Source organism: Citrobacter sp. Cpo071, from assembly GCF_030332765.1.
In the GTDB taxonomy this organism is placed as follows: Bacteria; Pseudomonadota; Gammaproteobacteria; order Enterobacterales; family Enterobacteriaceae; genus Citrobacter; species Citrobacter portucalensis.
This window is the reverse complement of the sequence record NZ_JAOWHE010000080.1, coordinates 1-57671: the sequence shown is the minus strand read 5'-3', so window position 1 is coordinate 57671 and position 57671 is coordinate 1. Positions and strand designations below refer to the sequence as shown.

At 52.7% G+C, this 57671-nt stretch carries 56 protein-coding genes and 2 tRNA genes (1 of these 58 running past the window's edge); 30 read left to right on the top strand and 28 right to left on the bottom strand.

What is annotated here, in order from left to right; genetic code table 11:
* The 5 genes in view from OGY09_RS12375 to OGY09_RS12355 are tightly spaced (at most 22 nt apart) and all read left to right on the top strand, a layout consistent with a single transcriptional unit that may run on beyond the window.
* On the top strand, positions 1–723 hold the 3' portion of the coding sequence (locus tag OGY09_RS12375; RefSeq protein WP_032944774.1) for a hybrid sensor histidine kinase/response regulator. 1410 nt of this gene lie to the left of the window's left edge; 723 of the gene's 2133 nt are visible here — the last part of the coding sequence; its start codon lies beyond the left edge, outside the window; it ends in the stop codon at positions 721–723.
* Between the two features lie 22 nt (positions 724–745).
* Positions 746–1105, top strand: coding sequence for a response regulator (locus tag OGY09_RS12370; RefSeq protein WP_008785648.1), 360 nt, complete (start codon positions 746–748; stop codon positions 1103–1105).
* A 17-nt stretch (positions 1106–1122) separates the two neighbouring features.
* Complete coding sequence (locus tag OGY09_RS12365) at positions 1123–2799, top strand: diguanylate cyclase (RefSeq protein WP_032944772.1); 1677 nt, start codon at positions 1123–1125, stop codon at positions 2797–2799.
* Between the two features lie 11 nt (positions 2800–2810).
* Positions 2811–3335: a chemotaxis protein CheW gene (locus OGY09_RS12360; protein WP_032944769.1), complete on the top strand. Its 525-nt coding sequence runs from the start codon at positions 2811–2813 to the stop codon at positions 3333–3335.
* Positions 3319–3678 (top strand): hypothetical protein, encoded by a 360-nt coding sequence (locus OGY09_RS12355; RefSeq protein WP_003825861.1) that lies wholly within the window; start codon positions 3319–3321, stop codon positions 3676–3678. The genes OGY09_RS12360 and OGY09_RS12355 overlap by 17 nt, the downstream gene beginning before the upstream one ends.
* A 59-nt stretch (positions 3679–3737) precedes the next feature.
* Here the strand turns inward: OGY09_RS12355 and OGY09_RS12350 are convergent, their stop codons facing one another.
* The 8 genes from OGY09_RS12350 to OGY09_RS12315 all read right to left on the bottom strand — a co-directional run bounded on the left by OGY09_RS12350 (position 3738) and on the right by OGY09_RS12315 (position 11785).
* Positions 3738–5360, bottom strand: coding sequence for a serine hydrolase (locus OGY09_RS12350; RefSeq protein WP_032944766.1), 1623 nt, complete (start codon positions 5358–5360; stop codon positions 3738–3740).
* A gap of 94 nt (positions 5361–5454) precedes the next feature.
* Entirely contained in the window at positions 5455–6177 is a 723-nt protein-coding gene (locus OGY09_RS12345; RefSeq protein WP_008785644.1) for a cysteine hydrolase family protein, read from the bottom strand.
* A 163-nt stretch (positions 6178–6340) separates the two neighbouring features.
* Complete coding sequence (gene sitD / locus OGY09_RS12340) at positions 6341–7192, bottom strand: iron/manganese ABC transporter permease subunit SitD (RefSeq protein ID WP_032944764.1); 852 nt, start codon at positions 7190–7192, stop codon at positions 6341–6343.
* Positions 7189–8046 carry an iron/manganese ABC transporter permease subunit SitC gene (gene sitC, locus OGY09_RS12335; protein WP_008785642.1) on the bottom strand — a complete coding sequence of 286 codons (858 nt, stop codon included), beginning with the start codon at positions 8044–8046 and terminating at the stop codon, positions 7189–7191. The genes sitD and sitC overlap by 4 nt, the downstream gene beginning before the upstream one ends.
* A 2-nt stretch (positions 8047–8048) precedes the next feature.
* Positions 8049–8864 (bottom strand): iron/manganese ABC transporter ATP-binding protein SitB, encoded by an 816-nt coding sequence (gene sitB / locus OGY09_RS12330; RefSeq protein ID WP_003825870.1) that lies wholly within the window; start codon positions 8862–8864, stop codon positions 8049–8051.
* The gene (locus tag OGY09_RS12325) at positions 8861–9778 is read right to left on the bottom strand and encodes a metal ABC transporter substrate-binding protein (RefSeq protein ID WP_008785641.1); all 918 of its coding nucleotides are present in this window, start codon (positions 9776–9778) and stop codon (positions 8861–8863) included. The genes sitB and OGY09_RS12325 overlap by 4 nt, the downstream gene beginning before the upstream one ends.
* Before the next feature lie 182 nt (positions 9779–9960).
* Positions 9961–10734, bottom strand: coding sequence for an SGNH/GDSL hydrolase family protein (locus OGY09_RS12320; RefSeq protein WP_032944761.1), 774 nt, complete (start codon positions 10732–10734; stop codon positions 9961–9963).
* A 10-nt stretch (positions 10735–10744) separates the two neighbouring features.
* Complete coding sequence (locus tag OGY09_RS12315) at positions 10745–11785, bottom strand: porin (RefSeq protein WP_032944758.1); 1041 nt, start codon at positions 11783–11785, stop codon at positions 10745–10747.
* Between the two features lie 405 nt (positions 11786–12190).
* Between OGY09_RS12315 and OGY09_RS12310 the strand changes: the two genes are divergently transcribed.
* A complete protein-coding gene (locus OGY09_RS12310) occupies positions 12191–13561 on the top strand; it encodes a class-II fumarase/aspartase family protein (protein ID WP_032944756.1) in 1371 nt (456 codons plus the stop codon).
* Between the two features lie 46 nt (positions 13562–13607).
* On the opposite strand, the gene OGY09_RS12305 is transcribed toward OGY09_RS12310, so the two are convergent.
* Positions 13608–14501, bottom strand: coding sequence for a MurR/RpiR family transcriptional regulator (locus OGY09_RS12305; protein WP_003825882.1), 894 nt, complete (start codon positions 14499–14501; stop codon positions 13608–13610).
* A 354-nt stretch (positions 14502–14855) separates the two neighbouring features.
* Between OGY09_RS12305 and dcuC the strand changes: the two genes are divergently transcribed.
* The 3 genes from dcuC (at position 14856) to OGY09_RS12290 (ending at position 18400) form a co-directional block, all read left to right on the top strand.
* Positions 14856–16223, top strand: a complete 1368-nt coding sequence (gene dcuC / locus OGY09_RS12300; protein ID WP_003825883.1) for a C4-dicarboxylate transporter DcuC — start codon at positions 14856–14858, stop codon at positions 16221–16223.
* A 51-nt stretch (positions 16224–16274) separates the two neighbouring features.
* Positions 16275–17969 carry an NAD-dependent malic enzyme gene (locus OGY09_RS12295; RefSeq protein WP_032944752.1) on the top strand — a complete coding sequence of 565 codons (1695 nt, stop codon included), beginning with the start codon at positions 16275–16277 and terminating at the stop codon, positions 17967–17969.
* Positions 17970–18055: 86 nt separating this feature from the next.
* Positions 18056–18400: a nitrous oxide-stimulated promoter family protein gene (locus OGY09_RS12290; RefSeq protein ID WP_003825888.1), complete on the top strand. Its 345-nt coding sequence runs from the start codon at positions 18056–18058 to the stop codon at positions 18398–18400.
* A gap of 122 nt (positions 18401–18522) precedes the next feature.
* On the opposite strand, the gene OGY09_RS12285 is transcribed toward OGY09_RS12290, so the two are convergent.
* The 7 genes from OGY09_RS12285 to hypA form a co-directional block, all read right to left on the bottom strand.
* The gene (locus tag OGY09_RS12285; protein WP_003825890.1) at positions 18523–18951 is read right to left on the bottom strand and encodes a TOBE domain-containing protein; all 429 of its coding nucleotides are present in this window, start codon (positions 18949–18951) and stop codon (positions 18523–18525) included.
* A 44-nt stretch (positions 18952–18995) separates the two neighbouring features.
* Positions 18996–21074 (bottom strand): formate hydrogenlyase transcriptional activator FlhA, encoded by a 2079-nt coding sequence (flhA, locus tag OGY09_RS12280; RefSeq protein WP_032944751.1) that lies wholly within the window; start codon positions 21072–21074, stop codon positions 18996–18998.
* A gap of 220 nt (positions 21075–21294) precedes the next feature.
* Positions 21295–22305, bottom strand: coding sequence for a hydrogenase maturation carbamoyl dehydratase HypE (gene hypE / locus OGY09_RS12275; protein WP_032944749.1), 1011 nt, complete (start codon positions 22303–22305; stop codon positions 21295–21297).
* Positions 22302–23423, bottom strand: coding sequence for a hydrogenase formation protein HypD (hypD, locus tag OGY09_RS12270; protein ID WP_003825899.1), 1122 nt, complete (start codon positions 23421–23423; stop codon positions 22302–22304). The genes hypE and hypD overlap by 4 nt, the downstream gene beginning before the upstream one ends.
* The gene (hypC, locus tag OGY09_RS12265) at positions 23424–23696 is read right to left on the bottom strand and encodes a hydrogenase 3 maturation protein HypC (RefSeq protein ID WP_032944747.1); all 273 of its coding nucleotides are present in this window, start codon (positions 23694–23696) and stop codon (positions 23424–23426) included.
* Entirely contained in the window at positions 23687–24559 is an 873-nt protein-coding gene (hypB, locus tag OGY09_RS12260; RefSeq protein WP_003037409.1) for a hydrogenase nickel incorporation protein HypB, read from the bottom strand. The genes hypC and hypB overlap by 10 nt, the downstream gene beginning before the upstream one ends.
* A gap of 103 nt (positions 24560–24662) precedes the next feature.
* Positions 24663–25034, bottom strand: coding sequence for a hydrogenase maturation nickel metallochaperone HypA (gene hypA / locus OGY09_RS12255; RefSeq protein ID WP_008785634.1), 372 nt, complete (start codon positions 25032–25034; stop codon positions 24663–24665).
* Between the two features lie 198 nt (positions 25035–25232).
* Here hypA and hycA point away from each other — a divergent pair, with 198 nt between their 5' ends.
* The 9 genes from hycA to hycI all read left to right on the top strand — a co-directional run bounded on the left by hycA (position 25233) and on the right by hycI (position 33111).
* Positions 25233–25691, top strand: a complete 459-nt coding sequence (gene hycA, locus OGY09_RS12250; protein ID WP_008785633.1) for a formate hydrogenlyase regulator HycA — start codon at positions 25233–25235, stop codon at positions 25689–25691.
* Between the two features lie 143 nt (positions 25692–25834).
* The gene (gene hycB / locus OGY09_RS12245) at positions 25835–26446 is read left to right on the top strand and encodes a formate hydrogenlyase subunit HycB (protein ID WP_003825909.1); all 612 of its coding nucleotides are present in this window, start codon (positions 25835–25837) and stop codon (positions 26444–26446) included.
* Positions 26443–28269, top strand: a complete 1827-nt coding sequence (gene hycC / locus OGY09_RS12240) for a formate hydrogenlyase subunit 3 (RefSeq protein WP_003825912.1) — start codon at positions 26443–26445, stop codon at positions 28267–28269. Before hycB ends, hycC begins: the two co-directional genes overlap by 4 nt.
* A gap of 2 nt (positions 28270–28271) precedes the next feature.
* Positions 28272–29195: a respiratory chain complex I subunit 1 family protein gene (locus OGY09_RS12235; RefSeq protein ID WP_003825914.1), complete on the top strand. Its 924-nt coding sequence runs from the start codon at positions 28272–28274 to the stop codon at positions 29193–29195.
* A gap of 17 nt (positions 29196–29212) precedes the next feature.
* Entirely contained in the window at positions 29213–30922 is a 1710-nt protein-coding gene (gene hycE, locus OGY09_RS12230) for a formate hydrogenlyase subunit HycE (protein WP_032944744.1), read from the top strand.
* A gap of 9 nt (positions 30923–30931) precedes the next feature.
* Positions 30932–31474: a formate hydrogenlyase complex iron-sulfur subunit gene (locus OGY09_RS12225; protein WP_032944742.1), complete on the top strand. Its 543-nt coding sequence runs from the start codon at positions 30932–30934 to the stop codon at positions 31472–31474.
* Positions 31474–32241: a formate hydrogenlyase subunit HycG gene (hycG, locus tag OGY09_RS12220; RefSeq protein ID WP_003037388.1), complete on the top strand. Its 768-nt coding sequence runs from the start codon at positions 31474–31476 to the stop codon at positions 32239–32241. The genes OGY09_RS12225 and hycG overlap by 1 nt, the downstream gene beginning before the upstream one ends.
* On the top strand, positions 32238–32648 hold the full coding sequence (locus OGY09_RS12215; RefSeq protein ID WP_003037385.1) for a formate hydrogenlyase maturation HycH family protein: 411 nt from the start codon (positions 32238–32240) through the stop codon (positions 32646–32648). Before hycG ends, OGY09_RS12215 begins: the two co-directional genes overlap by 4 nt.
* The gene (gene hycI / locus OGY09_RS12210; protein ID WP_003037382.1) at positions 32641–33111 is read left to right on the top strand and encodes a hydrogenase maturation peptidase HycI; all 471 of its coding nucleotides are present in this window, start codon (positions 32641–32643) and stop codon (positions 33109–33111) included. The genes OGY09_RS12215 and hycI overlap by 8 nt, the downstream gene beginning before the upstream one ends.
* Positions 33112–33167: 56 nt before the next feature.
* On the opposite strand, the gene OGY09_RS12205 is transcribed toward hycI, so the two are convergent.
* The 3 genes from OGY09_RS12205 to ascF form a co-directional block, all read right to left on the bottom strand.
* Positions 33168–33407: a SymE family type I addiction module toxin gene (locus OGY09_RS12205; RefSeq protein ID WP_008785630.1), complete on the bottom strand. Its 240-nt coding sequence runs from the start codon at positions 33405–33407 to the stop codon at positions 33168–33170.
* A 172-nt stretch (positions 33408–33579) separates the two neighbouring features.
* Complete coding sequence (locus tag OGY09_RS12200) at positions 33580–35004, bottom strand: 6-phospho-beta-glucosidase (protein WP_032945485.1); 1425 nt, start codon at positions 35002–35004, stop codon at positions 33580–33582.
* Between the two features lie 22 nt (positions 35005–35026).
* Entirely contained in the window at positions 35027–36481 is a 1455-nt protein-coding gene (gene ascF, locus OGY09_RS12195) for a PTS cellobiose/arbutin/salicin transporter subunit IIBC (RefSeq protein ID WP_032944740.1), read from the bottom strand.
* Positions 36482–36745: 264 nt separating this feature from the next.
* Here ascF and OGY09_RS12190 point away from each other — a divergent pair, with 264 nt between their 5' ends.
* The 3 genes from OGY09_RS12190 (at position 36746) to hypF (ending at position 40834) form a co-directional block, all read left to right on the top strand.
* The gene (locus OGY09_RS12190; protein WP_032944737.1) at positions 36746–37759 is read left to right on the top strand and encodes a LacI family DNA-binding transcriptional regulator; all 1014 of its coding nucleotides are present in this window, start codon (positions 36746–36748) and stop codon (positions 37757–37759) included.
* Positions 37760–37904: 145 nt separating this feature from the next.
* Positions 37905–38450, top strand: a complete 546-nt coding sequence (hydN, locus tag OGY09_RS12185) for an electron transport protein HydN (protein ID WP_032944734.1) — start codon at positions 37905–37907, stop codon at positions 38448–38450.
* Between the two features lie 143 nt (positions 38451–38593).
* Positions 38594–40834, top strand: coding sequence for a carbamoyltransferase HypF (gene hypF / locus OGY09_RS12180; RefSeq protein ID WP_032944732.1), 2241 nt, complete (start codon positions 38594–38596; stop codon positions 40832–40834).
* A gap of 161 nt (positions 40835–40995) precedes the next feature.
* Here hypF and norW read toward each other — a convergent pair whose 3' ends face one another.
* Both norW and norV read right to left on the bottom strand, forming a co-directional pair.
* The gene (norW, locus tag OGY09_RS12175; protein ID WP_032944731.1) at positions 40996–42129 is read right to left on the bottom strand and encodes an NADH:flavorubredoxin reductase NorW; all 1134 of its coding nucleotides are present in this window, start codon (positions 42127–42129) and stop codon (positions 40996–40998) included.
* The gene (gene norV, locus OGY09_RS12170; RefSeq protein ID WP_032944730.1) at positions 42126–43574 is read right to left on the bottom strand and encodes an anaerobic nitric oxide reductase flavorubredoxin; all 1449 of its coding nucleotides are present in this window, start codon (positions 43572–43574) and stop codon (positions 42126–42128) included. Before norV ends, norW begins: the two co-directional genes overlap by 4 nt.
* A gap of 191 nt (positions 43575–43765) precedes the next feature.
* Between norV and norR the strand changes: the two genes are divergently transcribed.
* On the top strand, positions 43766–45286 hold the full coding sequence (gene norR / locus OGY09_RS12165; protein ID WP_032944728.1) for a nitric oxide reductase transcriptional regulator NorR: 1521 nt from the start codon (positions 43766–43768) through the stop codon (positions 45284–45286).
* On the opposite strand, the gene gutQ is transcribed toward norR, so the two are convergent.
* From gutQ to srlA, 7 genes are all read right to left on the bottom strand, one after another.
* Positions 45283–46248 (bottom strand): arabinose-5-phosphate isomerase GutQ, encoded by a 966-nt coding sequence (gene gutQ / locus OGY09_RS12160; RefSeq protein ID WP_003825938.1) that lies wholly within the window; start codon positions 46246–46248, stop codon positions 45283–45285. The two genes, norR and gutQ, sit on opposite strands and share 4 nt — an antisense overlap.
* Positions 46241–47014, bottom strand: a complete 774-nt coding sequence (gene srlR / locus OGY09_RS12155) for a glucitol operon DNA-binding transcriptional repressor SrlR (protein WP_003037350.1) — start codon at positions 47012–47014, stop codon at positions 46241–46243. The genes gutQ and srlR overlap by 8 nt, the downstream gene beginning before the upstream one ends.
* Positions 47015–47084: 70 nt before the next feature.
* Positions 47085–47444 carry a transcriptional regulator GutM gene (gene gutM, locus OGY09_RS12150; RefSeq protein WP_008785622.1) on the bottom strand — a complete coding sequence of 120 codons (360 nt, stop codon included), beginning with the start codon at positions 47442–47444 and terminating at the stop codon, positions 47085–47087.
* Between the two features lie 55 nt (positions 47445–47499).
* Positions 47500–48279: a sorbitol-6-phosphate dehydrogenase gene (srlD, locus tag OGY09_RS12145; RefSeq protein WP_032944727.1), complete on the bottom strand. Its 780-nt coding sequence runs from the start codon at positions 48277–48279 to the stop codon at positions 47500–47502.
* Positions 48280–48296: 17 nt separating this feature from the next.
* Positions 48297–48659: a PTS glucitol/sorbitol transporter subunit IIA gene (gene srlB, locus OGY09_RS12140; protein WP_008785621.1), complete on the bottom strand. Its 363-nt coding sequence runs from the start codon at positions 48657–48659 to the stop codon at positions 48297–48299.
* A 13-nt stretch (positions 48660–48672) separates the two neighbouring features.
* Positions 48673–49644, bottom strand: a complete 972-nt coding sequence (srlE, locus tag OGY09_RS12135) for a PTS glucitol/sorbitol transporter subunit IIB (protein ID WP_032944724.1) — start codon at positions 49642–49644, stop codon at positions 48673–48675.
* On the bottom strand, positions 49641–50204 hold the full coding sequence (gene srlA, locus OGY09_RS12130) for a PTS glucitol/sorbitol transporter subunit IIC (RefSeq protein WP_003037339.1): 564 nt from the start codon (positions 50202–50204) through the stop codon (positions 49641–49643). Before srlA ends, srlE begins: the two co-directional genes overlap by 4 nt.
* A 264-nt stretch (positions 50205–50468) precedes the next feature.
* On the opposite strand from srlA, the gene mltB reads away from it, so the two are divergent.
* From mltB to OGY09_RS12090, 8 genes are all read left to right on the top strand, one after another.
* Entirely contained in the window at positions 50469–51548 is a 1080-nt protein-coding gene (gene mltB, locus OGY09_RS12125; RefSeq protein WP_003037336.1) for a lytic murein transglycosylase B, read from the top strand.
* Between the two features lie 191 nt (positions 51549–51739).
* Positions 51740–52237 carry a nicotinamide-nucleotide amidase gene (gene pncC / locus OGY09_RS12120; RefSeq protein ID WP_032944723.1) on the top strand — a complete coding sequence of 166 codons (498 nt, stop codon included), beginning with the start codon at positions 51740–51742 and terminating at the stop codon, positions 52235–52237.
* A 92-nt stretch (positions 52238–52329) separates the two neighbouring features.
* The gene (recA, locus tag OGY09_RS12115; RefSeq protein WP_003037330.1) at positions 52330–53394 is read left to right on the top strand and encodes a recombinase RecA; all 1065 of its coding nucleotides are present in this window, start codon (positions 52330–52332) and stop codon (positions 53392–53394) included.
* An 86-nt stretch (positions 53395–53480) separates the two neighbouring features.
* The gene (recX, locus tag OGY09_RS12110) at positions 53481–53981 is read left to right on the top strand and encodes a recombination regulator RecX (protein WP_032944722.1); all 501 of its coding nucleotides are present in this window, start codon (positions 53481–53483) and stop codon (positions 53979–53981) included.
* Between the two features lie 128 nt (positions 53982–54109).
* Complete coding sequence (gene alaS, locus OGY09_RS12105; protein ID WP_032944720.1) at positions 54110–56737, top strand: alanine--tRNA ligase; 2628 nt, start codon at positions 54110–54112, stop codon at positions 56735–56737.
* 238 nt (positions 56738–56975) lie between these two features.
* The gene (gene csrA / locus OGY09_RS12100; RefSeq protein ID WP_000906486.1) at positions 56976–57161 is read left to right on the top strand and encodes a carbon storage regulator CsrA; all 186 of its coding nucleotides are present in this window, start codon (positions 56976–56978) and stop codon (positions 57159–57161) included.
* Positions 57162–57497: 336 nt separating this feature from the next.
* Positions 57498–57590 (top strand) — tRNA-Ser (locus tag OGY09_RS12095).
* Between the two features lie 3 nt (positions 57591–57593).
* Positions 57594–57670, top strand: a tRNA-Arg gene (locus tag OGY09_RS12090).
* The last annotated feature ends 1 nt before the right edge of the window (position 57671 follow it).

The window sequence follows — 57671 nt, the reverse complement described above, 5'->3', positions numbered from 1 at the left end:
ATCGCCGGACGTCCTGCAATTATCTTGCATAACGAGTTTATCCCGGTGGTTTGCGTAGGTAGCTTACTGGGCATTCATGAACGCCAGAGCAGCTTTTCAACGCCCGGACAGCGATTAATCGTGGTGCAGAACCAGTACAGCAAAATGGCGCTGCAAGTGGATAAGCTCCTCGATGAACGCAAGATGATGATCAAACCGTTACCGAAGCATATGCAACAGCAGTCGCTGGTCTCCGGGATGGTACAAACACCGGATAACCAACTGGTCAGCATCCTGCACGTTCCCGCGCTGATGGCGATGGCGCAACAATCACGGCAAACCAGTACACCAGCGCCCGCCACGAGCGTAACGCATGATGCCTGGCATGTGTTGGTGGTCGATGACTCACTGAATACCCGTGAGATAGAAAAGAACGTGCTGGAAGCGCACGGCTATCAGGTGACTCTGGCAGAAGACGGGCTGTCGGGGCTGCAAAAAGCGAAACTGACCCAGTTTGATGCCGTACTGACGGATGTCGAAATGCCGTTTATGGATGGTTTCACCTTCACCAAATCGTTGCGTGGGGAGAAAAACTACCAGCATACGCCAATCATCATCGTGACGTCCCGCGCGAAGGAAGAGGACCGGCGACGGGGGATTCAGGTGGGTGCGGATGCCTACATCGCCAAGGGCGATTTCGAGCAGGACAGTTTGATAAAAACATTAAAAATGCTTTTGTGCTGATGGCGCAAAATCGAGAGAGAAAATGCGAATTTTATTAGTTGATGATGATCTTTTTGCGGCTGAACTGGCATCCATATTTTTGCAAATGGACGGCTACGATGTGGTGATTGTGGAAAGCGCGATTTCCGCCCTGGCGTGCCTGGACTCGGATAACAACATCGACCTGGTGATTAGCGATCTGCATATGCCAGAGATCAGTGGTTTGGATTTGCTGGCGCTGTTACGCGCTCAGGATTGGGCTAAGCCTTTTATTTTACTGAGTGCCAATGAAGTAACGGGCAGCGACGCTCTGTACGACCGTTGGGTGAAAAAAGATGAAAACCTCGCGGAAAATCTGGGGGCTGCTGTCAATGCGCTACTGCAACCATCTGCGATTAACTGAATAAGCCTACGTGTTTGATGAAACAAGAAAATAAGCATATAGCGATGGCGGCAGCGCAGGAAAAAATAGCGCGTTTGCGGCAGGGGTTTCTACGCCGAATTCCCGACATGCTGGCACAAGCGGAAAGATTACTCGTTCAACTGGTCGCAGAGCCTAGCGAAGCCTGTCGCAAACAGCTACATATCCTGCTGCACAGTATTCACGGTTCGGCAGGGTCCTTTGGCTTTAGCCCGCTGGCGAATGCCTCAGCAGAAGGTGAGCGTTTACTAACAGAACCGGAAACAGAGCAAAGCACATTGCATTACGATGAGCTGCGGCGAATCATCAGGTGGTTGTACACCCTGACACAGGAGCAGCTCAATCTTGAACATCGTATCAGCGATACGGAGTTCACATTACCGATCACCGCGCAGCGCCCGGAAGAGGGATATGTTCGGCGGGCCAGTAAGCCTATCTACCTGTGTGATGATGATATTGACCAGGTCGAGCTTCTCGCGACCCAACTGCGCTGTTTTGGTTTTACCTGCCATGCGTTCGCGAACACGCAGGATTTCACTCAGGCCGTATTGTCGCAACCGCCTGCCGTGGTGATTATGGATGTTAGCTTTCCGGACAACGCCTACGGTGGACCGCTGGCAATGTCGGATTTGAAACAAAAAGTGGGCAAACCTTTCCCTGTGCTGTTCCTCTCGTGTCATAGCGATTTCAATGCCCGCGTCAACGCCATCAAATCTGGCTGCGATGGCTACTACGTAAAACCTGCGTCTATAACCGATTTAGTCCAGGAACTTCATCGCCTGACTCAACCGTCGCTGAAAAAGCCTTACCAGGTATTGTTGATCGATGACGAACCGGCGGTGGCTGAATACAACGCGGAGATGCTGCGCTTGGCGGGCATGGAAGTGCATGTGCTGGAAAAACCTCACTATCTACTGCATGTACTCAATGCGCAGCCGATCGATTTGGTGTTGATGGATTATCACATGCCGGAGTTCAGCGGTGAGGAACTGACAAAACTGATTCGCCAAATACCGCAGCATATTGGCCTGCCTATCGCCTATCTCTCCAGCGAGACCAACAAGCATGCGCAGTTGGGAGCAATGAGCATCGGCGCGGAGGATTTTATCCTCAAACAGAGCGACCCTGAGGAGCTGATCCGCGCCGTATCGATTCGCGCGGAAAGAATGCGCGTCCTGCGTGCCCGCATGTCGCAGGACAGTCTGAGCGGGTTATATAACCACTCAACGACCACCCATTTTCTCAAAAGCGCGATTGCCGAGTCGAACTACAGCGGCAACCCGTTTTGTATGGTGATGGTGGACCTGGATCGCTTTAAAAGTATTAACGATACCTACGGTCATGCGGTCGGTGACCAGGTAATTGTCGGTATTTCGCAGTTGTTCTCCCATCGCTTACGCAGCACCGATATCGTTGGCCGTTATGGTGGTGAAGAGTTTGTCATCATTATGCCCAACACCAGCAGTGACAAGGCCGCGCGCGTGGTCGAACGATTGCGTAGGGATTACGAGCAGGTCACATTTTCCGTTAACGACGCCAGTTTTCACAGTACCTTCAGCGCGGGTATTGCCCAGTGGCAGTTTGGCGATCGGATTGAAACGCTACGCGAACGCGCCGATCAGGCGCTGTATGCCGCGAAACAAAATGGCCGTAACACTTTCTGCATTGCCGAGTAAAAGGAGTCAATATGAGCCAACAGCTGGAGCAGATTCTTGCGCTGAACCATGGTGAAAAGCCGGAGTGTGAAAACGTTGATGAACCCCAGCGTACGCTGGTGTTATTTCAACTGGCGGGTAAAAATTTTGCCTTCTATGGGGCGCAAATTAAAGAGATCCTTGCAGAGCGCCCGATCTCCTGGGTTCCCTGTTGCGCGCCAATGCTTGAAGGGGTCATCAACTATCGTGGACGGGTGGAATCGGTAATGAGACTGGACAGCCTGATCGATAAACCTACCGTCAATTCGGCAGGTAAGCGCACTATTTTGATTGGATGCGCCGAGAAAATGCAAAGTGGGATCCTGATAGATAAACTGATTGATGTGTTGGAAGTCGCCGAAAGCCAGATTCATTTGCCAGGAGATTCGTTGCCCCCGGCGTTACAAAGCATCGCTGTGGGGGTGGTTAACGTGATGGAAACCTGGTACACGCTGCTCGATCTGAATCTGGTCTTTGAGCGTTATCAGGAGACCAGCGGTTATGACGGCTCCCACTAATCTGGCGGCGGTACGTATTACTTTGGGAGCGCTAACGTTGTATATACCGGCAAACCAGGTTGGTGTGTGTTCGTTAGTGACTCAGGTTGTGCCTGAAATCCCCCGATTTAGCCAATGGCTGGGGATTGCTGATGAGCCGCAGGAGGGATGGCATTTGCATTTACGCGTCCCGGACAGTGGCGTTGAAACTGGCTGGTACCTGTGGGGACAACTTGAGAATGTGATGCTCTCCGGCGACATTATTTTTGCCGTACCTCCGCTTCTGGCGCGTAACTGTCATCTGCCTGCGCTTCGTGCCCTGGTGGGACGTGAGGCGTTTAGCCCGCTATTAAGCTGGCGCTGACACGCTGCGGGAGCTTTAACGGTCCCGCAGCATGAGAAGGCTGGGAGTGCTAAATCCCGTTACTGGATATAAGCATCAACAGCCCGACTGACCAGCTTAGTCATAAAGTTGTCAATCTTATCAATGGTCTGCTTGTCCTGAAGATCGTAGGTTTTTGCTACGTCATCCAGGTTTTCATAACCGACCCAAACTCGCCCGATCTTATCCTGCCATACGGAGACACGTAACGGCAGATCCAGCGCGACACCCTGTTTATCCTGCATCAGTTTTGTGCCGACTTTAGGGTTACCAAATACCAGGACTTTCGTTGGCCTCAGGTTCATTCCCGCGCCCTCGGCATTTTTCTCGTGATCAATTTCAGTGAATACCGGAACGCCTTCGCTTTTCAGAATGGCTTTCAGACGGGAGACCGTCTCATCGACAGAGAATTTACTTTCCTGGTTTTTGATCTTCTCTGAATTTAACCCAGAACCCAGCCCGATTTTATAGGCTTCAGCGATATCACGAGCCACCTGAGTCATGTCTACGCCTTCTTTGTTGGTCAGCATTGTCACGCAAACCAGTTCATCACCGGCGGTAAAGCGGCTCAGATAGGCACTAAAGCCACCTGTGGTTCCTTTGATTTCCAGAAAACCAGGATGGCGGGTAAATTCCCAGCCGGCCATGGCAGGCACGACTTTGCCATTTTTCAGTTTTGCCGGGCTATAGATAATGTCGCGCAGCTTTTTGTCTTTAACCAGCGTGCTGCCGGCAAGACCGATATCCCACTTACTGATGTCTTCCGCTGACGACCACAGACCACCGTAGGCGAACAGATTATCAGTGGCGATCGCGCTGACAGGCGCCAGTTTGTCACCCGCTGCGACGTAACCTGTTGCAGGCTCAACAGGGTTGATCCAGTCAATTTCTGACTTAAATTTCGAATGCTGATTATGTTGCTTATCAGGCGTCGGGCGATCAAGGAATGCTTTCGTTGGCATGTCTTTTGCGAACATGGTGCTTTGCAGACCTAACGGCGCAATTTGGTATTTGTTGACGAAGTCTACGTAACTCATTCCGCTGACTTTCTCGATAGCCATTCCTAACAGGATAAAGTCAGTTGCGCTGGAGTTGATGTCCGTGCCATTTTTAAATTCGAGCGGTTTATCTTTAACAAGATCCACCAGCTGCGCAGGTGTATATTTTTGCTCTTGTTTATAGCCGAAAGATCTGAAATCAGGGATCCCGGATGAGTGCTGCATTAATTCCAGAATCGTAATGTTATGCCAGTTTTCCGGCAGGCCAGGCAAATAAACACTCACAGGAGTATTAAGATCCAATTTACCTTGCTCTACCAGTTGCATTACTGCGACTGCAGTAAAAGCCTGCGTGATAGGGCCAATTCCCCACATGGTTTTGGTGGAAGCAAGCTCATCATTGGCAGCCGTTGCCAGACCGTATCCCGCTGAGCGCGGAATATAAGGCGCCTGAACAATCGCCATGGATAAACCCGGCAGATTATTTTTCGCCATTACCTCGGCAATGATCTGATCGATATATTTGCCGTTGACCTTTAATTGTGGATCACCACGGTTAACTAAGTAAGTTGTCTCATTTGTACTGGCAGCGGCCAATACCTGAGTAGCTGAAACAGACATGGAAAGTAAAATACATGCCGAAATAACCTTTAACTTAAGATTCATGGAAAAGTTCCGCGCTTAATGAAATTTATTTTGATGGCTAATGGATGAGCGATGTTGTACATACAATTACCCTCGGTAACCGTACTCATAGCTATTACTTAGCTGCTGCCTTTACCTTTTCAACCGTGGTGTCGGTGTCCCATAAATCATTGGCAATGATGCGGTAGTTGGTTAGAGCGGCGAGATAACCGTCACCTTCCGGAATGCGCGGACCCGCTGTCGCATCTTTAACGACGACAACTTCAAAACCTTGCTCAATCAATTCACGCATATGGGATTCAATACACAGATTGGCAGCCATACCGGCGAGAATGACCTGTGAGACACCGCGTTTTCTTAATTGCAGTACCAGGTCGTTGGTTTCTGGTCCGAAAATCTTATGCGGTGAGGCAATGACCGTTTCGCCATCATAAATATATGGCTTAAACTGCGGTAAAAAGTCTGCGCCGGAATTTTCAAAATTCTCCATCGTCAGTGGACCTTTACGACTGAACATTCCAGTGCCGTGCATAAATGTTTCTCCCGGAGCGGTAGATTGCCATTTATGGTCGTGCGGAAAGTAATAATGTGGAGAAATAAAAACAGGCATTTGTGCTTCTTTTGCCATTTTGAACAACGTCTCGAGATTTTCTACAGTATTATTTTCAATAATGCTGTCTTTAAAAACCTCCCAGCCAATACCCTGAGGGCTTAAAAAATCGATCTGTGGATCGACTACCACCAACGCAGCTTCCTTATTATTAAGTGTTATACCTTTGCGTGGTAAGCCATAGGCCTCTGGTTCAGAATAGATTTCTGACATGCTCATCTTGCTCATAAAATTTACCTGTATTTTTATCTAATGTGATAGTGACTATCTGATTATTAAATAGCGCTGGTAAATATGGCATGGTTTCAGAACGGGGCATTTGTTCAGGACGCTGGGAATATTGTCATTACGTATTCTAATAACGATAGTGGGCATATCACTGCCCACTCCGTTAGAGGTCGTATTGCTGGCGTCGCCGTTCTAAACGACGGTCGCGCAGGGTGGAATAAATAAAGGTCATCACAAACAGTAGTGAAAATAGTACGACGATGGTGGGGGCCGGTGCACTGTCGATGAAAAAAGACAGGTACACGCCCATAAACGAGGTAACGACCGACATAATCACCGCCAGCCACAAGGCGTGGGAAAATTTCCGCGTCATTAAAATCGCAATGGCGCCAGGCGCAATCAGTAAGGAGATCGACAAAATAATCCCTACTGATTTTAGCGTGGCGACAATCGTCAGGGCGATCATGCACAGCAGGCCGTAATGTAGCAGTGCAGTGTTAAGCCCACTGGCCTTTGCCTGATGCGGGTCGAACGCATGCAGCAGCAGATCTTTCCACTTAAGCCCAATAATAAGCGCTATCCCAAGCGTAATAACCGCGGTTTGTATGATGTCGCTGAACGATACGCCCAGCATGTCGCCGAACAGAATATGATCGAGATGGACCTCTGACTGGATAGAGACGTACAGCACCAGCCCTGCGCCAAACATGCCGGAAAAGACGATTCCCATCAGGGTATCGCGTTTGATGCGGCTGTTATCGTCGAGATAACCCGTCGCCACCGCACAGAACAGCCCGGCGATAAATGCGCCAATTGCCAGTGGGATGCCCGCAATCCACGCCAGTACAATTCCCGGGAAAACCGCGTGGCTCATTGCATCGCCCATCAGCGCCCAGCCTTTGAGTACTAAAAATACAGACAGCAGCGCGCAGGGCACGGCGACAATGGTGGAGATGACCAGCGCATTGACCATAAAACCAAACTGAAAGGGTTCCAGCAGCGTTGTTAAGATCATACTGACTCCTTGTTCACCAGACGGGCGCGGCGGCGATTCGCCAGCAGACCGTGTTTTGGCGCGAAGACAAATGCCAGCAGGAACAGCAGCGTTTGCAGAACGACAATAATTCCGCCGGTTGCACCGTCCAGCCAGTAGCTCAGCCAGGCGCCGAAAAAGCTGGTCAGGCTGCCAATAGCTACGGCGATAGTGAGCAGGCGTGGAAAACGATCGGTCAGCAGCCAGGCCGTTGCACCGGGCGTAACCACCAGGCAAATCACCAGAAATGCGCCGACGGTTTGCAGCGCGGCGACCGTGGAAACGGAGAGCAGCGTAAAAAATAACAGCTTCAACCGGCCCGGATTCAGACCGATAGAGCGCGCGTGGTTTTCATCAAAAAAAACCACCATCAGATCTTTCCACTTCAAAAACAGGATGGTTAGCGAAATAACCCCGATGATGGCCAGTTGCAGAATATCTTCTGGCGCAATCGCCAGCACGTTGCCGAGAATAATGGTCTGAATATTCACCGACATCGGATTGAGCGACACCATAAACAGCCCGATACCGAAAAAAGACGAAAAAATCAGTCCGATAATCGCATCTTCCTTCAGGCGCGAACGTTGATTAAGAAACAGCATACTGCCCGCCGCCAGTCCGCCGGAAAGGAATGCGCCAAGCGCGAAGGGAAGCCCTAACATATAAGCGCCTGCCACGCCCGGCACGATAGAGTGCGACAGCGCATCGCCAATCAGCGACCAGCCTTTGAGCATCAGATAGCAGGAGAGAAACGCACACAGGCCGCCGACCATTGCCGAGACCCACATGGCGTTGAGCATGTACTGGTAGCCAAACGGCTCCGTTAGCCAGTTCATGGTTATTCCCCCTCGTTTGCCGTGCGTCGCGAAATAAACGGGCGTTCATCATCGGTAATTACGTGCTGTTCACCGCCGCTCAGCGCAACGTGACGCAGTACACCGCTGAATGCCAGTTCGAGATTCTCGGGGGTAAAGGTGGTTTCGGTGGGTCCACTTGCCAGCACCGTGCCCTTAATCATCACCGTGTAATCACAAAACTCGGTGACGGATCCCAAATTATGGGTAGAGACCAGCATGGTTCGACCCTCATCACGCAGTTCACGCAGCAGGTCGATGATCCGGGCCTCGGTTTTTACATCCACGCCGGTAAAGGGTTCATCCAGTAAAATAACCTGTCCGTCCTGTGCAATGGCCCTTGCCAGAAAAACACGCTTTTTCTGCCCACCGGACAGTTCACCTATCTGACGATGGCGATAATCCAGCATATCAACTCGCGCCAGCGCCGCATCTACGCAGGCGTGGTCAATTTGTTTTGGTCGACGCAGCCAGCCCATATGGCCAAAGCGTCCCATCATCACCACATCTTCCACCAGTACCGGAAACGACCAGTCCACCTCTTCTGACTGGGGGACATAGGCGATCAGATTCTGTTTGAGCGCCTTATTTACCGGCTGTTGCAGAATTGAGATTTCCCCCTGCGCCAGGCGGACAAAACCCATCAGCGCTTTAAAAAGCGTTGATTTTCCCGAACCGTTTACGCCGACCAGCGCGGCAATTGAGCCGCCCGGAACCTGAAAAGTGGCGTCCCGCAATGCGGTATGACCGTTGCGATACGTCACCGTAACCTGATTTACGGTAATCGCAGAGTGACTCATGGTTGGCTCTCCAGACCCTTGTTGATGCCGTTAACAATGGTTTGCGTGGTGACGCGCAGTAAATCCAGATAGGTCGGTACCGGACCATCGGCTGCACTGAGCGAATCGACATACAGCACGCCGCCGTAATGTGCGCCAGACTCACGGGCAACCTGACGCGCTGGTTTGTCGGACACGGTGCTTTCGCTAAATACCGTTGGGATATGATGCTCTCTGATGGCATCGATAACCTTGCGTACCTGCTTGGGCGTACCCTGCTGATCGGCATTGATCGGCCACAGATACAGCTCCTTGAGATTGTTATCACGAGCTAAATAAGAGAATGCGCCTTCGCTGGTGACCAGCCAGCGTTTATCAGCAGGGAGCTTTGCCAGTTCTGTATGTAGTGGCGCCAGGGTCTGCTGGATTTTCGCTTTATAATTCTGCGCATTATTCTGGTAGGTTGCGGCATTGTCCGGATCATATTTGATCAGCGCATCGCGAATGTTATCCACGTAGATCAGCGCGTTCTCCGCTGACATCCAGGCATGCGGGTTTGGTTTACCGTTGTACGGCCCTTCGCTGATGCCCATTGGCTGCACGCCGTTTGAGACCATCACTTCTGGTACGCCGGACAAATTTTGGTAGAAGCGGGAAAACCATAGTTCGAGGTTTAGACCGTTAGAGAGAATAAGCTGTGCGCCTTGCGCCCGTTTAATATCGCCTGGGGTTGGTTGATATTCGTGAATTTCAGCACCCGGTTTGGTGATAGAACTAACGTCCGCCGCGTCACCTGCTACATTGCTTGCCATATCGGCAATCACCGTAAAGGTGGTCACCACTTTGAATTTTTCTTTCGCCCAGGCGGGTGACAGCGTCAGCGCTGTTAACACGCTGGCAAGGAGAAATGACTTCAGATGGGGCAGATGCGGCATAGTATCCCTCGCAACAAAGTGGTTAATTTATCATCGAATATAGCCTTTGCTATGTTATATAGCACATGGCATAAACAAATGAAAATAATTCTTATTTGCGTAGGGTGCTAAGGAATAGACGGGGGATAATGTATTTTACGCCGGCACGATTGCCGGCGTGTTGGGGATGAATAACCCGGTGATTATGACTTTTGGAACTCAGTAACGGTTTCCCATGCTACCTGTTGTAACGCTTTGGCGGTGGCAGGGGTCATGTCCGTATCAACAGGAAGCGCGCCGCCGACAGGAGACTGGTTGTACAGGGTGGCGAAGAATACGCAAGCGGCGAGATATGTACCAGAAATAGAAGGGTGTACACCATCATGATAATACAAGTTAATTTCCGGATGGGTCTTGCGCGCTTTCTCGAAAGCGAGACCTACCGGAGCCACATATCCCCCCGTTTTTTGCGCAATGGAGATATAAGCATCCGCCAGCTTTTGGCCATCTTCGGGTTTAGCTTTCTTCGGCCAGGTCATGAAATAGACAACTTTTGCACCTGCTTTATGCGCCATCTCAGCCATTTGGGTTGCAGAGTCAACGAAATTTTTCCGGGTACTTTCTTTCTTTGAAATTGTTTCTGTGGAGTTCCCCTGTAATACCACTACATCCCATTTCTGTAACGTGTTCTGGTAGCGCATATTCTCAATTTGCCAGCCTAAATGACCGCTGGAAATCGTGATCCCCCGATATTTATAGCCTTTGGCATGATCAGGCAGTAAAGACTGCGTCAAATCCCGTAATCGGGTATTGATATTATTGTTATAGAACGTGAACGAGTTTCCATAAAGCGCGACGATTTTATTCTCGCCATCCATTTTAGCATGTGCGGAAGGCGCTAATAACGTATCCGCGTGAGCGCAGATACTGCTCAGTGCCAGGACCGTTGCTGCAGCAAGTAAAGTTATCTTTTTCATCGGTTATCTCTTAGAAGTCGTAACGGAGTCCAACGATGAGCGCATCATCATTGGTTTTTTTGTTCTTACTGGCGAATTCTTTATCGTAAGTAAATGATAACCACGTATCCTCAGCCAATGTTAATTGCGCTTCAGCACGCCAGTCTTCTTTTTCAGCAATATCTTTACCATCTTCATTTAAAAAACTATATCCGGTGAGAACCTTGACGGTGCCAAAATTGTAGGAAATGAGTGAATCCATCCCTTTATAATTATTATCACTTTTGTTATCGCGAGAAATAGAAGTACGCAATGCGGTTACCGCGACTTCATAGGCTTTATAACTGAGTTGTAATCCTCCCATAATTTGATCGTTTTGATTACGCCCATCGGTGGTCACTACGCCATCCTGTCGTTTGTAACGACTGGCCGCGAGTGCTGGTGTAATTCTAAAATCACCAAATTTGAAAGACTTGCGATAGCTGGCCATCGCGCCGTAATCCAGGGCTTCGTTATCGCTGTTGCCATTCCCAGAAACCCACGCCAGCTGAATCTCATTGCCAGCAAATTTGGCGTTCCACTGTACGGTGCCGTCCTGGCGGTTGAACTGGTATGAATCATCAATGGTTGTAATGCCATAGCTATAGATATTAGGGGTGAAATTTTTGTACTTATCGGTCATTTTCATTACCTGATACAACGGATTTTTGGTTCTCCCGGTGATCAGTTCACCCCATGTTTTATTTGACAGACCGACATAAGAATAACGGGCCTCCATATCGCTTTCACCGGTATTGTTATCATTTTTTTCGGTACGTACCTGCCATTCCAGGCGACCCACGATTTTGGTATCTGGCAGAAGATCCAGATCTCGGGTGAGGTAAATACCTACACGGCCACCCAGATCGCTTCGGCTTTCACTGCCAGCAAATGAATTCTGACCACTTGCTATTTTTCCCTCAACGCGGCCATAGATATCCAGAGTATTGCCATCCTTATTATAGACGTTTAAGGCGAACGCCGAGGAACTCATACCCATAAGTAATATTAGTGAATAATTTTTTAGCTTCATGTCATCCCTCAAACCAGCATTAGTTTCCTGACCATAAATAAAGTTCACAGCGAGGTAATTGTTTGTGGAAAAGGAGTGTCAGCGGTATGGGAATTATTTTTTCTCGTAATGAAATGTGATTATTCACGCATAAATATCACTAATTTCACTATTGTATTAATGGTTTTTATATTTAATGCGCATTTCTGCTGAAATATTACGCCTGCTTGGAATGTAATTCACAAATTACTGTGAAGTACATCTCATTTCTACTTGGTGGAAAAAACGAAAATGGGAATATTGTATTCTCATGGCCGTTTTTTGGGTGGGAATACTATTTTCCCCTATAATCTGGAAAACAGATCCTGCAAAATTGATTAATCACATTTTCGATTATGATGCATTCATTGGCCGGAGAGGCGCTGTATGTTCGGTAAGCAAACAACGGTATTTGATTCTGATCTTTATTCTTCATTGTTCACCCAAGGTCGGATGCGGGAAATATGGTCTGACGACAATCTGCTGCGGTGTTGGTTGCGATTTGAGGCAACCGTCGCTCGAGTGCAAGGTGAGCAGGGGATTATCCCTGAGCAAGCCGCCGTCGAAATTGAAAAAACGTGTAGGGAAATACGGATAGATTGGCCGGCCCTTGCACAGGAAACACAGACGGTTGGTATGGCGATAAAACCGCTGATCGATCAGATCTCTGCTTGCGGTACACCTTTAGTAAGTCAGTTTTTGCACTGGGGATGTACTACCCAGGATCTGCTGGACTCTGGCATGGCGATGAGACTGCAACAAACGTTGCAGCTGCTGCGCGAGCAATTGCTCGATGTTGGCGAGGCAATGAAAGCGATGGCAATACGTCATACCCGAACGGTGATGGTTGCACGCACCAATTCAGTGGATGCTTCTGCGACAACGTGGGGGCTGCATGTTTGCAGTTATCTGGCAGAGATTAACCGCCATCTGATAAGACTTCAGCAGCTGTACCCGCGAGCTGTAACCGGGCTCTTTGGCGGCGCGGTAGGTAATTTGGCCTCCGTAGGAGAGCAGGGAATGGAAACACGTGAACGACTGATGTTGGCACTGGGTCTGAACGTACCCTGCGGTATTAATAATGCCAGCCAGGATGCGGTTGTTGAAGTTGTGCAGTTTTTTGCCCTTGTTCACGGCACGCTATGTCGTCTGGCCAACGATGTCGAAACAATGGGACGCACGCCGATTGCTGAAGTGCTTGAGGGAGAAGGTGGTGGAGGGTCGAGCACGATGCCGCACAAGGTTAATCCGCGCGCCAGTAATATGATGCAAACGCTGGCAAGGATGGGATGGATGTATGCGTCTGGCGCCCCAGCAATGCTGGATCAACAGGATGTGCGAGCCGCCTCAATGAGGGTATTAAACTGGACAATCCTCCCGGAGGCCTCAAATGCTTTATCGACCAGCCTGACACGCGCAAAGAATCTGCTTTCGCATCTCATTATTAATGAAGAGAAGATGCGTGCTAATTTCGATTGCTCAAAGCACTTTATTATGTCGGAATCACTGACGATGAGACTTGCCGCCAAAATCGGCAGAGAGTCCGCCTATAACTTAGTGAAAAACCTGCTAAAGCATGCAACTGGAGAGCACAGCTTCATGGAGATCGTGCAGGCTAGCCCGGAAATCCGCGCATCATTGTCTGTAGAGGAAATTACCACCGCCTGCGAGCCGCTGTCATATATCGGGGCTAACGACGCGCTAATCGCTGAAACTTTAGCTGAGTTCGAGCGCGTGAAAACGGTAGAGATTGCCTGATTTGTCTTGCTGCCGGGAGGGATAACTCTCCTGGCGGCTGGCGGTGCTAAGTGTTGTGTGCTGATGCAGAAAACGTTTCGAAAAAGACAAATAACTCTTCAAGTTGTGCAAAATTCCCCTCGTTATCTCCTTTCTCATAAGCCAGATGCAATATGAGTTCGATAAAAAAGAAGCCGAGTATACGGCTTTGAAAAATGGACTGTACGTCGCTGGGAAGAACAAACTGCAGATCGCAAAATTTACCGTAAGGGTTCGCTTCTGAGTTGGTAACCAGTACCACGACGGCGTTCTTTTTTCTGAACCACTTTGCAATATTGAGGGCAACCCGATTAAATCGATAGTAGGAGAACACAATCAGGACATCCTCTTCCTCAATATTGATGAGACATTTGGGGAGTTCGCTGATGTCCGTCGGTAAAAGGGTGATGTCACTGCGAAAGTACTTTAACAGTGTACAAAAATGCGTTGCCATTGCATGAGATGATGACGGACCGACGACATAAATATGACGTTGATTGTTCAGTACCAGATCGATAAACGCATTAAGGCTTTCAATGTCGATATTATTTTTAAATTGATTAAATAATTCTGATACTTTATGGGTGAAATCAGTAACGATACTTTCAGTGGTAATGCTGGGATTGTTACGTAGTTTGATGTTTTTCTCAAAAGGTGCGGATATTTTATTTTTTGACAGCGTAATGTCTAATGCTTTGCGAAAAGCGGCGTAACCCGTAAACCCAATCTTATTTAAAAATCGGCCAATGGTTGCTTTGCTTACCATCGCATTTTGCGAGAGGTCAACAATGCCATGATAGGGAAGTTCATTGAAGTGTTTATTAATGTACTCATTGAGTCGGCACTCAGATTCAGTTAGATCACCCATATTAAGAGTAAGTAAGTTATACTCATCCAGACTTAACGTGTTTTTTTTGTACATGGATAACACCCGATGACTATTGTATATCAACGTTGTTATAGGGTAATACACTTTCGACGTCAATCATAGAATGAATATGTTGGAAACCCGCATCCAGCCTTTTCTGAGGTCTGCGACTACATTCAGATGTAGTTGCGATCTTACTCACAAAAAGAGGTGGGAAAACACCTTTCCCGTATTTTACAACCACACAACCCATTACAATTAAATCTCAATATTTGAGCATGTAATACGATAAATTTACGTACATATTATAGCTGCTTATATATGGGAGTGATTTTTTACTATCCTATATAAGCTATGATGATATGACAGGTAACCCTACCCGATTTGTATGGCATAGGAATTGTTATTATGACAGCGTTTATTATAGCAATAGTGATAACAGTTATTGCTGCATGGTTAATTGTGAAAAATTATCAGCCGCAAACTGTTTTATTACTCGCTGGACTGGCATTATTGACCATTACCGTACTGTTTTATCCTGAAAACAGCATTCTCTACGATAAAGCAAAATCCACGGGGTCAACCTGGTTGGATATCTTTAGCTTTGCAAAAGAATCGCTCACCACACAAATTGCAGGTATTGGTCTTATCATCATGGCTGCGGGTGGATTTGCCAGCTATATGGATCACATTAAAGCGTCGAATGCGATGGTCAATATGTGCATTCGACCGCTGCAGGTGATTAAAGCGCCTTACCTGATCCTTGCGCTGGGGTATATCTGCGCACAGCTTCTGCATGTGGCAATTTCAAGTGCGGCGGGACTGGCGATGTTGCTGCTGGTGACATTCTTCCCGGTTCTGGTTCGTCTGGGGGTCAGTAAAGCCTCTGCGGCCGCGATGATTGGTCTGTGCGCGTTTATGGATCTAGGGCCCGCGGTAGGTACTGCGAATCTGGCGGCTAAACATGCTGGCATGGAAAGCGCGATCTACTTTGCGCATTACCAGATGCCGGTTGCGGTGGTGGTGATGCTGGCCGTTGCGGTGGTGATTTACTTTACCGCGAAGTATTTCGACAAAAAAGATGGCTTCGTACCGGGGGCGCAAAGCGTGGCGCAAGCGGAAGAAGAAGGCCGAAAGGTACCCGCTATTTACGCGCTGTTACCCGTCCTGCCTGTCGTTCTGGTGCTGGTCTTTAGCCCTTTGGTTATCAAGTCCATCAAAATAGACGTGGTCACGGCGATGATCCTTGGCGCTGTCGTCGCATTTTTCTTTGAACTGGTGGCTACCCGAGATTTCAAAAGCTGCTGCAAAGGGATACAGGTCTTTTTCAAAGGGATGGGCAGCATGTTTACCAGCATCGTTTCCTTGCTGGTGTGTGCGGATATCTATGCCCAGGGGCTGCAGAAAATTGGTGCGGTGGACTACCTGTTACAGTCAGTGCAAAACGCAGGACTGGGCTTTACCAGCATGACCCTGGTGATGACCGCACTGGTGGGTGTAACCGCCGTCCTGACGGGCTCTGGCGTTGCCGCCTTTTTCTCTTTCTCCGGCCTGGCCCCCTCCATTGCAGCAAAATTTGGTGAGAGTGCAGTCAATATGATCCTGCCTATGCAGTTAATGGCGGGAATGGGGCGCTCAATGTCCCCAGTGGCTGGAATCATTATTGCGGTGAGTAAAGCAGGAGAATGTTCACCGTTTATGATCGTCAGAAGAACGCTGCTTCCAGCGCTGGCCGGTATCGCGGCGATGCTGGTTGCCAACTATGTCCTGATTTGAATCCCTGGAGCCTGCTAATGCAGGCTCTTATTTTTTATCTGGTTGTAATTTATGGATGGCAACGTGACAAACGATGTTTTATACGTCCCGTTTACGGGGAAGTTACTGCTTGAATCTCCGTTATTAAACAAGGGAAGCAGCTTCACGCAGCAAGAAAGGTATGACTTTAACCTGAGTGGGCTACTGCCTTGTGCCATTGAGAATATTGATGAACAAGCCGAACGGGCGTATCAACAATATCTTGAGGCTGAATCCCACAACGCTCGACATATTTACTTGCGTAATATCCAGGATACTAACGAAACGTTATTTTATTACCTGTTGAAAAAGCATCTTCCAGAGATGCTGCCCATCGTTTATACCCCGGTAGTCGGGGCCGCCTGTGAAAAATTCTCGTGGATATATCGTCGTGCACGCGGTGTCTTTATCTCCTGGCCCGATCGCGATCGTATTGACGATATTTTGCATGATATTCCGCGGCACGATATCAAGGTCATCGTCGTCACCGATGGTGAGCGCATTCTGGGGCTAGGTGACCAGGGCGTTGGCGGTATGGGGATTCCTATCGGGAAACTGTCGCTCTATACCGTCTGTGGCGGGGTAAATCCGGCGAATACGCTACCTATTTTACTGGATGTCGGCACGAATAATGCGCGACTGCTGGACGATCCGCGCTATATCGGCTGGCGTCATCCGCGCATAACTGGTGAAGACTATTTCGCATTTATTGGAATGTTTATTGCCGCCGTAAAACGGCGCTGGCCTAACGTTCTGCTGCAGTTTGAAGATTTTGCCCAGCATACTGCGGTGCCGCTGCTGGACCGTTATCGCGATGAGATGTGCTGTTTTAACGATGACATTCAGGGCACGGCGTCGGTAGCTCTGGCGACTCTGGTTGCGGCCTGCCGAGGCAGCGGTCGTGACTTCCGTCAGCAATCAATCGTAATTGTGGGGGCGGGTGCTGCAGGATGTGGGATCGCCCGGCATATTATTGCCTGCCGCATCAGTGAAGGAATGAGCGAGGACGAAGCCAGACGGAGCATTTTTATGGTGGATCGCGACGGTCTGGTGATGACCAGCAATAATGCCTTAGCTGATTTCCAGCAGCCGCTGGCGCAGTCTCCCGAGGCCGTATCTTACTGGCAGTTTGAGGGGCTGGCACCGTCGCTACTGGAGGTTATCCACAATGCCAAACCCACGGTGATGCTGGGTGTGTCGGGTCAGGCTGGATTGTTCTCGCAGGAGGTCATTAGCACGATGTACCAATACTGCGGCCGCCCGATCGTTATGCCGTTGTCGAATCCCACTTCGAGAATGGAAGCGCGACCAGAAGATATCATTCGCTGGACCGAGGGACAGGCCATCATCGCGACCGGTAGTCCCTGCGGTGTGATTGAATTTAATGGACGCTCCATTCCGGTGGCGCAGTGTAATAACGTGTATGTTTTCCCGGCCATCGGTCTGGGGGCTATCGCCAGTGGTGCGACACGCGTAACAGAGGCTATGCTGATGGCGGCAAGCCGTGCGCTGGCCGATGCTTCCCCGTTGGTGCGTAACGGGGAAGGTGCTCTGTTGCCGGAGATTGAGACAATCTGTGAGGTGACCCGCAGCATTGCCTTTGAGGTCGGTAAGGCAGCGCAGCTGTCGGGCGTGGCAGAGAAGATGAGCGACGACGCGCTGTTGCAAAGCATAAAAGATAACTTTTGGTTACCACACTACCGTCCTTATAAACGCAGGGCAATTTAGCCGTTGTGACGAGTAAGTGGTACTCGGGTCTTGGTTGCCTTCATGATTAAGGTGTATTATTTATGCAACTTAATTGTGGAGGCATCATGTCCGGCAAACGCATTGCACGTGAAAAAATGACGATCCAGAGAATGATTTCGCTCTACGAGAGCCAGTGCCCGCAGGCTTCAGACGAGCCGGGGCATTACGATGCGTTATTTGCCTATGCGCAAAAGCGCCTCGACAAGTGCGTATTTGGTGAGGAAAAACCGGCCTGTAAACAGTGTCCTGTGCACTGTTATCAACCTGCTAAACGCGAAGAGATGAAGCAAATTATGCGTTGGGCTGGGCCGAGAATGCTCTGGCGTCACCCGATTCTGACCGTACGTCACCTGATTGATGACAAACGTCCAGTGCCGGAGTTACCCGAGAAGTACCAGCGGAAAAAATAAGGTCGCTGTGCGCCGGATGGCGGCTGCGCCTTATCTGGCCTACGAGAATAAGTGCATCTGTCGCGTAGGCCCGATGCGCATTGCGCCATCGGGCAACTTAGCCATGTGGTGATGAATGGCGACTACGCTTTGGTGGCAATCAGAATAGCTGAGGCTTTGATCAGCGCAACAACACGGCTTCCCTGACTCAGTTTCATCTCTTGCTGACTTTCGTTGGTGACGACGGCAACAATCTCGAAGCCTGCGTCAGTTTTGATATGTACCGTGGCGTTGACTGCGCCTTCTGTGACCTGGGAAACACTGCCAGCAAACTGGTTGCGGGCAGAGAACTTCAGACCACAGTCTTCAGTTGCCAGCGTCACCCATGGCGCTTTAATCAGGGCAATTGCTTCTTTCCCTTTCGCCAGACCCAGCGCCTGCTGGCTGCTATGGGTTACAATCGCGACCAGTTTTGCGCCGCCAGCCAGCGTCAGTTCAACTTCATCATTCACTGCGCCCGTAGCGACTGCGCTCACCGTACCGGTTAATTGATTACGTGCTGATACCGCCATACTGCCTCCTTTCGTTGAGATATCACCCAGTATAGCCACACTGGCTAAACCAGTGCATCCTTATCAATGCCTAATCGCTTCATGCGTGAGAGTAACGTTGTACGTTTCAACCCCAGCCTTTGTGCCGCGCCTTTGGGACCGGCAACCACCCCGTTGGTTTCTTTCAGTACGCGCATAATCAACTGGTATTCATCTTCACCGTCCTGCGCGACTTCGGTTGCCACCGGAGGCGTGGACGGCGTCAAAGGGGCAATATCCGGAAGGGACAGTTGCAGTACGTTGCCCCGGGTAAGCAGAACCGCACGTTCTACCACGTTTTCCAGCTCACGCACGTTACCCGGCCATTCCATACAGCTCAGCGTGCGCAGAGCCTCGGCAGGAATACTGTCGATATTGCGTCCCATCCGACGAGCAATTTTGAAGGTGAAGGCTTTTACCAGCAGCGGAATATCTTCCGGGCGCTCACGCAGCGGCGGCAGATGGATCGGGAAGACGTTCAGCCGGTAATACAGATCGTTACGAAATTCGCGATCGGCAACCATCTTCTTCAGATCGCGGTTGGTAGCGGCGATCAAGCGCACGTCGGTCTGGATCAGCTTATTACTGCCCAGACGTTCAAATTCCTGCTCTTGCAGAACCCGCAGTAGCTTAGGCTGAAGCTCCAGCGGCATATCGCCAACTTCATCGAGGAACAGCGAACTTTTATCTGCCAGCTCGAAACGACCAATCCGCTGCGTGCTGGCACCGGTAAACGCGCCACGCTCGTGACCAAACAGATCGCTTTCCAGTAATCCGGCAGGCATTGCCGCGCAGTTCATCTTCACCATCCGACGGGCGTTACGTCCGCTCAGGTTGTGAATGGCTCGTGCGATCAGCTCTTTACCCGTTCCGGTCTCACCCAGAATCAAGACGGTGCTGTCGCTTTGCGCCACCATTTCGACCTGCTTGAGTACGCTGTACATCGCTTCGCTGCGACCAATGATTTCGCCGAACTCACTCTCTACGTTGTTGAGTTGTTCAGTCAACGCCAGGTTTTCATCGACCAGACGTTCCTTCAGGCGGTGGATCTCCTGATAGGCGAGGGCGTTATCCACGGCAATTGCCACACGCTCGGCAATCTGGCGCAATAGCTTGAGGTTGGCGGTAGTGAAAACTTTCTCTTCGCACTGTGCCAGTTTGAGTACGCCGAGCATAGTATTGCCGGACATCAGCGGTAGCAGACACAGGGTTTGTAGCTGGTTGCCCCAGGTTTCGAACAGCATCCGTTCGTAAGGGGCAAGGATGTCACGTTCGCTCAGGTTGATCAGCAGCATCTCTTTGCTTTTGAAGACCCGTTCAGAGAGCGTTCCCGCTTCGTCCACTTCACTCTGTTCGTGTGCCGGATGATGTTCATCCAGATAGTGAGTGGAATAGATACTGAGTTTATTTTTGCGATCGCTGCGTAACACGATGCTGATGGCATCGATGTCGAAGTAGTGGTGGATCTCTTTGGCGACTTCGCTGACCAGCTCATCAATATCCAGTCGGGAGAGCACGGCATTGGTGATGGCGACCAGGATGCGAAAGTTGTCACGCTCACGACACAGCAGATCGTAATCGACGTTGTTGCTGACTCTGCTTTGAATTTGTTCAGCAACGACGCCGACTATCTGAGTGAAGGTCTGTAGACGGTTATATTCTTTTTCACTCCACGGACGGTCTTCGTTACGGATGAATTCGCAACCGCCAAAGATGCGCCCATCTGCCGCCAGTGGCAGCAGGCAGTAGTGGCCAAATTCAGAATACAGTCCACCTGAAGCCAATTGTGGCCATGTTTCCGTAAACTCATGATAGTTGCAGTGCAACGCATCAGGGCGAGACAAAATACGGCGTACCGGACCATGTGCCAGCACCGTTTCGTCTTCATAATCGATGGGTTTACCATTTTCACGCGTTGCAAAATAACGCGCACGTTGCGTTTGTGCCTGCCATAAGACAATAGCCGCGCAGTCGGCCAGCGCTGAACGCTTGACCAGCTGCGAAAGCGCCTCGCTAAGAGACGGGAGATCGGGCTGCTGTAATAATGTACGAGTAATATCGAACAGGCCTTGCTGTCCGAGGTCACTCATCGGTGTATACGACATATTGCTTTTCCAGGGAAAGCACCGCAGAACGGTGCGAAAACGGTAAATGAATTATAGGTATAAGTCGTAAATTATTGCCGGATGGCCTGCCACTGAACTGGCCAGGATATACAATCCGTTGGCCCGATCAGCAAAGCGGTATCAGGCATAATGCAGCATTAACGCCGGATGTTGACGCTAATGCGTCTTATACGGCCTACAGCATGCTGCCAACCGGCTGCTAGCATATACGAGGTAATGGTTCGGCGTGTGGTAAATCGAGGGTTCGTTTCACGCCGTAGAGTCCGGCAAGACGAACACCTTTGCGTTCGACCACTTCACCAATCATTGCGGCATCGCACCCTAACGGATGCGCGCGCAGCGCGGCAAGCACGGTTTCAGCGGCCTGGCGTTCAACGGCAATCACCAGTTTGCCTTCGTTAGCAAAGTTGAGCGCATCCAGACCCAGCAGCTCGCAAACGCCACGCACCGCTGGCTTCACGGGCAGAGCAGCTTCCGACAGCTCAATACCAAATCCGCATGCAGCGGCAAATTCATGCGTGACCGCATTCACGCCGCCACGGGTGGCGTCACGAAGCGCCTTCACGCCAGGAATATCACGCAGCGTCTGGATAAGAGGTGTTAACACCGCGCAGTCGCTGACCAGTTCGCCATCCAGACCCAATTGCTCGCGTAGGTTAAGGATAGTTGCGCCGTGATCGCCAAGAGAGCCACTGACCAGCAGCACATCACCCACGCTGAGAGTCTGTGCACCCCAGTGAATGTTGGCGGGAATTGCCCCCATTCCGGCAGTGTTAATGAACAGCTTGTCTGCTGCACCACGCTGCACGACTTTGGTATCGCCAGTCACGATGGCGATGCCTGCTTCGCGCGCGGTTGCTGCCATGCTGTTAACAACGGTTTTCAGTGTCTCCATCGGCAGACCCTCTTCGAGGATAAAACCGCAGGAGAGGTAGCGTGGAATAGCCCCGCTGACCGCTACGTCGTTAGCCGTACCGCAGATGGCCAGCTTGCCGATATTGCCGCCGGGGAAGAACAACGGATCGATAACGTAGCTGTCAGTTGAAAACGCCAGACGATCGCCTTCTGCCACCAGTTGTGCCAATTCCAGACGCGCTTGATCTTCTTGTTCCGCCAGCCACGGATTCGCGAAAGCCTCCATAAACAGACTGTTGATCAACTGCTGCATAGCCTGACCGCCGCTACCGTGGGCGAGTTGTACGCTGCTCATGCTTCACACTCCTGCTGACGATACTGATACCAGGCGGCACATGCGCCTTCTGAGGAGACCATCAGGGCGCCAAACGCGGTCTCCGGGTTACACGTTTTGCCAAACAACGGGCACTGATGTGGTTTACATCTGCCTGTCAGCACTTCCCCACAACGCGCGCGCGGATCGTCATACACCTGCTGCGGCGCTGGCTGGAAATGTGCTTCGGCATCAAAGCGCTGATAGTCCGGCGTCAGGTGAACGCCAGAGGATTCGATAACGCCCAGACCGCGCCATTCGCTGTCACCATTGACGCAGAACACCTCGGCAATGGCCTGTTGCGCTAACGCGTTACCGGCATCCGGTACCACGCGGCGGTACTGGTTTTCTACCTGGCTTTGGGCTGCAATTTTCTGCTCAATTAACATCACTACGCCTTGCAGGAGATCGAGCGGTTCAAAACCGGCGACCACCAGCGGGCGATGGAAATCTGAAGCAATGAAATTATAGGCGTCGGTGCCAATCACCATGCTGACGTGGCCCGGCGCTAAAAAGGCGTCGATACCGTTGTCCGGCTGTTCCAGAAGGCTGCGCAGCGTAGGGATAAGCGTGATGTGCTGGCAGAAAAAGTAAAAGTTCTGCACGTCACGCTGCTTTGCCTGTTGCAGGGTGATAGCGGTCGTTGGCATTGTGGTTTCAAAACCCAGGCCAAAGAACACCACTTTACGCGTTGGGTTTTCCTGCGCCAGCTTCAGTGCATCCATCGGTGAATAGACAATACGGATATCCGCACCGCGCGCCTTGGCTTGCAGCAGGGAGCCTTGCTTACCCGGGACGCGCATAGCGTCGCCAAAGGTGCAGAAAATCACTTCTGGATGGCTGGCAATTTCTACACAGCTGTCGATTCTGCCCATCGGCAGAACGCAAACCGGGCAACCCGGACCATGAATAAACTCCACGTTTTCCGGTAGCAACTGGTCGAGCCCGAATTTGAAGATAGCGTGGGTATGACCACCACAAACTTCCATGATCCGCAGCGGGCGTTCAGCCGTGTAGGAGAGGTGGGCGGCACGTTCGCACAGGTGCTCTATCAACTGCATCACCTGTTCTGGTGCGCGGTATTCGTCAACAAAACGCATTTATTTTTCCTCGCCGTACAGCAACGCGCCGACATCCGGCTCAACGTCAAACATGTTTTGCAGCGCGTCGAGCGTATCGCGCGCTTCAGCTTCATTAATGATGCTCATGGCAAAACCGACGTGGACCAGTACCCACTGGCCGATGCGCGGTTGACCATGTTCATCACAGCTACCGACCAGCGTCAGGTCGACGTCGCGCTGAATACCGCAGACGTCGACTTTGGCCTGGTTGCCATCAATGGTGCGGATTTGACCCGGAACACCTATGCACATCGCTGCGTCTCCAGCCAGGAGAGCCATTGATCCATCCCTTCACCACTGGTGGCGGAAATTAGGATAATCTCAATCCCCGGGTTCACTTCCCGGGCGCTGGCGATGCATTTTTCAACGTCAAAATTGAGGTACGGCAATAGATCCACTTTGTTGAGCAGCATCAGCGATGCGGCGGCAAACATATGCGGGTATTTCAGCGGTTTGTCTTCACCTTCGGTTACTGAAAGCACGGCCACTTTATGGCGCTCGCCGAGGTCGAAGCTGGCCGGGCAGACCAGGTTGCCGACGTTTTCAATGAACAGAATACCGTTATCGTCAAGCGGCAAACGCGGCGCGGCGTCAGCAATCATTTGTGCGTCAAGGTGGCAACCTTTACCGGTGTTGACCTGAATGGCGGGTGTGCCTGTGGCGCGAATACGGGCGGCATCGTTCACCGTTTGCTGGTCACCTTCAATAACGGCGCACGGCACGCTATCTTTCAGCTTCATCAGCGTTTCGGTCAGCAGGGTAGTTTTACCAGAGCCCGGGCTTGAAACAAGGTTCAGCACCAGATGCTGACGGGCCGCAAAGCGGGCACGGTTGCGCTCGGCGAGGCGGTTGTTTTTGTCCAGTACGTCAATTTCCACTTCCAGCATACGGCGTTGGCTCATACCTGGTGCGTGGGTTCCGGCCTCACCGTGACCGTAGTGCAAATCGCCTTCTTCAGTCTGGCTCGGGGTGAAATTTGAGGTCTTCACACCGGTAATATTCAGCGCCGGACGAGCCGCCGGGGCAAATGGCGCGCTGCGAAACGCCGAGTGGGGATTATGCTCATCACCCTCTATATATAGGTTGCCTTCAGCGCAACCACATGTCGTACACATCGCTCACTCCTGATCTTTTTACTTGCGATACATCTGTTGCCGGATGGCTGCGTTGCCTTATCCGGCCTACAAACGAGCTGTTTCTGTAGGCTGGATAAGACGCTTAAGCGTCGCCATCAGGCGCTGGAGTTTCATCTATTTCAATACGTCGAATCTGTAAGCCGTCATCGGCCACAATTCTCAGCATATCGCTGTTGCATTGCGGGCATCGGCGCACGCGTTGCGTCAGTAACGTGACGTATTGCTGACAAGATTCGCACCAACATTCGGCTTCTTGTTCTTCGAGGTGGAGTTTACAACCTTCTGCAAGGGTCCCGCGGCATACCAGATCAAAACAAAAGGAGAGAGCGCTGGTTTCTACGCAAGAAAATGCGCCAATTTTGAGCCAGACCCCAGTTACTCGCTTAGCACCGTGTTGCGTGGCCTGTTGTTCAATCAATTCCAGTGCCCGTTGGCAGAGGGTTATTTCGTGCATACCGCCTCCTGTGAAGTTGCCGTATTAAAAGCAATAAGCATGCCAGGTTGAATTTTTTCATTCGTGACAATGACGACGATGACGAAATGACATGTCGTCACCCGCCTTTGATTTTTTATCTATATGAAAATTAAGTGATTTAATTTTGGCATGAAATGTGCTTAAGGCTGTTCATCTCTGCTAAACGGGTAACCTGACATGACTATTTGGGAAATAAGCGAAAAAGCCGATTACATCGCTGAACGGCATCGTCGCCTACAGGACCAGTGGCGTATTTACTGCAACTCGCTGGTTCAGGGGATCACCCTGTCAAAAGCGCGTTTGCATCATGCGATGAGCTGCGCACCGGACAAGGATCTCTGCTTCGTCCTTTTTGAACACTTCACTATCTACGTCACGCTGGCGGACGGCTTTAACAGCCATACCATCGAATACTACGTCGAAACGAAAGACGGTGATGATAAGCAGCTGATTGCACAGGCAGAATTGACTATCGACGGTAAGGTCGATGAGCGTATTAGCAACCGCGATCGCGAGCAGGTGCTGGAGCACTATCTCGAAAAAATCGCCACCGTCTACGACAGCCTGTACACCGCGGTTGAGAACAATATGCCGGTGAATTTAAGCCAGCTGGTTGAGGGACATAGCCCGGCTTAAGCCTCGGGTGCTGCCCACTTTGTCATGGTGCGGTCTACATACTGCGTCACGACGTTTTAGGGAATGGGCATGTCGAAAAATGTCGAAATGACATTTGGTAGACATGTTTTCGTCAAAAATGACTATCACCTGAGGAATGCCTGGTGAATCGTTTTGTAATTGCTGACTCCACTCTTTGTATTGGCTGCCACACCTGTGAAGCCGCCTGCTCAGAGACACATCGCCAGCATGGCCTGCAGTCAATGCCGCGCCTGAAAGTGATGTTAAATGAAAAAGAATCCGCGCCGCAGCTTTGCCACCAGTGTGAAGATGCGCCTTGCGCCACCGTGTGTCCGGTTAATGCCATTAACCGCGTTGATGGCGCCGTACAGCTGAACGAAAGCCTGTGCGTAAGCTGCAAACTGTGCGGGATCGCTTGTCCGTTTGGCGCGATAGAGTTTTCCGGTAGCCGTCCGCTACACATTCCGGCAAACGCCAATACGCCAAAAGCGCCTCCGGCTCCGCCAGCGCCTGCTCGCGTGAGTTCGCTGTTGGACTGGGTTCCTGGCGTTCGTGCCATCGCGGTGAAATGCGATCTGTGTAGTTTTGACGAGCAAGGTCCTGCCTGCGTGCGCATGTGTCCGACCAAAGCCCTGCATCTGGTGAGCAACATGGATATCGCCCGCGCCAGCAAACGTAAGCGAGAGCTGACTTTCAATACCGATTTCGGCGATCTCACCTTGTTTCAGCAGGCTCAGAGTGGGGATGCAAAATGAGCGCAATTTCACTGATTAACAGCGGCGTAGCCTGGTTTACAGCGGCTGCGGTTCTGGCATTTCTGTTTTCATTTCATAAATCGCTGAGCGGCTGGATTGCTGGGGTTGGCGGTGCAGTCGGCAGCCTGTGTACGGCAGCCGCGGGTTTTACCGTTCTGACTAATGCGCTGGCAGTGAGCGGCGTGATGCCGTTTATTGGTCACAGTCTGCAAATTACTCCGCTTAATGCTATCTGGCTGATTACACTGGGCCTGTGCGGCCTGTTTGTCAGCCTGTACAACATTGACTGGCATCGTCATCCGCAGGTGAAAGCTAACGGCCTGCTGGTGAATCTGCTGATGGCCGCGGCGGTATGTGCGGTGGTTGCCAGCAACCTCGGTACGCTGGTGGTGATGGCGGAAATCATGGCGCTGTGTGCCGTGTTCCTTACCGGATGCAGTAAAGAAGGCAAACTGTGGTTTGCACTGGGGCGTATTGGTACGCTGCTGCTGGCGGTCGCCTGCTACCTGGTGTGGCAACGTTACGGCACACTGGAGCTGCGTCTGCTAGACCTGCGCACCCAGGAGCTGCCGCTCGGGTCTGACATCTGGCTGCTGGGCGTGGCAGGTTTTGGCCTGCTGGCCGGGATTATTCCGCTGCACGGTTGGGTGCCACAGGCACACGCCAATGCCAGCGCACCGGCTGCGGCGCTGTTCTCTACCGTCGTCATGAAGGTTGGTCTGCTGGGTATTCTCTCCCTGTCGCTGCTGGGCGGTAACGCGCCGCTGTGGTGGGGGATTACGCTGCTGGTGCTGGGCATGATCACCGCGTTTGTTGGTGGTCTGTATGCGCTGATGGAACACAATATCCAGCGCCTGCTGGCGTACCACACGCTGGAAAACATCGGCATTATTCTGCTGGGTCTGGGCGCTGGCGTGACCGGAATTTCCCTGAATCAACCGGCGCTGATCGCGCTGGGTTTGACCGGCGGTCTGTACCACCTGGTAAACCACAGCCTGTTCAAAAGCGTTCTGTTCCTGGGGGCTGGCAGCATCTGGTTCCGTACCGGTCATCGTGATATCGAAAAACTGGGCGGTATCGGTAAACGTATGCCGGTTATCTCGCTGGCGATGCTGGTTGGTCTGATGGCGATGGCCGCACTGCCGCCGCTGAACGGTTTTGCCGGTGAGTGGGTTATCTACCAATCCTTCTTTAAGCTTGGCAACAGCGGCGCGTTTGTCGGTAGCCTGTTAGGACCGTTGCTGGCGGTAGGGCTGGCAATTACCGGCGCGCTGGCGGTGATGTGTATGGCGAAAGTCTATGGCGTTACGTTCCTTGGCGCACCGCGCACGAAGGAAGCTGAAAATGCCTGCTGCGCGCCAATCCTGATGGGAGTGAGCGTCGTCGCGCTGGCTATCTGCTGCGTGATTGGCGGCGTTGCTGCGCCGTGGCTGCTGCCGATGATCTCCTCTGCCGTTCCGCTGCCGTTGGAAACCGCGAACACCACCGTTTCTCAGCCAATGATCACGCTGCTGCTGATCGCGTGTCCGCTGCTGCCGTTCATCATCATGGCCATTTTCAAAGGCAACCGTCTGCCGTCGCGTTCACGCGGTGCTGCATGGGTGTGTGGTTACGATCACGAGCAGTCAATGGTGATTACCGCGCACGGTTTTGCTATGCCGGTGAAAGAAGCCTTTGCCCCGGTACTCAAACTGCGTAAATGGCTGAACCCGGTATCACTGGTTCCGGGCTGGCAGAATGCGGCTGCACCGGTGCTGTTCCGTCGCCTGGCGCTGATTGAGCTGGCGGTGCTGGTGGTGATTGTGGTTTCACGAGGAGCCTGAGAATGAGTGTTTTATATCCGTTAATTCAGGCGCTGGTGCTGTTTGCCGTTGCGCCGCTGCTGTCCGGTGTTACCCGCGTGGCGCGTGCGCGTTTGCACAATCGCCGCGGTCCGGGCGTTTTGCAGGAATACCGCGACATTATCAAACTGCTGGGCCGTCAGAGCATTGCGCCTGCGGATTCCAGCTGGGTTTTCCGCCTGACGCCGTTTGTGATGGTGGGCGTGATGCTGACTATCGCCACTGCGTTGCCGGTAGTGACCGTTGGCTCGCCGCTGCCACAACTGGGCGATCTGATCACCTTAATTTACCTGTTCGCCATCGCCCGTTTCTTCTTCTCTATCGCGGGACTGGATACCGGTAGCCCGTTTACCGCCATTGGCGCCAGCCGTGAAGCGATGCTCGGCGTGCTGGTTGAACCTATCCTGCTGCTGGGGCTTTGGGTAGCGGCACAGGTTGCGGGTTCAACCCATATCAGCAATATCGCCGATACCATTTACCACTGGCCTGCTGCGCGCAGCATCCCGCTGATTCTGGCACTGTGCGCCTGTGCTTTCGCCACCTTTATCGAAATGGGCAAACTGCCGTTCGATCTGGCGGAAGCAGAGCAGGAGCTGCAGGAAGGTCCATTGACTGAATACAGCGGCAGCGGTTTTGCCGTGCTGAAGTGGGGCATTAGCCTCAAACAGCTGGTCGTTCTGCAAATGTTCGTTGGCGTGTTCCTGCCGTGGGGACAGATGGAAACCTTCACCGCCGGTGGACTGCTGCTGGCGCTGGTGATTGCCGTCGTCAAGCTGGTCCTCGGCGTGCTGGTCATCGCCCTGTTCGAAAACAGCATGGCGCGTCTGCGTTTTTGCGCCACTTCACGCGTGACCTGGGCCGGTTTTGGGTTTGCGTTTTTAGCGTTCGTCTCCTTGCTGGTGGCGTGATTTAAGAGAGTTTGAGCATGTCTGAAGAAAAATTAGGTCAACAATATCTCGCTGCGCTGCACCAGGCCTTTCCGGGCGTGGTGCTGGATGAAGCCTGGCAGACCAAAGATCAGCTGACGATCACCGTCAAGGTGAACTACCTGCCGGAAGTGGTGGAGTTCCTGTACTACAAACAGGGCGGCTGGTTATCCGTGCTGTTTGGTAACGACGAACGTCAGCTGTGCGGTCATTACGCCGTTTATTACGTGATGTCGATGGAGCAGGGCACCAAGTGCTGGATAACCGTCCGCGTTGAAGTCGATGCCAATAAACTGGAGTTCCCGTCCGTCACGCCGCGCGTTCCAGCAGCGGTCTGGGGCGAGCGTGAAGTGCGCGACATGTACGGTTTGATTCCGGTTGGTTTACCGGATGAGCGCCGTCTGGTGTTACCGGATGACTGGCCGGACGAACTCTATCCGCTGCGTAAAGACAGCATGGATTATCGTCAGCGCCCGGCACCGACTACCGATGCTGAAACCTACGAGTTCATCAACGAACTGGGCGACAAGAAAAATAACGTGGTGCCGATTGGCCCGTTGCACGTCACCTCCGATGAACCCGGTCACTTCCGCCTGTTCGTTGACGGCGAGAACATTATCGACGCCGATTACCGTCTGTTCTATGTCCACCGCGGCATGGAGAAACTGGCGGAAACCCGCATGGGTTACAACGAAGTGACGTTCCTGTCAGATCGCGTGTGCGGCATCTGCGGCTTTGCGCATAGCACCGCTTATACCACCTCCGTTGAGAATGCGATGGGCATCGTGGTGCCGGAACGTGCGCAGATGATCCGCGCTATTCTGCTGGAAGTTGAGCGTCTGCACTCGCACCTGCTCAACCTCGGCCTGGCCTGTCACTTCACCGGTTTTGACTCCGGCTTTATGCAGTTCTTCCGCGTACGTGAAACGTCGATGAAGATGGCTGAGATCCTCACCGGGGCACGTAAAACCTACGGTCTGAACCTGATCGGCGGTATCCGTCGTGATCTGCTGAAAGAAGATATGATCCAGACCCGTCAACTGGTGCAGCAGATGCGTCGTGACGTGCAGGAACTGGTCGATATGCTGCTCAGCACGCCGAACATGGAACAGCGTACCGTTGGTATTGGTCGTCTTGAGCCGGAAATTGCCCGTGACTTCAGTAACGTCGGCCCGATGGTTCGCGCCAGCGGCCACGCGCGTGACACCCGCGCCGATCACCCGTTTGTCGGCTATGGTCTGCTGCCGATGGAAGTTCACAGCGAGCAGGGCTGCGACGTTATTTCTCGCCTGAAAGTCCGTATTAATGAAGTCTACACCGCGCTGAATATGATCGACTTTGGTCTGGATAACCTGCCGGGCGGCCCGCTGATGGTGGAAGGCTTTACCTATATTCCTCACCGTTTCGCACTGGGCTTTGCTGAAGCGCCGCGTGGAGATGACATCCACTGGAGCATGACCGGCGACAACCAGAAACTGTATCGCTGGCGCTGCCGTGCGGCGACTTACGCCAACTGGCCGACGCTGCGCTATATGCTGCGTGGCAACACCGTTTCCGATGCCCCGCTGATTATCGGTAGCCTCGACCCTTGCTACTCCTGTACTGACCGTATGACCGTGGTTGATGTGCGTAAGAAGAAGAGCAAAGTCGTGCCGTACAAAGAACTTGAGCGCTACAGCATCGAGCGTAAAAACTCGCCGCTGAAATAAGGAATCGCCATGTTTACCTTTATCAAAAAAGTCATCAAAACCGGGGCACCGACGTCGTCGTATCCGCTGGAGCCGATTGCGGTCGATAAAAACTTCCGTGGCAAACCGGAACATAATCCGCAGCAGTGCATCGGCTGTGCGGCCTGTGTGAACGCGTGCCCGTCGAACGCGCTGACGGTAGAAACCGATCTGGTCACCAATGAGCTGGCGTGGCAGTTCAACCTTGGGCGCTGCATTTTCTGCGCCCGCTGCGAAGAAGTCTGCCCGACAGCGGCAATCAAGCTGTCGCAGGAGTATGAGCTGGCGGTGTGGAAGAAAGATGATTTCCTGCAGCAGTCTCGTTTTGCGCTGTGCAATTGCCGCGTATGTAACCGTCCGTTTGCGGTGCAAAAAGAGATTGATTACGCCATTGCGCTGCTTAAGCACAACGGTGATACCCGCGCGGAAAACCACCGTGAAAGCTTTGAGACCTGCCCGGACTGTAAGCGCCAGAAATGCCTGGTGCCGTCTGACCGTATTGAACTGACTCGCCATATGAAAGAGGCCAGCTGATGAGCAATTTATTAGGCCCACGTGACGCCAACGGTATTCCGGTACCGATGACGGTGGATGAATCCATTGCCAGCATGAAAGCGTCGCTGCTGAAAAGCATCAAGCGTTCAGCGTACGTTTACCGCGTGGACTGCGGCGGCTGCAACGGTTGCGAAATCGAAATCTTTGCTACGCTTTCTCCGCTGTTTGATGCCGAACGTTTTGGCATCAAAGTCGTACCGTCACCGCGCCATGCGGATATTCTGCTGTTTACCGGCGCGGTAACCCGTGCCATGCGCTCTCCGGCGCTGCGTGCCTGGCAGTCTGCGCCAGATCCGAAAATTTGTATCTCTTACGGTGCCTGCGGTAACAGCGGCGGTATCTTCCACGACTTATATTGCGTATGGGGCGGCACGGACAAAATCGTACCGGTGGACGTGTATATTCCAGGTTGTCCGCCGACGCCTGCGGCAACGCTGTATGGTTTTGCCATGGCGCTGGGTCTGCTGGAGCAAAAAATTCACGCGCGTGCGCCGGGTGAACTGGACGAACAGCCGGCGGAAATTCTGCATCCGGACATGGTTCAGCCGCTGCGCGTGAAGGTGGATCGCGAGGCTCGCCGTCTGGCGGGATACCGCTATGGTCGCCAGATTGCTGATGACTATATGACGCAGTTAGGGCAGGGCGAGCATCAGGTGGCGCGCTGGCTGGAAGCGGAAAACGATCCGCGTCTGACCGAGATCGTCACGCATCTTAACCATGTTGTCGAAGAGGCGCGTATCCGATGAGTGAAACGGTGGTGTTCAGTCAACTGAGCCGTAAGTTTATTGATGAGAACGATGCGACGCCCGCTGAGGCGCAGCAGGTTGTCTATTACAGCCTGGCGATTGGTCACCACCTTGGGATCATCGATTGCCTGGAAGCGGCGTTAACTTGTCCATGGGACGAATATTTGGCATGGATTGCTACCCTTGCTGAGGGAAGCGAAGCCCGCCGGAAAATGGAAGGCGTGCCGAAATACGGCGAGATCGTTATCGATTTCAACCATGTACAAATGCTGGCGCGCGCGTTCGATGATGCGCGTGCCGTGCAGACCCCGCAGCAGCAGGAGTGGAGCAAGCTGATGCTTAGCATGCTGCACGACATACACCAGGAAAGCGCCATCTATCTGATGGTGAGGAGACACCGTGACTGACGTTTTATTATGTGTGGGTAACAGCATGATGGGCGATGACGGCGCGGGCCCGCTGCTGGCTGAAATGTGTGCTGCAAATCCTCAAGGCAACTGGGTTGTCATCGACGGCGGTAGCGCGCCGGAGAACGATATTGTCGCCATCCGTGAACTGCGTCCGCAACGTTTGTTGATTGTTGATGCCACCGATATGGGGCTGAACCCCGGTGAAATCCGCATTATCGATCCTGATGACATTGCCGAGATGTTCATGATGACCACCCACAACATGCCGCTGAACTACCTGGTAGATCAGCTGAAAGACGATGTTGGTGAGGTGATTTTCCTCGGCATTCAACCGGACATCGTCGGTTTTTACTACCCGATGACACAGCCGATCAAAGATGCGGTTGATACCGTCTATCAGCGATTAGCCGGTTGGGAAGGACACGGTGGATTCTCCGAGCTGGAAGCACCAGAAGAGTAAACCGTATCAGTGCCGGATGTGAACGACATCCGGCCTGTTTTCCCAGTGTATCCTCGTCATTCAATTGCCTGCTCAATAATTAATTTCCCCTGCATCACTGATACATTCACTGCCGTACCGGTAGGGAATCCCGCTTGTTCCAGCCAGTCGCCGTTCAGCGTGAGTGAGGCGTGACGACTGATTCGTCGCGTATAACCCGTTTTTGGATCTTCATGGCGTTTTCTGACATAGCTGACTTTCAAGCGACGTACCGGTTTGGTGATTGCCACCGCTGTTTTGCCCTTTTTATCAAACATGCACGCTTCCTTGTGGTGAACGGCCAGGATTAAAAACTACTGAATAAAATGCCAGTAAAAAAGGGGGAGGGCAAACCTGAAACTGGAAGGACGATTCCAAATCCGGAATGTAATAAATGAAATGAAAATATGTACTTCTGCCGGAAGGCTGTAACCCCCTCCGGCAGATCCGTCATGCCAGATCGGCACCGTTACTGGCGATGACTTTTTTGTACCACCAGAATGATTTCTTGCGTGTACGTGCCAGCGTGCCGTTGCCCGCGTCATCGCGGTCCACATATACAAAACCGTAGCGTTTGCTCATCTCACCGGTTGAGGCAGAAACCAGATCGATACAGCCCCAGGTGGTGTAACCCATCAGCGGCACGCCATCTTCAATCGCGTCTGCCATGGCGCGAATATGTTCGCGTAAATAGCTGATGCGATAGTCGTCATTGATCTCACCGTTAGCATCGATTTCATCTTTCGCTCCCAGCCCGTTTTCCACCAGAAACAGCGGCTTCTGGTAGCGGTCATACATCATATTCATGGTGATGCGCAGGCCGAGCGGATCGATTCCCCAGCCCCATTCACTGGCGGCAATGTACGGATTACGCAGCGACTTCACCACGTTGGCGGCGCTGGTATTGCCCGTGTTCATTTCAGCGGAGGCGCAGCGCGATGCGTAATAGCTGAACGAGACGAAATCGACGGTGTTTTTCAGGATGTCGTCGTCTTCCGGGGCTTTTTCGATTACCACGCCTTTTTCGCGAAACACGCGGGCAGAGTAAGCCGGGTAGGCCCCGCGCGCCTGCACATCAATAAAGAACAGGTTTTCACGGTCTTTTTCCAGTGCGGTCCACACATCTTCCGGCTTACACGAGTAAGGATAAAAATTACCGCCAGCCAGCATACAACCGACCTGGTTTTGCGGATTAATTTCATGGGCTATTTTAGTCGCCAGGGCGCTGGCTATCAGTTCGTGGTGAGCGGACTGATATTTCACCTGATCCTGATTTTCACCTTCTTCAAATACCAGCCCGGCGCCTGAAAAGGGGCTGTGCAGCATAATGTTGATTTCGTTGAACGTCAGCCAGTACTTCACCAGACCGTCAAAGGCCTCGAAGCAGGTACGGGCGTAGCGGGTAAAGAACTCCACCATTTTGCGGTTACGCCAGGAGCCGTACTCGGTGACCAGATGCATAGGCACATCGAAGTGACACAGCGTGACTAATGGCTCAATACCGTATTTTTTACACTCGGCAAACACGGCCCGATAAAACGCGATTCCGTCTTCATTCGGCGTCAGCTCGTCGCCGTTAGGGTAGAGGCGGCTCCAGGCAATGGAAGTACGAAAAACCGTAAACCCCATTTCCGCCATCAGCGCGATATCTTCTTTATAGCGATGATAAAAGTCGATCGCCTGATGGCTGGGATAAAATTCGTCATCCCGCAGCGTAAAGCGCTTTTCCTGACCCAGTTTGACGGGCATGCGGTGTGTGCCGTGGGGGATCATATCGACGGTAGTCAGCCCTTTGCCGCCTTCCCGGTATGCCCCTTCAGACTGGTTGGCGGCCAGTGCGCCGCCCCATAAAAATCCTTGCGGAAAAACAGACATAATTAACCTCAGTTCATACCAGTCAAATGCTGGCTCCATTGATATTGCCCGGTTGTGCGGCCTGGTTTTTTCTGGCCTGCGCGGCTGCATCTTCGACAGGAATATCTTCAAAGCCGAGAATCAGCGTTAGTACAAAAGAAAGCACTACCGCCAGTGCCATCACGCCAAATACCCAAACGATGGTCATCGGATTGGCCGGATCGAAAAACTGGACGCTGGTGAACAGACCTGGAGCCGCCATGGAGTGGCTTGCAAGCCCGGCCATTCCAGCAACAGCACCGCAGATAAAACCGCTGATAAGGCTCGCAATCAGCGGACGTTTCAAGCGGATTGCCACGCCATATAGCGCGGGTTCGGAAATGCCCGCCATGATGGCTGAGGCGGCGGCCGCTAACGCCGTCTGGCGCAGCTCCGGGTTTTTGGTTTTCCATGCCACTGCCAGCGATGAACCACCTAACGACAAATTGGCGCCAATTTCCGATGGCATCACCATGCCTTCTTTTCCGGTTTCGGCAATGGTCTGAATAATGGTTGGCGTAAAGACACGGTGCATACCGGTCATTACCAGCAGCGGCCACAGCGCGCCCATAATGGCCACTGACAGCCAGCCGAGATAGCCGTGGATGGTATAGACCAGCGCTGAAATCGCGCTACCGATCCAGATACCGATCGGGCCAATGATGACGATGGCGAGCGGGGCGGCGATCAGCACGATCAGCATCGGTTTGAGGAAGTTTTTGGTCACCGCCGGAGTTATACGATCGACCCAACGTTCGATGTATGACAAGCACCAGGTCATGACCAGCGCCGGGATCACCGTGTAGGTGTATTTCACCGCCGTCACTGGGATCAGGGCAAACTCAACGTGCTCACCCTGCGCGGCCTTCGCCATCAGGTCGATAAAGCTGGGATGCACCAGTACGCCCGCGATGGCGATAGCCAGCGACATGTTGGTTTTGAATTTGATAGCGGCCGACGCGGCGACCATCAGCGGCAGGAAGAAGAATGCACCGTCGCCAATGACGGTCAGAATGGTGAGCGTGGACGATCCTTTCACCAGCACGCCGGTCATTTCCAGAACCATCGCCAGCAGCTTGAGCATTGATCCGCCGATAATCGCCGGGATCAACGGCGACATTGTGCCGATCAGCGCATCAAGGATCCCAGCGCCAATCCGCTTCAGCGTCAGTCGGGGTTTGATTTGCGGCTCAGCAGGCTGCATGTTGGCAGGCAACAGGCTGACCACTTCACGATACGCCTGCGAAACGGTGTTGCCGATAATCACTTGGCACTGGTTCTCGTTGCGCACCACGCCGAGCACGCCAGTGAGGGTTTTCAGCGTCGCGCTGTCGACCTGCGAGTCATCTTTGATAACGAAACGCAAACGGGTCATACAGTGGGTCACTGCTGTGATGTTGTCGACGCCTCCCAGAGCCGTCACAACGGAGCGCGCCAGCGCTGCATAATTCTTGGACATCGGATTTAATCCTGTTTTATCAGTAGAGTACGTTATTTTTTATCCGTTTACGTGGGTCGCTTTTCTGGGTTGATGAAACGCAGATAGGAAACCGGTTCCACAAAATCATGTTTAAATTACATTAACTGATCAAGATTTAATTTTGAACAATTTTTGTAATTGTGACTCCGATCACCAGATGTCAGCGTCTGCGATTTAGCAGCAAGGACAGCGGCAAAACGGTGCAGTACACTGCGTCACATCGAGATAAAATGGATGAGTAATATGACCACGATGCTGGAGGTGGCGAAGCGTGCCGGAGTGTCGAAAGCGACGGTTTCCCGGGTGCTTTCCGGAAACGGCTATGTCAGCCAGGAAACCAAAGACCGGGTGTTTCAGGCTATTGAAGAGAGTGGTTACCGCCCAAATTTGCTGGCGCGCAGTCTCGCGGCGAAAACCACGCAGACACTGGGTCTGGTGGTAACAAACACCCTTTATCACGGCGTCTATTTCAGCGAACTGCTGTTTCATACCGCGCGGATGGCGGAAGATAAAGGGCGCCAGCTGTTACTGGCTGACGGTAAGCATAGCGCTGAGGAAGAGCGCCAGGCGATCCAGTACCTGCTCGACCTGCGCTGTGACGCGATTATGATTTATCCGCGTTTTCTCAGCGTGGATGAGATAGATGACATCATCGATGCCCACAGCCAGCCGATTATGGTGCTTAATCGACGCCTGCGGAAAAACAGTAGCCACAGCGTATGGTGCGATCAAAAGCAGACCAGCTTTAACGCCGTTACTCAGCTCATTGCCGCCGGGCATAAAGAGATTGGTTTTATTACCGGCTCGATGGATTCGCCAACCGGCGTGGAGCGACTTTCAGGCTATAAAGACGCGCTGGCACATCATGGGATCGCGCTAAATAATGATCTGATTGTTAAAGGGAAATGGACGCCAGCCTGCGGCGCAGCGGGTGTGGATACTTTGCTTTCGCGCAAGGTCAATTTTACCGCATTGGTGGCCAGCAATGACGATATGGCGATCGGCGCGATGAAGCAGTTGCACGAGCATGGTGTGAGCGTTCCCGCACAGATGTCGGTGATTGGCTTTGATGATATCGCCCTCGCGCCATACACTATTCCGGCGCTTTCCAGCGTTAAAATTCCGGTAACAGAAATGATTCAGGAAACGATTGGGCGCCTGATCTTTATGCTAGGTGACGGGGCGTTTACGCCGTCAAAGACCTTCACCGGTGAACTCATTGCGCGCGACTCAGTTGCGCCGCCCGTTTCGCGCTGACGGCTGTCATTTGTCATCGTCACTAGTGACGATGACACGCCCTTCTTGCGTTCTTCAGAATAAAATTCCTTTAATAACAGTATATTAAATTCTGGCACGATTTGTGTATGCTTCGGCAGATATTCTGTCATTGCTGGAGAAATTGATGAACCGTTTCATCATTGCAGACGCCAATAAATGCATTGGTTGCCGTACCTGTGAAGTGGCCTGCGTGGTATCCCATCAGGATAACCAGGATTGCGCATCGCTGACCCCTGAAACCTTTTTACCCCGCATTCACGTCATCAAAGGCGTTAATGTCTCCACGGCGACGCTGTGCCGCCAGTGCGAAGACGCGCCGTGCGCTAACGTCTGTCCGAACGGTGCGATCAGCCGTGATAAAGGTTTTGTTCATGTAATGCAGGAACGTTGCATTGGCTGTAAAACCTGCGTTGTGGCTTGTCCTTACGGCGCAATGGAAGTGGTCGTGCGTCCGGTCGTGCGTAACAGCGGCGCAGGTCTGAACGTCCGTGCAGAAAAAGCTGAAGCCAATAAGTGCGACCTGTGCTACCACCGTGAGGCCGGTCCTGCCTGTATGGAAGTGTGCCCGACTCACGCGCTGATATATGTGGATCGCAATAAGCTTGAGCAACTGAGCGCGGAAAAACGTCGTCGCGCCGCGCTGGATTCCACCGCATCTTTGCTGTTCTGATATCTGAAAATCCGCGTAAAATACGGTAGTACTTATGCCGGATGGCGGCTTTGCCTTATCCGGCCTACTGTTCGCATCCACGTAGGCCTGATAAGCGTAGCGCCATCAGGCAAACCGGGATAGATGACTGCGGGAACGACTTAATGACAATAAACAACCACTCCGGCGTACAGCTGCGTATTCGCGGCAAAGTACAGGGCGTCGGATTTCGCCCCTACGTCTGGCAACTGGCGCAGCGCTTACAACTGCATGGCGATGTGTGTAACGACGGTGACGGAGTGGTTGTGCGCTTACAGGAAGATCCGGCGGAGTTTATTGCGCAGTTGCATCAACACTGCCCACCGCTGGCGCGCATTGACAGCGTTGAGAGTGAACCATTCGCCTGGACGCAGCAGCCTGCCGATTTCTCGATTCGTCAAAGTGCTGGCGGTACGATGAATACGCAAATCGTTCCGGACGCCGCGACCTGTCCCGAATGCCTTGTAGAAATGAACACCCCCGGCGAACGTCGTTACCGATACCCCTTTATCAACTGCACCCACTGTGGTCCGCGTTTTACGATTATCCGCGCGATGCCCTACGATCGTCCGTTTACCGTAATGGCGTCATTCCCACTCTGCGCGCAATGTGACAAAGAGTATCGCGATCCGTACGACCGTCGCTTCCACGCCCAGCCAGTGGCTTGTCCGGCATGCGGCCCTCATCTGGAGTGGTTCTGTGCGGGGGAGCGGGCGGAGAAAGAAGAGGCGCTGCAGGCGGCGGTATCGCGGCTGAAAGCAGGCGGTATTGTGGCGGTTAAAGGCATTGGTGGGTTTCATCTGGTGTGCGATGCGCGAAATGATAACGCCGTAGCGCTACTCAGGCTGCGCAAACACCGTCCGGCGAAACCTCTGGCAGTGATGCTGCCCTCTGATGAGGGATTGCCTGAACCCGCTCGTCGTTTGCTGACTACCCCTGCTGCGCCGATCGTGCTGGTGCAGAAACGCTATGTCGCTGCATTGAGCGAGGGCATTGCGCCGGGGTTAACGGAGGTTGGCGTCATGCTGCCAGCGAATCCGTTACAGCATTTACTCTTACAAGAGATGAATTGTCCGCTGGTGATGACCTCTGGCAACCTCAGCGGCAGGCCTCCGGCCATTACCAACGCCCAGGCGCTGGAAGATTTACACGACATTGCCGACGGTTTCCTGCTGCATAATCGCGAAATTGTGCAGCGGATGGATGACTCCGTGGTGCGCGACAGTGGGGAAATGCTGCGTCGTTCCCGGGGTTATGTGCCGGATGCGGTCGCACTACCACCAGGATTTCGCGACGTGCCGCCGATGCTGTGCTTAGGTGCTGATCTGAAAAATACTTTCTGTCTGGTGCGCGGCGAGCAGGCGGTTATCAGCCAGCATTTGGGCGATCTTAGCGATGACGGTATTCAGCAACAGTGGCGTGATGCGCTACGCCTGATCCAGAACATTTATGACTTTACGCCGCAGCGTATCGTGCATGATGCACACCCTGGCTATGTTTCCAGCCAGTGGGCCAGTGAAATGGAGCTGCCAACTGAAACGGTGCTGCATCACCATGCGCATGCCGCTGCGTGTCTTGCGGAGCACGGCTGGCCGCTCAATGGCGGTGATGTGATTGCCCTGACGCTAGACGGTATCGGTATGGGGGAAAACGGCGCGCTGTGGGGTGGAGAGTGTTTGCGGGTTAACTATCGTGAATGCGAATACCTTGGCGGCTTACCGGCGGTAGCGCTGGCGGGCGGCGATCTGGCGGCAAAACAGCCGTGGCGTAATCTGCTCGCGCAGTGCCTGCGTTTTGTTCCTGACTGGCAGCGTTATCCGGAAACATCGGTGCTGCAACATCAAAACTGGAACGTGCTGGCGCGCGCTATTGAACGGGGAATTAACGCTCCGCTGGCGTCATCGTGCGGACGACTGTTTGATGCCGTTGCCGCCGCGTTGCAATGTGCACCGGAATCATTGAGTTATGAAGGTGAAGCGGCCTGTGCGCTTGAGGCGATGGCATCGCAATGTGATGGCGTTGATCACCCAGTCACGGTGCCGCTTGATGACAATCAGCTGGACTTAGCAGTTTTTTGGCAGCAATGGCTGAACTGGCAGGCCAAACCAGCAGAAAGGGCGTGGGCGTTTCACGACGCGCTGGCGCGTGGGTTTGCCACTCTGATGCGAATGCAGGCCGAAGCGCGCGGGATTAAGACGTTAGTATTTAGCGGTGGCGTGATGCATAACCGCTTATTGTCGGCCCGTCTGGCGTTTTATCTGCGTGATTTTACCTTACTGTTCCCGCAGCGTTTACCGGCGGGCGACGGCGGGTTGTCATTGGGGCAGGGCGTGATTGCCGCAGCGCGAGAGTTGGCGAAAAAATAAAAAAAGCCCCGGGACTGGCGGGGCAAGGAAAACATGTCGGGGCATACCGACAAGTGGCAACGCACATCCATGTGCGTGAGGTTAATAAATCAGTAGCAGCGTTGCCGGGCAAAGTCGTAGGCCGGATAAGACGCGAAGCGGCGCCATCCGGCATCACAGACTTACACGGGCAACGTTTTCAGCAGCGCAAAGGCCTCTTTCATGCGGTCTTCACTGACGACAAACGCACACAGCTGGCCTTCGTCGTTCATCCCTCTGGCAACCATTCCCTGCGCTTCGGCGGCGATGTGCCAGTTTAGATCGCGGCGCTGGGTTTCCCCGGCCAAATGCAGAGGCAGTTCTGGCGTTTTGACTTTTACCAGCATGGCTGGCAGTTTCAATGGCGCATTGCCGCCGAGCAGGTTTTTCGCCAGATACATGGCGCTCAGCTGAATCGGCTGCAGGAAAGGGAGCACCTGACCGTTAATCTCCGCACAGTCGCCGAGAGCATAAATGTCCGGGTGGCTGGTTTGCAGGTAGCTATCGACGCAGACGCCACGATTGATGTTCAATCCGGCACGACGCGCCAGTGCGGTCTCCGGGCGTAAGCCGGTGGCGGCGATCACCGCATCGACTTCTACGCTGCGGCTACGATCGAGCGTGGCACAAATACCTGACGCCGTTTTCTCCAGCCCCTGAAGCTGTGATTTCAACAGCAGGTGTACGCCCATATCGGTCAGACGATGCTGTAAGCGACTGCTGACTTCCGGCGGCATCAGCGAAGCCAGAATGCTGGCGGCGTTGTCGATAAGCGTTACCGCTTTACCGGCACGGCAGAAATCCATCGCCAGTTCACTGCCAATCAAGCCGCCGCCGACAATCAGTACCCGCTGGGCATCACGCAGCTGTGTTTCACAAGCGCGATACTCTTGTTGGCTGTTCAATGTGAGCATTAACTCACGTCCGGTAACCGGCGGTACAAAGGCTGACGCGCCTGTCGCCAGCACCAGTTTGTCGTACTGCCACTGCTGATCCTGGCTTTTCACTACGTGGGCATCAGCATCGATGTCGGTTACCCAGGTGTGCGGAAACAGACGCAAATTAAACTGTTCGGCAAACTCCCCCGCCGACTGGCGGGTGAGGTCGTCTGCACGCTGTGACTGACTGATAACATGGCTGAGATCGGGCTTGTTGTACTCATCCATGCTGTCCGCAGCAATCAGGGTCAGCGGGACATTTGCATCCTGCTTACGGATATTTTTGACTAACTGGCGGGCGGCGAAGCCCGAACCAATAATGACAATTCCGCGGCTCATTTTGCCTCCGTTGCCAGGACGTCGAAGACGTCTTTACCTAATGAACATTCCGGGCACAGGAAGTTGTCAGGCACGTCGCTCCACGGCGTTCCCGGCGCAACATCCTGCAGCGGTTCACCTTTTGCCGGGTCGTAAATCCACTGGCACACGCTGCACTGCATGCTAGGGCCAAGATCGGCGGCAGCCGCAGCGGCGCAAGCGCATTCTTCTTCTTTGGATGCGGCTTTTACGGTTGTTTCCGGCAGTGGAGCAAGCGCCCACTGACGCGCGATTTCACGGCCGTGCTGGCGGCATAGTTCCAGCGCATCCAGGTCCGGACGCCATTTCGCTTTCAGGCTCAGCGACATTTCGAAACCAGCATCCTGCAAACGCGTAGACAAACGGTCTACTGCGCCGCCGCTCCAGCCGTGTGAGCCAAAGGCGCTGGCGCGTTTGTTACGAAAACGCAGGCCGGTCATCTCTTCCACCAAACCGGCGATTTTTGGCATCATCACGTTGTTCATCGTCGAAGTACCGACCAGCACGCCTTTAGAGCGGAAGACGTTAGTCAGAACTTCGTTCTTATCGCTACGGGCGACGTTAAAGATTTTCACCGCCACGTTCGGGTCAACTTCGTTGATGCCCTGGGCTATGGCGTCCGCCATCATGCGGGTGTTGTTGGACATGGTGTCGTAGAAAATGGTGATGCGGTCTTCCTGATAATCCGCCGCCCATTTCAGATACATTTCCACGATTTGCGTCGGGTTGTCGCGCCATACCACGCCGTGGGAAGTAGCAATCATATCGACAGGCAGGTTGAAGCCGAGGATCTCAGTAATTTTCGGTGTAACCAGACGGCTGAACGGCGTCAGAATGTTGGCGTAGTAACGCTGGCACTGTTCGAACAGTTCGGTCTGGTCAACTTCGTCGTTAAACAGACGTTCGTCGCAGTAGTGCTGACCGAAGGCGTCGTTACTGAACAGCACCGCGTCGCCGGTCATGTAGGTCATCATGCTGTCAGGCCAGTGCAGCATTGGCGTTTCAACGAAGATCAGCTGTTTGCCGTTACCAATGTCCAGTGAATCACCGGTTTTCACCACGTTAAAGTTCCACTCCGGGTGATGGTGATGCCCGTTGATGGAGTCAATGGCGTTGGCTGTGCAGTAAATCGGCGTGTCCGGGATGTAGGACATCAGCTCAGTCAGCGCCCCTGCATGGTCTTCTTCCGCGTGGTTAATGATGATGTAGTCGATATCCGCGAGGTCAATTTCACTGCGCAGGTTCTGCACGAATTCACGGCTAAACTTGTGGTCTACTGTATCGATCAGGACATTTTTTTCTTCACGGATGAGATAGCTGTTGTAGCTGCTGCCGCGCAGCGTTTTGTATTCAGTCCCGTGGAAATCACGAACTTCCCAGTCACGTTGGCCAACCCAATGAATGTTATTTTTAACCAGAATAGACATAGCAACCTCAGTAATTAATTCAGCGTTTTTCTAAAAAAGATGTTTTGCTTATTGCAGGTTGCGTGCCAGCTTTTTATCTTTTTGATTTTAATGGTTTTATTGTTTCCTGCTTATTAAGTGGTAGTCAAAATGACTATTCATTTTATTGTCAATATGACAATATGAATTGTCAAAATGACAATGAGGTAGTCATGAGCTTTTCCGTAGACGTGCTGGCGGGCATCGCCATTGAATTACAAAGCGGTATTGGACATCAGGACCGTTTTCAACGTCTGATAACCACTTTGCGTCAGGTGCTGGAGTGCGACGCGTCGGCACTGCTGCGCTATGAGTCGCGACAGTTTATTCCGCTGGCGATCGATGGGCTGGCGCAGGATGTTCTCGGCAGACGCTTTACTCTGGAAGGGCATCCGCGTCTGGAGGCGATTGCCCGCGCCGGAGACGTGGTTCGTTTCCCTGCCGACAGCGATTTGCCAGACCCATATGATGGTCTGATTCCGGGGCAGGAGAGTCTGAAGGTGCATGCCTGTATTGGGCTGCCGTTGTTCGCCGGTCAAAATTTGATTGGTGCGTTAACCCTGGATGGCATGGAGCCCGATCAGTTCGATGTTTTCAGCGATGAGGAACTTAGGCTGATTGCCGCGCTGGCGGCGGGTGCGCTGAGCAATGCGCTGCTGATTGAACAACTGGAAAGCCAGAATATGCTGCCAGGTTTGTCAACCAACTTTGAGCAGGTGACGGAAACCCAGATGATTGGCCTGTCGCCCAATATGATGCAGTTGAAAAAAGAAATTGAGATTGTGGCGGGGTCCGATCTCAACGTGCTGATTAGCGGCGAAACAGGAACCGGGAAGGAGCTGGTGGCTAAAGCTATCCATGAAGGTTCGCCGCGCGCGGTGAATCCACTGGTGTATCTGAACTGCGCGGCGTTGCCGGAAACCGTAGCCGAAAGTGAGCTGTTTGGTCACGTAAAAGGTGCATTTACCGGGGCTATCAGCAATCGTAGCGGTAAGTTTGAAATGGCCGACAATGGGACGCTGTTTCTCGACGAGATAGGCGAACTCTCGCTGGCGCTACAGGCTAAGCTGCTGCGCGTATTGCAGTACGGCGATATTCAGCGCGTGGGTGACGATCGCAGCCTGCGCGTGGATGTGCGGGTGCTGGCGGCGACGAACCGTGATTTACGCGAAGAGGTGCTGGCCGGGAATTTCCGCGCGGATTTGTTCCACCGTCTGAGCGTTTTCCCCCTTTCTGTACCGCCTCTTCGTGAGCGCGGCGAAGATGTGGTGCTGCTGGCCGGCTATTTTTGCGAGCAATGCCGACTACGGCTGGGTCTTTCCCGCGTGGTGCTAAGCCCCGGAGCGCGTAGTCATCTGCTGAATTACGGCTGGCCCGGAAACGTGCGCGAGCTGGAACATGCCATTCACCGGGCGGTTGTTCTGGCCAGGGCTACCAGGGCAGGGGATGAAGTGGTGCTGGAGGCGCAGCATTTTGCCTTGCAGGATGAAGGTCCGGCTCCGCAGGCGGCGGAAGTTGTTGCGGAGATCCCGCAACATCACAATCTGCGTGAAGCAACAGAGTCGTTCCAGCGGGAGATGATCCGCCGGGCACTGGCGCAAAATAATCACAGTTGGGCGGCAAGTGCGCGGGCGCTGGAAACAGACGTTGCCAACCTGCACCGGCTGGCGAAACGTCTGGGTCTGAAGGATTAGATAATACCGGCCTGATAGAAATCCTGCAGGTTGATAGCACCGGTGAGTTTACCGTTTTCATCGACCACCGGTGCGGCAGTGATTTTACGCTTCATCAGGATCTCTTTGGCGTCAATCGCGCGGCTCTGCGCCTGCAGCGTAATTCCATTCTGAGTCATAGCTTCGCTAACCTGGGTGGTGAGCGCTCCGCCGCCAACCAGCCAGCGGCGCAGGTCACCGTCGGTAAAGACCCCTTTCACCAGTGACTGGTCGTCGCAGACCGCGACCAGGCCAAGACCCGTGCGGCTGAGTTCCAGCATCGCGTCCATAACGCTGGTGGTGAGCTTCACCTGAGGTATGGCATCGTCACGGCGCATCAGATGATGCACTTTATTTAACAGACGAGCGCCCAGCGCACCTGCCGGATGTGAGCGGGCAAAATCTTCTTCGTTAAAGCCGCGCGCCTGCATTACGGCGATCGCCAGCGCGTCGCCCATCATCAACGTATTTACGGTGCTGGACGTCGGTGCCAGGCGCATCGGACAGGCTTCGCGCTCAACGGAAATATCCAGCACGGCTTTGGCTGCCAGACCCAACGGTGAGGTCGGTTTTCCGGTCATTGCCAGCAGTGCGACGGATTTGTCTTCCAGGCGTGGGATGATGAGATCCAGCTCTTTCGCACCGCCGGAGTAGGAGATAAACAGCATGACATCACGGCTTTCGATCATCCCTAAGTCGCCGTGCAGCGCTTCCGCCGGATGCACAAAAAAGGCGGGCGTGCCGGTACTGGCGAGGGTCGCCGCAATTTTTTTGCCAATATGACCTGATTTACCAATACCGGAGACAATGACTTTGCCTTCACAGTGGATAATCGTATTGGCGGCGCGGACAAAATCATCGCCCAGGCGTTCTGGCAGTCGGCTGGCTTCCTGTAGTTCCAGCATTAACGTCTGACGGCCCGCGTTCAGTAGTGCATCACTCATTGGTTTCTCCGGTTATGATCACTTCAATCCCTTTTGCTTCCAGCGCCTGACGAAACGCAGGGTCGATGCCCGCATCGGTAATCAGCTTGTCGACGCTTTCCAGACTGCATACAACATTAGGGCTTTTGCGCCCAAATTTTGACGAGTCAGCCATCAGAATCACTTCGCGAGCGGCATTGCACATCGCTTTACTGACGCTAAACACCTCATTAAAGGTGGTCACGCCGGCATTAAGGTCAATGCCGTCGGTGCCCATGAAGAGTTTATCAAAGCTGAACTGCTCAAAGGCGTTTTCTGCCAGCTGACCGTGAAATGACGCAGATTTTTTGCGAAAGGTCCCGCCGGGCATCAGGATAGTTTGCTCGTTGTCCAGCTCCGAAAGGGCGTTAACAATGTGCAGACTGTTGGTCATGACGGTGATGTTGCTAAAGCGCGTGAGCATCGGCACCATCTGCAGTACGGTGCTACCCGCATCCAGAATAATAGAGTCGCCATCGTGTATAAAACGGACGGCGGCTTCGGCAATCTGCTCTTTTTTATGCGTATTGATTAGCGTTTTGTGATCGATTGGCGGGTCGGATTCGTCTTTATTTAATACCACACCGCCATAGGTACGAATGACGGTTCCGGCATTTTCCAGAATGACCAGGTCTTTGCGAATGGTCGTGCCGGTCGTGTCAAAGTAGTGGGCCAGTTCTTCAACCGAGCATTTGCCCTGCTTTTGCAGATGCTCCAGTATGGCAGCCTGACGCTGACGAGGTTTCATAGGCGTGATTACCCTGACTTAATAAGTTGCAAAATGATAATTTCGCAAGCTATTAGCATTCACAACGAAATTACCCATGTTTCAGTTTAAGCGCCAATGATAGTGCATTCTGTGATAACGGATCATGGGGAAAGATCACATCAGGCTGTAAATCATCAAGATGTTTGCCCATTATCGTGGCAATTTTGCCTGGTCGGGCGAATACCGTAAGACCTTTCATAAATAACGTGTCGGTCACCCGTTGCTGCTCATCCAGCGCAATGGCTACCACCACGCGCGGTTTAAAACGCCCACCGGAGCGACCAACACCAACCCGACCTTGCTGGCAGAGTTGATCAAACGCCCGGTTAAAGCGGGATATTTGCCAGCCACCAAGCGCCAGTTGCAGGCACCAGGCGATAGCGGCGACGGTAATCAGTGCGGAAACCATTATGTACTCCTTTGATTTTGCCGGATAAGCGCAGCCGCCATCCGGCAATTCAACATTAAAACATCACCTGACCGCCGGTCACGTTGATGGACTGCCCGGTGCAGTAAGAGGCTTTTGGACTGGCGTAAAACAGCAGCATGTTCAGTACGTCCTGATAATCGCAGCCGCGTTTAAGCGGAACCTTATCAATGTAGTACTGCTCCACCTCATCTGGCTTAAGGCCCAGCTTGGTCGCATATTGCGGTAATAACGACTGAAACATTGGTGATTTCAGTAGGTTGCCGAGCATCAGCGAATGTACGGTGATCCCGTACTCCGCCAGATCCAGCGCCAGCGACTGGGTTAAGCCCACGCCGCCAAATTTTGCCGCGCTGTAGCCTGAATTGTGTTTGCTGCCCACTTTCCCTGATTTTGAGTTGATCTGGATAATGCGTCCCTGCACGTCATCGCGGATCATCAGGCGTGAAAATTCACGAGCACAGAGGAAGTAGCCGACCAGATTGACCTGCAGCGAGCGGTCGAAATCCCCAAGCTGAAAGTCGCTGATAAAAGCGGCTTTAGCGATACCCGCGCTGTAAACCAGCAGATCGACACGACCGAATATTTCATCCACTCCGCGCGACAGCGCCAGCACGCTCTGTTCGCTGGTGGCATCTGCGCCAAAACCGTACGCGGTACCTTCGCCAAACTCGGCGTTAATTTCTTGCGCGACGTTGGCAGCTTTATCACTTTGAATATCCACCACCGCGACGCGATATCCTTCTGTCGCAAGCCCACGGCAAAGGAATGCCCCCAGGGTCTGGCCTCCACCAATGACAACGGCAACCTGATTCATTTTTATCTCCTTCAATCTTAAGCAACAAACTTCAAAATACAGCCCGGGGTGATACCGTCCGGGACGGGGCCCGCAACGTGTACAGTGCCGGGGAATTCCGCTTCGCTCTGCCCGTCAAAGCGCAGGGTGATATGCCCGAGTTCACGTAAGTTTTGTTCCGCCACGCTGCCAACGGCGGTGACCGGGTAGTGGTGCTGGCCCAGTTCAAACTGGATCCCTGCTTGTAAAGAGCCGTTCAGGTCCCCGTGGCAATGGATGAAACAAAACTCTTCGATATCCGCTGGCGCGCCTTCACGAAAGGTAATCAGCATCTGGTCGCACAGTGCATCTGGGGCGCTTTGGCCGATACGGGTAATGGTGGTTTGATAAATTACGGTCATTTTTGAGTGCCCCTTATTGGTAAATAAAGCCAGAAACAAACCAGGCGATGAGAACGGTAGGCGCGCCGGTCAGAAAACGGCTCACCAGTACGGATGGCACGCCGACGCGAACAGTGTCCTGACGCGCTTCGGCCAGCGACAACCCAACCGGAATAAAGTCACATGCAGCCTGGGCGTTAATGGCGAACAGGGCAGGTAGTGCAAGATGCGGAGGAATGTTCCCCAGACCAATCTGTACACCGATCAGCACGCCGATAACCTGGGCGATAACCGCACCGGGGCCGAGGAAAGGCGACAGCAGCGGGAAAGAGCAGATCAGCGCCAGAGTAACCAGTCCCAACGGATGGCTGGCCAGCGGCGCGAGTCCATGGGCAATCCAGTCTCCCAGACCCGAAGCCATAATGATGCCGATCAGTGCCGAGACGAACGCCATAAATGGCAGAATAGTTTTCAGTACGGTATCGATGGTGTCACGTCCGGACTGGAACAGAACCGCAACGGCTGAACCCATGCCCATTCCCACTTTTGCCAACAGGCCGTCGCTTTGTTCGGTAATCTTTTTACTGGTGTCGTAATCGCGACCGATAGTGCTGCTTGCAGGTTGCGGCGCAGCGGATGCCTCGCCGACAATCGTGATGTTTTCTTCTTTCACGCCAGAGACATAGATATCTTCGACAATGTACTGAGCCAGCGGGCCGGATTTACCCGTAGCGTGAATATTCACCGTCGGTATACGGCGTTTGGGATAGATCCCACAGCGCAGCGTGCCGCCGCAGTCGATGATCGCCACACCAATTTCGTTCTCCGGCGGCTCGCCTTCTTTGAAGCCATCAACTGCCTGCCAACCGGTCAGGCTTGCTATCCTGTCGACTATTGCGGGGCGAGTTCCTGCGGTGATATAGACAATTTTCTTGCCCGGAATGGCATCCAGTTCAAGGGGGCCACCCCAGCCACCGGTGCCTTTTTCAATACAAATACGTGTCATGATGTTGCTCCCGCCAGATGCACCTTCTGCTCAAGTTGAATGCCCATTTTTTTCTCGAAGATAGTGGTGGTGAAATCGGTCACCCAGCCGCGGAAGAAGTTAGTCACCAAACCGACCAGCAGGTAGCTCACCGCCAGTGGGCCAAGCGGAAGCCCCAGCGTGGTCAGGCCGCTGGCGATCCCCAGATAGACAAACAGTTCGCCGGGGTTGATGTGCGGGAATAAGCCGTTCATGGAATGGCAACTGTAAGAGGCGGCGGCGTAGTAGCTGGGCTTGTATTTTTCTGGCATAAAGCGACCCAGACTCAGCGTCATCGGGTTACAAAATACAAATGTGCCGATGCACGGCAGCAGCAAATAGCGGGACAGTGGATTTCCGGCGCAGCGCTGAGCAAAACGTTCAATACGTTGCTGGCCGATAAAGTTAATCAGCGCATTCATGATGACCAGCAGGCTAATCAGCAGGGGAAGAATACCGGTCACCATACCGGTAAACACTTCTCCGCCTTTCTGGAACAGCCCGATAAACCACTCAGCACCGAGTGTGATGGTGTCGATCATTATTCTCTCCTGTAGGGATTTTAGTTATCTTGCCAAACGGTGGCTAATTTTAATCAGATTGAAAGATATAAAAGTGTTATTTTGATCTCAAAATGAAAGATAAATATTTTAATTTGAAAGTTATTGCGTGAGAGCTCGCAAATGTGAAGGTCAGAGATGAAAGGGGATGTAAATTCTGTGAAGGAGAGCGACTACCGCTTCCTTGTATGCCGGAGGATGCTTTACCATACTTCTCCCAGGCTGAATTTGTTTAATGGATGTCTCATGTTCAAGCGTCGTTATGTAGCGTTACTCCCCCTTTTCGTACTGCTCGCTGCCTGTAGCAGCAAACCTAAACCTTCAGAGACTCAAACGACTACGGGTGCGCCATCCGGCGGCTTCCTGCTTGAGCCACAGCACAACGTCATGCAAACGGGCGGTGATTTTGCCAATAATCCGAACGCGCAGCAGTTCATCGAAAAAATGGTCAACAAGCACGGCTTTGACCGCCAGCAGTTGCAGGAGATCCTGTCGCAGGCCAAGCGTCTGGACTCGGTATTGCGTTTGATGGACCGCCAGGCACCGACGACTCAACCGCCAGCCGGTCCTAACGGCGCATGGCTGCGCTACCGCAAACAGTTCATCACGCCTGACAACGTGCAAAATGGTGTGGCCTTCTGGAATCAATATGAAGATGCGCTGAACCGCGCGTGGCAGGTCTATGGTGTTCCGCCGGAAATTATCGTTGGCATTATCGGCGTTGAAACGCGTTGGGGCCGCGTGATGGGTAAAACGCGGATTCTGGATGCGCTGGCGACGCTGTCGTTTAACTATCCTCGTCGTGCGGAATACTTCTCTGGTGAACTGGAAACCTTCCTGCTGATGGCGCGAGATGAAAGCGACGATCCGCTCGATTTGAAAGGTTCTTTTGCCGGCGCGATGGGCTACGGCCAGTTTATGCCGTCTTCCTATAAGCAATATGCCGTTGATTTTAATGGTGATGGCCACATTAACCTGTGGGATCCGGTTGATGCCATCGGTAGCGTGGCGAATTACTTCAAGGGCCACGGCTGGGTGAAAGGCGATACGGTCGCGGTGCCGGCAAATGGTCAGGCACCTGGGCTGGCGAACGGCTTTAAAACCCAGTACAGCATTTCTCAGCTTGCTGCGGCGGGGCTGACGCCACAGCAGTCGTTGGGTAATCATCAGCAGGCCAGCCTGCTGCGCCTGGATATTGGTACCGGCTATCAATACTGGTATGGGCTGCCGAACTTCTACACCATCACCCGCTACAACCACAGTACCCACTACGCGATGGCCGTGTGGCAGTTGGGTCAGGCGGTCGCGCTGGCGCGCGTGCAGTAATCGCTCCACCGGCCTACAGGAAGAAATCTCTTGTAGGCCGGATAAGATGCCCTGACATTGTCATCCGGCAGGTCTTATTAATGCAACGGAGCAATTTTTGGAATCCCCCTCGTAAAACGTTCTCTCCATCCCCACATCGGTTATGAAAGTGCTATCTTGTCCGGCATATTTTTTAACTGACAGAGGCTGAAATGACCGACAGTGAACTGATGCAGTTAAGTGAGCAGGTTGGCTTGGCGCTGAAAGCGCGTGGGGCGACCGTTACGACGGCGGAGTCCTGCACCGGCGGCTGGGTGGCCAAAGCGGTTACGGATATTGCCGGAAGCTCCGCCTGGTTTGAACGCGGGTTTGTGACCTACAGCAACGAAGCCAAAGCACAGATGATAGGCGTGCGCGAAGAGACGCTGGCCCAGCATGGGGCGGTGAGCGAGCCTGTAGTGGTGGAGATGGCGATTGGCGCGCTAAAAGCTGCCCGCGCGCATTTCGCGGTCTCGATCAGCGGTATTGCCGGGCCGGATGGCGGCAGTGAAGAAAAGCCCGTAGGTACCGTATGGTTCGCCTTTGCCAGCGTGAGCGGCGAGGGGATTACGCGTCGGGAATGCTTCAGCGGCGATCGCGACGCGGTACGTCGACAGGCGACCGTCTACGCGTTACAAACCCTGTGGCAACAATTTCTACAAAATACTTGATACTGTATGAGCATACAGTATAATTGCCTCAACAGAACATTATCTATCACGTTTCGCGGTTTAACCCGAAAGCGGCATGACAGGAGTAATTAATGGCTATCGACGAAAACAAACAGAAAGCGTTGGCTGCAGCGCTGGGTCAGATCGAAAAGCAATTCGGTAAAGGCTCCATCATGCGCCTGGGTGAAGACCGTTCCATGGATGTGGAAACTATCTCCACCGGTTCGCTTTCTCTGGATATCGCATTGGGCGCGGGCGGTTTGCCAATGGGCCGTATCGTCGAAATCTACGGGCCTGAATCCTCCGGTAAAACAACGCTGACCCTGCAGGTTATTGCCGCTGCGCAGCGTGAAGGTAAAACCTGTGCATTTATCGATGCGGAACACGCGCTGGATCCGGTCTATGCCCGTAAGCTTGGCGTTGATATCGACAACCTGCTGTGTTCTCAGCCGGATACCGGTGAACAAGCGCTGGAAATCTGTGATGCGCTGGCGCGCTCCGGTGCGGTTGACGTTATCGTTGTCGACTCCGTTGCCGCATTGACGCCGAAGGCAGAAATCGAAGGCGAGATTGGCGACTCTCACATGGGCCTTGCGGCGCGTATGATGAGCCAGGCGATGCGTAAGCTGGCCGGTAACCTGAAGCAGTCCAACACGCTGCTGATTTTCATCAACCAGATCCGTATGAAGATTGGCGTTATGTTTGGTAACCCGGAAACCACCACCGGTGGTAACGCCCTGAAATTCTATGCGTCTGTTCGTCTGGACATCCGTCGTATTGGCGCGGTGAAAGAAGGCGACAACGTGGTCGGCAGCGAAACCCGCGTTAAGGTTGTGAAAAACAAAATTGCAGCGCCGTTCAAACAGGCTGAATTCCAGATCCTTTACGGTGAAGGCATCAACTTCTACGGCGAACTGGTTGACCTGGGCGTGAAAGAGAAGCTGATTGAAAAAGCCGGTGCATGGTACAGCTACAACGGTGAGAAAATCGGTCAGGGTAAAGCGAATGCGACCAACTGGCTGAAAGAAAATCCGGCAACTGCGAAAGAAATTGAGAAGAAATTGCGTGAGTTACTGCTCAATAACCAGGATTCAACGCCTGATTTCTCCGTTGATGACAGCGGCGAAGACGTAAAAGAAACGAACGAAGATTTCTGATAATCTGTTTTGAATCGCATGTTGTGAATCACATATAGTAAAGGGCTGCATATCATGCAGCCCTTTTTCATTTCTGAAGGCTTACTATGACAGAAGCAACTTCCCGCCGTTCCGCTTATTCCCGACTGCTTGACCGCGCCGTACGCATTCTGGCGATGCGCGACCACAGCGAGCAGGAACTGCGGCGCAAGCTGGCCGCTCCGGTGATGGGGAAAAATGGACCAGAAGAAATTGATGCCACGCCGGAGGATTACGACAAGGTCATCGCCTGGTGTATTGAAAGTCGTTATCTGGATGATGATCGTTTCGTGCAGCAGTTTATCGCCAGCCGTAGCCGCAAAGGTTATGGACCAGCCCGAGTGCGCCAGGAATTAAACCAAAAAGGGATCGCGCGTGAAGCTATCGAGCGGGCCATGCGTGAGTGCGAAGTTGACTGGGCAGTGCTTGCACGCGAACAGGCCATTCGGAAGTACGGTGAACCTTTACCTGTCGATTTTTCAGATAAGATAAAGGTCCAGCGTTTTTTGCTCTATCGCGGCTATCTGATGGAAGATATTCAGGCAATATGGCGAAATTTTGACGATTGACCGCATACGGGATTTTACTTCCCAGTAAAGAAAACTTATCTTATTCCCACTTTTCGATTGCCAGAGGCGCAGTTTGCGTGCCGATGCTGGTAATGACATTTCGTTAGCTTGATTTCTTCAGGATAATTATGAGCAAGAGCACCGCTGAGATCCGTCAGGCGTTTCTCGATTTTTTCCATAGTAAAGGACACCAGGTAGTTGCCAGCAGCTCCCTGGTACCGAACAATGACCCTACTTTGTTGTTTACCAACGCCGGGATGAACCAGTTCAAGGATGTTTTCCTTGGCCTCGACAAGCGTAATTATTCCCGCGCAACCACCTCGCAGCGTTGTGTACGTGCGGGCGGTAAGCACAATGACCTGGAAAACGTCGGTTACACTGCACGTCACCACACTTTCTTCGAAATGCTGGGCAACTTCAGCTTCGGCGATTACTTCAAACACGACGCTATTCAATATGCATGGGAACTGCTGACCGGTGAAAACTGGTTTGCCCTGCCAAAAGAGCGTCTGTGGGTAACCGTCTATGAAACTGACGATGAAGCCTATGAAATCTGGGAAAAAGAAGTCGGTATTCCGCGCGAACGTATCATCCGTATCGGTGATAACAAAGGTGCGGCTTATGCTTCAGACAACTTCTGGCAGATGGGTGATACCGGTCCTTGCGGTCCATGTACCGAAATTTTCTACGACCACGGCGACCATATCTGGGGTGGACCTCCGGGAAGCGCAGAAGAAGATGGGGATCGCTACATTGAGATCTGGAACATCGTCTTCATGCAGTTCAACCGTCAGGCTGACGGCACCATGGAACCGCTGCCGAAACCGTCCGTGGATACCGGTATGGGTCTGGAGCGTATTGCGGCCGTGCTGCAACACGTTAACTCCAACTATGAAATCGACCTGTTCCGCTCATTGATCGAATCCGTGGCGAAAGTCACTGGCGCAACCGATCTGAGCAACAAGTCTCTGCGCGTTATCGCCGACCATATCCGTTCCTGTGCATTCCTGATTGCCGATGGTGTTGTGCCGTCGAATGAAAACCGTGGCTATGTGCTGCGCCGTATCATTCGTCGCGCGGTACGTCATGGCAACATGCTGGGCGCGAAGGATACCTTCTTCTACAAGCTGGTTGGTCCGTTGGTGGACGTCATGGGCTCTGCAGGTGAAGAACTGAAGCGTCAGCAGGTTATGGTTGAACAGGTTCTGAAAACCGAAGAAGAGCAGTTTGCGCGTACTCTGGAGCGTGGTCTGGCGCTGCTGGACGAAGAACTGGCAAAACTGTCTGGCGATACGCTGGATGGCGAAACTGCATTCCGTCTGTATGACACCTACGGTTTCCCGGTTGACCTGACGGCAGACGTTTGCCGCGAGCGTAACATTAAGGTTGATGAAGCGGGCTTTGAAGCTGCAATGGAAGAACAGCGCCGTCGTGCGCGTGAAGCTAGCGGTTTTGGCGCAGACTACAATGCGATGATTCGCGTTGATGGCACCTCTGAATTTAAAGGCTACGAGCACCTGGAACTGAACGGCAAAGTGACCGCGCTGTTTGTTGATGGTAAAGCGGTAGACGCAATTAACGCAGGTCAGGATGCCGTTGTCGTACTGGATCAGACGCCGTTCTATGCGGAATCTGGTGGTCAGGTTGGCGACAAGGGTGAGCTGAAAGGCGCAGGCTTCGCGTTTGCCGTTAGCGACACGCAGAAATATGGCCAGGCCATTGGTCACATTGGCAAGCTGTCTGCGGGTTCTCTGAAAATTGGTGATGCGGTACAGGCTGATGTGGATGAAGCCCGTCGTGCGCGTATTCGTTTGAACCACTCCGCAACGCACCTGATGCACGCAGCGCTGCGCCAGGTTCTGGGCACACATGTGGCACAGAAAGGTTCGTTGGTTAACGATAAACTGCTGCGCTTCGACTTCTCTCATACCGAAGCAATGAAGCCTGCTGAAATCCGTGCCGTTGAAGATCTGGTGAACGCGCAAATCCGTCGCAACTTGCCGATTGAAACGAACATCATGGATCTCGAAGCGGCAAAAGCCAAAGGCGCAATGGCACTGTTTGGCGAGAAATATGACGACCATGTGCGCGTTCTGAGCATGGGTGATTTCTCTACCGAATTGTGTGGCGGTACTCACGCCAGCCGTACGGGTGATATCGGTCTGTTCCGCATTGTGTCCGAGTCAGGTACTGCGGCAGGCGTTCGTCGTATTGAAGCCGTAACCGGTGAAGGTGCTATCCAAACCGTGCATGCTGAGAGCGATCGCTTAAGCGATGTTGCGCAGCTGCTGAAAGGCGATAGCCAGAATATCGGTGACAAAGTTCGTTCCGTGCTGGAGCGTACTCGTCAACTGGAAAAAGAATTGCAGCAATTGAAGGAACAGGCTGCGGCGCAGGAGAGTGCAAATCTTTCCAGCAAAGCGGTTGATATCAACGGCGTGAAGCTGCTGGTCAGCGAACTCGCGGACGTTGAGCCGAAAATGTTGCGTACCATGGTTGATGATCTGAAAAATCAACTGGGGTCTACCGTTATCGTTCTGGCAACGGTAGTGGAAGGTAAGGTTTCTCTGATTGCGGGTGTGTCTAAGGACGTGACAGATCGCGTGAAAGCAGGGGAACTGGTTGGAATGGTCGCTCAGCAGGTCGGCGGTAAGGGTGGCGGTCGTCCGGACATGGCGCAAGCCGGTGGTACGGATGCAGCGGCTCTGCCTGCAGCGTTAGCCAGTGTGAAAGGCTGGGTCAGCGCAAAACTGTAATAATTATAAGCGTAAGTCGACGCTGCGGACTTCAATCCGCAGCGTTTGAATCAACGCTATCGACAACGATAAAGTCAGGTTGAAGTTGTGTATATCGGCTAAACTTAGGTTTAACAGAATGTGATGCCGTGACTGCTTACACTTAGGTGTTTGTCATCGCTTACTTTTTGGCGTTATATGATGGATAATGCCGGGATACAGAGAGACCCGACTCTTTTAATCTTTCAAGGAGCAAAGAATGCTGATTCTGACTCGTCGAGTTGGTGAGACCCTCATGATAGGCGATGAGGTCACCGTGACAGTTTTAGGGGTGAAGGGCAACCAGGTGCGCATTGGCGTAAACGCCCCGAAAGAAGTTTCTGTCCATCGTGAAGAGATCTACCAGCGTATCCAGGCTGAAAAATCCCAGCAGTCCAGTTACTAAGGTTTTCGCGTCTCACCTTTCTGGTGAGGCGCAACCTGATTGAGTTACTCTTTTTCTTCTCTTTTCTTCTTCGTCTTCCCCATTTTTTCGATTCCACTGCGCGTAATGCCTTTTCCTGCGAAGTTTCCGTTTGTTCACTCCTTCAGGAAATTGCCAATTTATCTGTTGATAAAACACTCTTTTTGCCGTTTTTGCAGACTAATTGCGCGTGAAATGTGCAAACGATAAAAGCTCTGGAAAAATTGTTTGACTTATAAGTCCCAGAAAGTAATATGTGCGCCACGCAGCGACGATGAGCAGAAACAAGTTCTTCGAAGCACTCGCAAGAGGCGTGTTGGTGAGGTGGCCGAGAGGCTGAAGGCGCTCCCCTGCTAAGGGAGTATGCGGTCAAAAGCTGCATCCGGGGTTCGAATCCCCGCCTCACCGCCATTTGCATCCGTAGCTCAGCTGGATAGAGTACTCGGCTACGAACCGAGCGGTCGGAGGTTCGAATCCTCCCGGATGCACCAT

Coding starts and splice junctions, on each gene's coding strand:
- hydN (WP_032944734.1), top strand. CDS start 37,905: ATGAACCGTTTCATCATTGCAGACGCCAATAAATGCATTGGTTGCCGT.
- sitC (WP_008785642.1), bottom strand. CDS start 8,046: ATGAACTGGCTAACGGAGCCGTTTGGCTACCAGTACATGCTCAACGCC.
- OGY09_RS12205 (WP_008785630.1), bottom strand. CDS start 33,407: ATGTTTGATAAAAAGGGCAAAACAGCGGTGGCAATCACCAAACCGGTA.
- OGY09_RS12290 (WP_003825888.1), top strand. CDS start 18,056: ATGTCCGGCAAACGCATTGCACGTGAAAAAATGACGATCCAGAGAATG.
- gutQ (WP_003825938.1), bottom strand. CDS start 46,248: ATGAGTGATGCACTACTGAACGCGGGCCGTCAGACGTTAATGCTGGAA.
- OGY09_RS12315 (WP_032944758.1), bottom strand. CDS start 11,785: ATGAAGCTAAAAAATTATTCACTAATATTACTTATGGGTATGAGTTCC.
- hypA (WP_008785634.1), bottom strand. CDS start 25,034: ATGCACGAAATAACCCTCTGCCAACGGGCACTGGAATTGATTGAACAA.
- hypD (WP_003825899.1), bottom strand. CDS start 23,423: ATGCGTTTTGTTGACGAATACCGCGCACCAGAACAGGTGATGCAGTTG.
- mltB (WP_003037336.1), top strand. CDS start 50,469: ATGTTCAAGCGTCGTTATGTAGCGTTACTCCCCCTTTTCGTACTGCTC.
- OGY09_RS12350 (WP_032944766.1), bottom strand. CDS start 5,360: ATGAATCTTAAGTTAAAGGTTATTTCGGCATGTATTTTACTTTCCATG.
- hycA (WP_008785633.1), top strand. CDS start 25,233: ATGACTATTTGGGAAATAAGCGAAAAAGCCGATTACATCGCTGAACGG.
- recX (WP_032944722.1), top strand. CDS start 53,481: ATGACAGAAGCAACTTCCCGCCGTTCCGCTTATTCCCGACTGCTTGAC.
- srlE (WP_032944724.1), bottom strand. CDS start 49,644: ATGACACGTATTTGTATTGAAAAAGGCACCGGTGGCTGGGGTGGCCCC.
- OGY09_RS12190 (WP_032944737.1), top strand. CDS start 36,746: ATGACCACGATGCTGGAGGTGGCGAAGCGTGCCGGAGTGTCGAAAGCG.
- OGY09_RS12295 (WP_032944752.1), top strand. CDS start 16,275: ATGGATGGCAACGTGACAAACGATGTTTTATACGTCCCGTTTACGGGG.
- hypF (WP_032944732.1), top strand. CDS start 38,594: ATGACAATAAACAACCACTCCGGCGTACAGCTGCGTATTCGCGGCAAA.
- norR (WP_032944728.1), top strand. CDS start 43,766: ATGAGCTTTTCCGTAGACGTGCTGGCGGGCATCGCCATTGAATTACAA.
- recA (WP_003037330.1), top strand. CDS start 52,330: ATGGCTATCGACGAAAACAAACAGAAAGCGTTGGCTGCAGCGCTGGGT.
- sitB (WP_003825870.1), bottom strand. CDS start 8,864: ATGAGTCACTCTGCGATTACCGTAAATCAGGTTACGGTGACGTATCGC.
- sitD (WP_032944764.1), bottom strand. CDS start 7,192: ATGATCTTAACAACGCTGCTGGAACCCTTTCAGTTTGGTTTTATGGTC.
- hypE (WP_032944749.1), bottom strand. CDS start 22,305: ATGAGCAGCGTACAACTCGCCCACGGTAGCGGCGGTCAGGCTATGCAG.
- OGY09_RS12325 (WP_008785641.1), bottom strand. CDS start 9,778: ATGCCGCATCTGCCCCATCTGAAGTCATTTCTCCTTGCCAGCGTGTTA.
- norV (WP_032944730.1), bottom strand. CDS start 43,574: ATGTCTATTCTGGTTAAAAATAACATTCATTGGGTTGGCCAACGTGAC.
- OGY09_RS12365 (WP_032944772.1), top strand. CDS start 1,123: ATGAAACAAGAAAATAAGCATATAGCGATGGCGGCAGCGCAGGAAAAA.
- gutM (WP_008785622.1), bottom strand. CDS start 47,444: ATGGTTTCCGCACTGATTACCGTCGCCGCTATCGCCTGGTGCCTGCAA.
- hypC (WP_032944747.1), bottom strand. CDS start 23,696: ATGTGCATAGGTGTTCCGGGTCAAATCCGCACCATTGATGGCAACCAG.
- srlR (WP_003037350.1), bottom strand. CDS start 47,014: ATGAAACCTCGTCAGCGTCAGGCTGCCATACTGGAGCATCTGCAAAAG.
- OGY09_RS12200 (WP_032945485.1), bottom strand. CDS start 35,004: ATGTCTGTTTTTCCGCAAGGATTTTTATGGGGCGGCGCACTGGCCGCC.
- csrA (WP_000906486.1), top strand. CDS start 56,976: ATGCTGATTCTGACTCGTCGAGTTGGTGAGACCCTCATGATAGGCGAT.
- OGY09_RS12235 (WP_003825914.1), top strand. CDS start 28,272: ATGAGTGTTTTATATCCGTTAATTCAGGCGCTGGTGCTGTTTGCCGTT.
- flhA (WP_032944751.1), bottom strand. CDS start 21,074: ATGTCGTATACACCGATGAGTGACCTCGGACAGCAAGGCCTGTTCGAT.
- OGY09_RS12355 (WP_003825861.1), top strand. CDS start 3,319: ATGACGGCTCCCACTAATCTGGCGGCGGTACGTATTACTTTGGGAGCG.
- srlD (WP_032944727.1), bottom strand. CDS start 48,279: ATGAATCAGGTTGCCGTTGTCATTGGTGGAGGCCAGACCCTGGGGGCA.
- OGY09_RS12345 (WP_008785644.1), bottom strand. CDS start 6,177: ATGAGCAAGATGAGCATGTCAGAAATCTATTCTGAACCAGAGGCCTAT.
- OGY09_RS12305 (WP_003825882.1), bottom strand. CDS start 14,501: ATGTACAAAAAAAACACGTTAAGTCTGGATGAGTATAACTTACTTACT.
- OGY09_RS12370 (WP_008785648.1), top strand. CDS start 746: ATGCGAATTTTATTAGTTGATGATGATCTTTTTGCGGCTGAACTGGCA.
- OGY09_RS12285 (WP_003825890.1), bottom strand. CDS start 18,951: ATGGCGGTATCAGCACGTAATCAATTAACCGGTACGGTGAGCGCAGTC.
- norW (WP_032944731.1), bottom strand. CDS start 42,129: ATGAGCCGCGGAATTGTCATTATTGGTTCGGGCTTCGCCGCCCGCCAG.
- hycC (WP_003825912.1), top strand. CDS start 26,443: ATGAGCGCAATTTCACTGATTAACAGCGGCGTAGCCTGGTTTACAGCG.
- dcuC (WP_003825883.1), top strand. CDS start 14,856: ATGACAGCGTTTATTATAGCAATAGTGATAACAGTTATTGCTGCATGG.
- OGY09_RS12310 (WP_032944756.1), top strand. CDS start 12,191: ATGTTCGGTAAGCAAACAACGGTATTTGATTCTGATCTTTATTCTTCA.
- OGY09_RS12215 (WP_003037385.1), top strand. CDS start 32,238: ATGAGTGAAACGGTGGTGTTCAGTCAACTGAGCCGTAAGTTTATTGAT.
- OGY09_RS12225 (WP_032944742.1), top strand. CDS start 30,932: ATGTTTACCTTTATCAAAAAAGTCATCAAAACCGGGGCACCGACGTCG.
- hypB (WP_003037409.1), bottom strand. CDS start 24,559: ATGTGTACGACATGTGGTTGCGCTGAAGGCAACCTATATATAGAGGGT.
- alaS (WP_032944720.1), top strand. CDS start 54,110: ATGAGCAAGAGCACCGCTGAGATCCGTCAGGCGTTTCTCGATTTTTTC.
- srlA (WP_003037339.1), bottom strand. CDS start 50,204: ATGATCGACACCATCACACTCGGTGCTGAGTGGTTTATCGGGCTGTTC.
- hycG (WP_003037388.1), top strand. CDS start 31,474: ATGAGCAATTTATTAGGCCCACGTGACGCCAACGGTATTCCGGTACCG.
- OGY09_RS12360 (WP_032944769.1), top strand. CDS start 2,811: ATGAGCCAACAGCTGGAGCAGATTCTTGCGCTGAACCATGGTGAAAAG.
- OGY09_RS12320 (WP_032944761.1), bottom strand. CDS start 10,734: ATGAAAAAGATAACTTTACTTGCTGCAGCAACGGTCCTGGCACTGAGC.
- srlB (WP_008785621.1), bottom strand. CDS start 48,659: ATGACCGTAATTTATCAAACCACCATTACCCGTATCGGCCAAAGCGCC.
- hycE (WP_032944744.1), top strand. CDS start 29,213: ATGTCTGAAGAAAAATTAGGTCAACAATATCTCGCTGCGCTGCACCAG.
- pncC (WP_032944723.1), top strand. CDS start 51,740: ATGACCGACAGTGAACTGATGCAGTTAAGTGAGCAGGTTGGCTTGGCG.
- ascF (WP_032944740.1), bottom strand. CDS start 36,481: ATGTCCAAGAATTATGCAGCGCTGGCGCGCTCCGTTGTGACGGCTCTG.